Here is a 57,671-nt window from a genome sequence, read left to right on the forward strand (position 1 = left end):
TTAGACCTCGCAAACGCTCCTTGTCATCCTTAGAGAGCATTGACCATTCCAACCCCTTAGGCATCTTAGGCTCTCCTGGCCTAGGGTCCGTATAAGGATTCTGGGATGGGTAAGAAATAGTACCATCAGAATTTCTTCTTGGTCCGTCCTGATAAGAACTGTTTCGATCGAAGCTACGCTCTCCCCTGCGTTGATTATGGTCAAAGCGATCGAACCGCCTTGAGTAATCTGAACCTTGACGACGATTATCGCGATAGGAATTTTGGTTTTGCCCATCCCTGTCACGACGGTCGTTCACGTTGCGGCGTTCACTGCTTCGATGTTGATTATTGCTCTGTTCATTGCGCTCGTAGTGACGATGCCTATCTTGGCGTTCATCTGATCCTCTGTGCGAATACCTATCCCTGGAATCATTATTGCGATTGTTCCAGTCGTCCCTACGATCATTACGATCATGCCCCCTATAGTTGGAGCGACGATCGTCATCATGATAACGACGGTAACCATCCTTGTTGTCGGATTGTCTACGGCTCTTATAACCTGAGCGACGGTCATTATGGTCTTGGTAGCTAGACCGACGGTCATCTCTTTCAGAATAGTTGGAACGACGGCCCTCACGATCTTGGTAGCCGCGGCCCTGTTCACTTCGTCTATCGTCACGGCGCTCAGAATGGTAACTAGACTTACGCTTTCCGGAATAGCCTTCTTGAGAACCTCGCCGCTTGAACCCACCTCGCCCTTGTTCACCTCGATGGAAGTTACCAGAGTTACCAGATCCGGATCTGCGACGATTACTGCCCTCGTTTCTCCGTCCGTTCCTAGCTTCATCTGTCATGTTTATTCCTCGAATTCTCCCTGCACATTGCTTATGCGCAGCTACTTGTACAACCCTATGCGGTTATGTTTTTACATCTTTAATCTAGTGACTTGTTGTGTCACTGGTGTTCTAAAGCACCTAGAGCCTTCTTGCCTCTACGGATGAGAGCGAAACGTCCACCAAGGAAATCGCCATCCTGGATGATTTGCCCCTCGTCAGAAATACGCTCATTGTTGAGGTACAAGCCACCAGATTTAATGGTCTTGCGTGCCTCCGACACAGAGGCAAACAACCCTGCATGTACTGCAGCTTCAACTACTCGCTCACCAACTTGACCTTGGGCAAATACTTGGTTTCCACTACCATCATCTACCTTTAACCCCTGAAGGGCACCTGCAAGGGTTTGCATATCCAGCTCATCTAGGGATCCACGCCCAAAAAGAGCTCCGGCAGCATCCAGTGCACCCTGAGCTTCTTTGTCACCGTGAACGTATGAAGTAACCTCCCAGGCCAATACCTTCTGAGCTTCACGGGCTCCGGGGTTGGTTTGCACCTGCTCTTCGAGACGTTCAATCTCACTCTTTGGCAGGAAGGTAAATGTTTTCAAAAGCTTGACTACTTGATCGTCGGGCTGGTTAAACCAGAATTGGTAAAAACGATAAGGACTAAACATATTTGCATCTAGCCAGACGGCGTTGCCCTCGGATTTACCAAATTTTTTGCCTTGAGAGTCCGTAATAAGTGGGCTTGTCATTACTTGGACAGACTCACCACGCACCTTGCGAATCAAGTCTAAACCACTGGTTAGATTCCCCCACTGGTCATTACCGCCGAGCTGTAGTTGGCAATGATAACGGTCAAAAAGTTCAAGAAAATCATTGCCCTGAAGCACCTGATAACTGAATTCAGTAAATGAAATACCCTCTTCAGAATTGAGGCGTCGGGCTACAGTGTCTTTTGCCAGCATGGTTCCCATACGGAAGTTCTTGCCGACATCACGAAGAAAATCAATAACATTCATGGATGCAGTCCACTCGTAGTTACTCACGAACTGAACCGCATTCTCACCATCGACCTGTAAGAAGCGACCAATCTGGTTTTGTAAGCGTTCAGCCCAAGCAGCCACAGTCTCCTTAGGATTGAGCGTGCGCTCGCCTGACTGGCGAGGGTCGCCAATCAAACCAGTAGCTCCGCCAACTAAGGCAATAGGATGATGTCCTGCTACTTGCAAATGGCGCATTATTAACAGTTGAACTAGATTACCTACATGTAAAGAAGCTGCTGTAGGATCAAAACCGCAGTAAAAGCGAACCTTTTGCTCTCCTAATAACTTCTCCAGTTCTGACTCACCAGTGCACTGTGCAATGAGCCCCCTCCATTTGAGCTCGTCAAAGAGCGATTCAAAGCCCGCTTCCTTGAAATCAGTGACCTTGGTCATAAGACAGTTACTCCCTAACATGATGGAATGAAATGGCTACATTAGCTAGCACAATTCTCGCAGGTGATACAGACAGCAAAATCGGTTATGAATCTGATTCCACAAGCTACAATATACTGATTTTTCAGGCCTCCAGCCGCTCCTGTTGGGCAACATCACCGGAAGTAATATCAAGCAGCCACCGAGCACGATCAGCAGCCTGATCGTCACTGGGAGAGACAATGAGAACAGTGTCATCACCGGCGATGGTGCCCATGATTCCAGAAATTGGTTGCCTGTCGAGAGCACTTGCGGCAAACTGAGCGGCACCTGATAGAGTTCTTACAACTAGCAGATTATTTGCTCGTTTAACAGAAGTAATCAATCCAGTGAGAACTTTTGCTAAGTACTGGTCTGCTTTTGCTGATTCCTCAGCGTGAGTCATAGTCATGGTCGTCATTTCGAGTATGCTCTGATTACTGATATCAGGAATCCAATATGCCATTATCCCATCCGGAAAACGCACTTTAGTTGCATGTAACTCATCAAGATCACGACTGAGTGTCGCTTGTGTAACGTTGATACCCTGCTGGATGAGAAGCTCAGATAACTGCAACTGAGAGCTTACCTTGTGTTCACGTATAGACTGACGGATAGCATCAAGACGAGCCGCCTTATTTGATGGTCGCATGGATCCTCCCTCGCAGTGCTCCTACCTATGCATCAGTGTAATACGCATACTGAAAGAAGGACATACAGGCTCTTAGCTAAACCACACTAGTGCTAGCTCTTGTCCGGCACTCAAACCGAAGCAGTTATCTGATCTCCACCACTCTCATCAGGAGCTGGAACCATTGATTGCATCATCTGCTGGTATACATCGTTCACCGAAAAACCGGATATGCTCATCCAGACAACAAAGAAACTGTACAGCAGATTAATAATTACCGCCGCCAATGCCAAACCGAAACCCTTCATATGGAAGGTTTTGGTTCGGTACATGGCTATAGCTCCCATTAAAGCCGGAATAAAGGGTATCGGCAAGCACAGAGTTGTAATAAAAGCAATAATGGCGCAAGGATCCCAGCGTCCATATGCAGGATTTTGTCTAGGGTCATCTAAGTTGATGCCGTTCATCATGTGCTTTTTTGCTGGCTGGTATGAGGTACCTATCTGAGGATTACCCCCAGGCAGAGGATGCTCGTTTTGAGCTACCTGAACAGGTTGCTGAATGTTATCAGGTTGTGGTTCAGGATCAGCTTGTCCAAAGATATAAGGGTTCCAGCCAGGATATTCTTGCTTAAGTGCGCCATACTCGGGTTGGCTTGGCAGAGCACTGGTAGATACCGGTGAGTTATTACCGGTCAATCCACCTGCTACTTGCCCATTATTTACTGGGTTCTGTTCCTGCTCTGTATCCGTAGTAACTCCTTTAATCGTCGCCAATTATATCCCCCTCACGCTCTCAATTGTGCTCCCAAAGCACTTGTGGCATGTACAATATTCTTCCGTATGGAATCGCTATCTTCCGAAGTCAATGTGCGATCCGGCGCCCTAAACGTCACTGAGTACGCTAATGACTTCATCCCCTTACCGATTTGATCACCTGTGAAGACATCAAACAGTTGAATACTTTCCAACAACGGTCCTACAGCGTTTTCAATTGCAGCCGTCAACTGAGAAGAGCTTACATCATCCGGCACGGTAAAAGCCAAATCTTGTTTCACAGGGGGAAATATGGAAATAGCTTTGGCTTGTATAGGTTTGAAGTCCATAGCTGCGAAGATCGCATCTAAGTCAAGTTCAAAGGCTGCTGTATGTTCAGGTAGCCCCAGAGCTTCAGTCACATGAGGGTGCAACTCACCAAGCAAACCCGCCTGCACATTACCGCTGAGTACGACATAAGCCATACGACCAGGATGCCACTGGACAGGCACCTCATCTGCTGTTGGCTGTTGCAAGTCATAATCAGCTCCCAGGCGGTCCATAACACGGCGGGCAACTTCAACTGCATCAGACCAATCAACTGCTCGTCTGTCACCCAACCAACCATCTTCTACAGCATTTCCTGTGAGTAAAGCAGCCACATGAAGCTGTTGTTCAGGCAAACCAGCATCTAGAGAGTGGAGTTGTTGATCCGTTGGACGGCAACCTCCTGGCAGTGAAGGTACTGCAGGAGCCTGAGTATCAGATTTGAAAATATGTCCGATTTCGAAGATGCGAATATTCTCGTTACCCCTACGAATATTACGTTGTGCAGTATTTGCTAGTGGCAATAAAAGCTCACGTCTGAGATATGGACGGTCTGCTGCCATGGGATTCGCTAACTCCACGCTGATAGGATGCATTTCATCCTCATCCACACTAAACGCTTTGAAATCAGCATCCCCCACGAAGGGGTAGTTCAATACCTCAGTGAGACCATACTCGGCCAGAGTATCAGCAACCCAACGTCTACCACGTTGTTCAGGAGTTAAACCTACCTTTCCAGCCACAAATGGTGACGGCATTTTGGTAGGAATCTGGTCATAACCAACCAGCCTAGCTACTTCTTCAACTAAGTCACAAGGCTGGACCAAATCAGGCCTCCAACTTGGTGGAGTTACCAGCAGTTCCTCATCATTAACTTCTTCCACCCCGCATCCGACATCTTCGAGAATGAAAATAATACCCTCACGAGTGGTATCCAGATCTACCAATCGTTTAACTGAGCTCACTGGGAAGCTTATAGGTTGTACTGGTTCACAGTTATTAATATCGATTGCATATTCGTCAGCTTGAGCTCCACCATATGTTGTCAGTAAGTCAACCGCCATTTGAACTGCAGCAGGCTGGATGGCAGTATCCACGCCTCGCTCAAAGCGACGTGAAGCTTCAGAGGGTAGTTTATGACGACGGGCCGTACGAGCAATCGAAACCGTATCGAAATGAGCTGACTCGATAAGAATATTTTTGGTCTGAGCATCCACTTCCCCATATAGGCCACCCATAACACCAGCGATACCTAATATACGAGACGAACGGTCACCATTAGGCGAGTCAGTGATCAGCAAATCTTCAGGACTGAGTTCACGGTCCTTCCCATCCAACGTAGTAAGGCGCTCCCCTTCTTGGGCTCTTCTGACCACAATAGGACCTTCGATCTTATCCAGGTCATATGCATGTAGAGGCTGTCCCAAATCCAGCATGGTGTAATTGGTAACATCAACAGCTAAAGAAATAGGACGCATTCCAGCCCGAATCAACCGCCTACGCATCCAGTTTGGGCTAGCTGCCTGAGGGTCGTAGTCACGGACAGCACGCAGGTAGTACCTGTCACAACCAGGCTTGTCGTGTATAGGTGCTTGGTCATCAATCTCAACCTGTACTGCCGATTCATCAGCATTCACTTGGGCATTAAGATGATCAGTGAGCTTACTAACAGGATCGGTAAAACTAGCACCTGTCGAATGGTGAAACTCACGTGCTACACCTCGATACGACAAAGCATATCCACGATCTGGAGTGATATTGATCTCTAAAACTGGATTATCCAAATGTAACAATGCGATGGCATCATCACCCGGCTGAAGCGTTTCATATTCTTCAGGCGAGAATCCATAGTGCCGGAGTAATATGATGCCATTGTGATCACTACCCAGACCAAGCTCACGCTCAGAAGCGCACATGCCGTTAGAAACATGACCATAAGTCTTGCGCGGCTCGATCCTAAAATCTCCCGGTAACACAGCTCCGGGCAGCGTTACAACTACCTTTTCACCGGCTGCCATATTCGGAGCACCACAGACAATACCGCGTGGTACTTTCCTGCCAGTTTCATCGACTGCATTGTACTGATCACCGACATCAACCTGGCACCAGTTAATTATCTTGCCGTTCTTCTGAGGTTCAGCTACAGCTTCCACCACGTAGCCCACGACTATTGGCCCAGTAACAGTTGAGCGATGAATTTCTTCTTCTTCCAAGCCTACCTTTACTAAGTCTTGGGCTAACTGTTCATAGGAAAGGTCGGCTGGAACTTCAACATGCTCTTTCAACCAATCAATATCGACCATTGGCATAGTTGCTCACTCCCCCATTACAAACTGGTTACTGAATCGCACGTCACCCTCTACCAGGTCGTGCATATCGTTGATATCATGCCGTAAGAGCAAGGTACGTTCCATACCAACACCAAATGCGAAACCTGAGTAGACTTCAGGATCTATATCAGCAGAACGCAGAACGTTGGGGTTGACCATGCCGCAACCGCCCCATTCAATCCAGCCAGGGCCACCTTTTTTATCGGGGAACCACAAATCCATCTCTGCCGAAGGCTCAGTGAAAGGGAAGTATGAGGGACGCAGTCGCGTGCGGGCACCATCACCAAACATGGCAACTGCTAGTTTGTCCAAGACGCCCTTGAGGTCAGCCATGGTTAGACCTTTGTCAACTGCGAGCGCCTCGCACTGGTGGAACACTGGGGTGTGGGTAGCATCTAACTCGTCAGTGCGAAAAACTCTACCCGGGCTAGCAACGTAGAGAGGCACACCGCGTTCAATCAAGGCACGCACTTGATCGGAAGAAGTTTGCGTACGCATTACTATGTTAGAACCAACAAAACCAGCTGCGTCTTTGGCCTGTGAACCCTTGATGTAGAAGGTATCCTGCATTTGGCGAGCCGGATGATCGGGCCCCAAGTTGAGGGCATCAAAGTTGTACCACTCGCTTTCCACTTCTGGTCCAGTGGAAATCTGCCAACCCATAGAAACAAAGAAGTCTTCAACATCTTCCATAAGCTTGGCGAGGGGGTGCCGACTGCCAAGAGGCCTGCGTTCCACAGGCAGGGTCATGTCCACTCGCTCATTCGCAAGTTGCTCCTGTTCAGCCTGAACCTGTAGTTGACGTTCTTTAAGACCAAAAGCCCGTCCAAAATCAGCTTTTAACTTGCCAATCAGCTGACCAGCAGTTTTTTTGTCCTGCGCAGGCATAGAGCCAATAGCCCTGCTAGCCTTCCCCATAGCAGATTGAGCACCCGCAAATTGCGCCTTCAGTGCTTTTAACTCCTCTAGATTAGAAGCACTGCAAATCTTCTCAATACCTTCGGCAACCTCATCGGTAACTGCCGCTGGATCGAACTGCTCATCTGCCAATTTGAGCCCTTTCTGTACAGGGATCGAATCCCTCAAAACTGCTTTCTATCAGCGTTTTTATCGTCTTCACATTCTTTCAAGACGACTCGACATAGACAGGGTATACAGCATGACAGCAGCTGAGGTCGCAAGATTGAGTGACTCGGCTTTTCCAAAGATGGGAATGGATACAATTTGATCAGCCTGTTTCAAGATTTCCTCTGGTAATCCCCTAGCTTCATTACCAAAAAGGATGACTTGTCGATCAGTAGAAGCTTCTTTCCTTTGTCGTACAAAGGTCCGCAAATCGACCGGAGAACGTTCCGCAGTTCCGTATACATCAGCGGCTACAATAGGAAGTTCCCTTTCTTGTGCCCAGGAGAAGAAGCCCTCTGTTGATACTTGTATAATAGGAATATGAAAAATTGACCCAGCTGTGGATCGCACAACTTTAGGATTATATGGGTCGACGCAATCATCAACGAGTAAGAGAGCTTGTACTCCAGCAGCATCAGCAGTTCTAATAATGGTTCCTGCGTTTCCTGGATCTCGCACTTGCCATAAGGCAGCAACATTGAACGGTTCAGCCCAGCCTGGCGAAAGCGAGTCCAGATCAGCTTCCAGCGTATCTAAGCTAGTAGCTATTGGGGATAACTTACCAACTGCGACAATTCCTTGAGCATCCTTACTAATGGCTTGTATAGCTCGTTTACTCACATAATGGATATATGTGTCTGGGGCTTGTTCCATTGCCTGATTGAGAATCTGTGCCACCACTGTAGATACTGGTTGCAAACTACCACTGCTGTGGACTTCAGCGTATATGTCCGACAAGCAGTGCGGCACACAAGCAACAGCTTCTCGGACACTTTGAGGCCCTTCAACCAAGAAACGCCCATATCGCTTCCTATAACGGCGATCTGACAGTTCAGCTACATGTCGAATACGCTGAGAACGAGGATTATCGATAAGTTCACGGTTTTGTGGCATAGAGCTAGTGTAATAATGTGCCAGGCCAAGTGACACCGACTGCAAGCAAGCCCTACTCTTTCATAGCTATACACTGAGCATCCTCTAGTCACAAATACTTTACAGTAAGACAGTGTGCGATAACTCACGAAAAGAAAATCGGTCTACGCCTTTGCCAAATACAACTTTGCCGATAGTCTTGCAGTACAAGCCAAGTAGACTTGTCTAACATAGAATGACCTGCCTATACGCATCGCCACAGACGCTCTTATGGCAGCATTTGAATGAGAAGGAGGCATTATGCCTGTTTATACTTTGCCTGATTTGCCCTATGATTATTCGGCTCTCGAGCCTTACATCTCCGGCAAAATTATGGAACTCCACCACGATAAGCACCACCAAGCCTACGTGAACGGTGCCAACAAAGCTCTAGAACAAATCCACGACGCAGCTGAGTCTGGCAATGTCGCTCAGAGTAACCTACTGGAAAAGAACTTGGCGTTTAATCTCGCAGGACATAAGAATCACACCATTTTTTGGAAGAATATGGCACCAGCCAAAGGAGAAGAGCCTACTGGTGAACTCATGGCAGCCATTGAAGAACAGTTTGGTTCATTTGAAGGATTCAAGACTTACTTCGAATCGATGTGCTCTGGCATTCAGGGTTCCGGCTGGGCTGTTTTGGCTTGGGACAGTTTAGGCGAACGACTGGTAACGTTACAAATGTTTGACCACCAAGGTAACCTACCTGTCACTATTTTCCCACTCGTTATGCTGGATCTATGGGAGCACGCCTACTATCTTGACTACCTCAATAACCGTGCTAATTACGTAGAGGCATGGTGGCATATCGTGAACTGGGAAGACGCATCCAAGCGCTTCGATGAGGTGCGCAATATCAACACCGTTTTGGCTAAGTAACCATAAACGGGTTGTTACGTTTATTAATAGTTACAATGTAGTAATCGTCAGGGGGTCTGTTAGCTGGTTATCCAGTTAACAGACCCCCTGACACTGCGTGTACGGCATGTGAATTCATCAGTTACCAAAGAAAGCAAACGTCCCACGCAACCAAGCAACACCTAGAGATACCAAGGGCACTACGAGGCAAATCAGCAAAAAAACATAATCTCTGTGCTTCACTGTGGACGGTCTAGCGTGAGAGCGTGGTTCACTAGATCCAAACCCCCTAGCTTCCATGGCTTCTGCAAGTGTTGTTGACCGACGGATAGAAAGCACCAGAAGAGCAAACGCTTGAGGAAAAAAAGTCTTTACCTTGTTATCATCGCCAAGTCCCCGAGAACGACGCGAAGCTGTTAAAGAAGCCCAATCATCCCTGAGAACCGAAAACAAACGAAGGCCTGCTAAACCGCCATAAACAAACCGATCTGGAAGATGAAGAACTTGACTAAAAGAGTCCGCTAGATCCGTAGCATCTATTCCTAACATCACGACAATAGCTGGTATTCCGATTGCTAGAATACGCAATGCTGTAGCACATGCCAGTAAGGCCGAGCGTTCACTTACGGTAATCAGCCCCCAATGCCAGAGCTGAACTCCACCCTCTTTGCCATACAGTAAAACTGCGAGGGCTGAACCAGGAGCTCCCACAAAAAGCGGCCAAGCTGAGCGTACGATACGCCAAGGCGTGAACCCCGCGAACATTAGCAATACTATTTCTATAAACAAAGCAGTCAAAGCCGAAAGCCAGTCCAAACTGGAAAATAACGGCAAAGCTAGCACGAAGCTTCCAATAAGTCGGAAAGCTGGATTGATTGAGGCTATGTATGCTGAGTGGCTAGCAGGGCGAGGATCCTCAACACGTTCAGCCATAGCTTGAACAGAAATCCGAGTTTCCTTTTCACAACTATCCTGAACTGCCTCTTTCAGACTTCCGTTAGAATATGCTTCACTAGCATCTGGAACAACTGCGCTCTCTTGCCGCTCCCATGTGCCAGAGGAATCTTGAGGTATCAATTCAACTACTCGAGCATCTAAGGCTCGGACGAGTTCACGATCATGTGTAACAATGATGACGCACACCCCATCGGCTTGAAGTCCTGCGATAAGCTGAACCATTCGGTTCCAAGTCACACGATCCTGCCCAAACGTTGGTTCATCCAGAATTAGCACACGGGGTGCAGCAGCAAGGGCAGAAGCAACCGTCAACCTCCGTTTTTCACCTCCAGAAAGTGTATAGGGATTAGCACTTGAATACTGACTTAGCTTAAATCGTTCTAGTAAACGTTGCGCTCGCTCCTCTGCGGCTTTCTGATCCATTCCTGTTCTTAGAGGAGCCACCATGACCTCTTCTAGTACAGATCCGCGGACGAACTGATGTTCAGGATTTTGAAAAACATAGGAGATGCGACTCGCTAACTGACGGGAGTTCCACTCAAAAGGATGACTACTTCGCGCTTGTTCCGCACCACTCTCTACCAGCACTTCAGATGCTTCCACGTACCCACTAACTGGCTCTAACAGACCCGCTAAGGTCATAGCAAGTGTAGATTTTCCAGCTCCATTGTCCCCAACCAAAGCTGTTATTCGTCCAGAGTAGAAGTCCAAATCGATACCTGTAGCAATGGACGCCCCATCCCTACCGACAGCTAAATCCCGGGTGGAGAGAATAGGCGCACCCTCCACCGATTCCCCAAGTTGGCTTACACAGCGATTCTGCCCTACACCAGTATGGTTCTTCGCACGTTGTACATAGCGTTCCGGTACCCAAATTCCTAATTCAGCAAAGTCAATATGTGAATCGATAAACACTTGATCGGGACTGCCGTCAGCAACTACGACAGTTTTACGATCGTGTTCATCGGTCTTCCCCTGATCGCATCCCAACACCACTACCCGATCAATCATGTCCATCCACGCTTGGGCTCGGTGTTCAACAAGAACCATGGTAGAGCCTTGCTGGTCAAGGACTTGTTGGACAGCTCCAGCAATTTGTTCAAGTCCTGAAGGATCTAGGTTGGCTGTAGGCTCATCAAGCAAGAGTATTCCTGGACGCATTGCAAGCGCACCTGCTAAGGCAAGGCGCTGCATCTGACCGCCGCTAAGATGAGTGGTAGAACGATGCAACTGTATGTCACTCAACCCCACAGCTTCCATGCTTTCACGGACCCGTTGCCAAATTTGCTCCCTAGGAACATCCATATTCTCAGGGCCAAAAGCTACATTGTCTCCCACCCGCTGGAAGATTGCCTGAGCATCTGGATCTTGTAAAACTAGACCAACTTGACCTTGGGCCTGCCTTACGGAGTGTCCGTCAATCAGTATTCGGCCTTGAGTTTGACCTCCGTCTGCATCTTCAACAGTGGCATCATGGTCTACGACATCTACGGTTTCGTCCCAGGCTGCACCGAGTATACCCGCTGCCCCCTGTAAGATTGTCGATTTACCGATACCAGATGCTCCCAAAAGCAGCACCCGTTGGCCTGCATCAATCTTAAGGTTTAAGCCACTGACAGCGAAGTCTGGTCTTGATGCATGCTTGTAACCCCAAGACTTAAATTCCAAAGCAGCAGGCAACCCCAGAGAATCATTTTGGTTCACAGTCGACCCTACTACTTTGAAGACTTACTCATCCGAACCAGACGGCCGGACTCAAAGTGATCTAAAGCACCTGTCTTAGCGATAGCTACATACAGGTACCACACTAAACATCCAGCCAGAGTAGCTCCTGAGATAACAGTTGTAATAACGTAGATAATTCCATACGAACCAGTTATATTAATGGCCTGTAAATGAGTTACAAAGCTATATAACCAACAACCGATAGCCGAAGAAACCCCGGACAATACTGTGGTGGCTAAATTCCATTTTCGGTAAGCAAAGACAAGAAAAGCTAGTTCTGCCATAACACCTTGGAGCAGGCCTATCATAAATGTTTCGACTGGAACCCACTGACTCCCCAAAAGCGATTCTAGAATTGCCGCAACAACCTCAGCGTAGACCCCAGCTCCAGGCTTACGCACAATAATGAGAGCCAAAGGTCCGGCAAAAAGCCAAAAACCATTAAAAAGCCCGCCGAGACCAGGCACAATTCCCTCGAGGATTGGGAACGGTGCTGCTGACAGCAAAGCCACTAACCAATATATTAGTGCCGATGCCACTCCTATTACTGAAGCAACTGCTATGTCTACTACTCTCCACCGAAAACGATGCTCATTAACTATTGTTGGAGAAGTGGTATTGTTTCTATTCGATAGATGGTGTTCTGCCATAAGTAATGTGCCTTTCTTTGTAGCGTGCTGAGCAAGCCACGCATGCATTTCAATAAGGCACGGGAAGTGACATCCGTGCGCCGGCATTACCCGGTATACGTTCGTCCGGTTGAGGCTAAGCCTCATCTCAGCCGTACGCCAACAGCTTCATTGCTAGCTGAAAGCACACAGCCCCCGTGTCACCGTTTAGTGTATGTCAGGCCCAAGTCAAGAAGCTACGAAGATCAGTTTTTATGTTGGGAGAGCTTATGCAGTAAAAGTGCTTCTGCCACAATATTATGTTCCAATCCCTTCAGTGAAATCGATTCATTGGGACTGTGAGCATTGGTCTGCGGATCTTCGGGTCCAGTGACCAGAACTTGTGCATCGGGGAAAAGCCTTTTGAGTTCTGGAATAAATGGAATTGAGCCTCCTTCACCTTTATTGACTGGAGACTGCCCGAAAGCTTCTTCCATAGCTTGCTCAGCATCACGGACAGCAGAAGAACTGGCATCCATAGCCCAGCCCATTCCAGCATCCACAGGTTCCGCATCCACTTGAGCACCAAACGGAGCATGACGGCGTAAGAAATTACACAGAGCCTGTGTAGCTTCCTGGGGATCTTGAGTTGGTGCCGTGCGCAAAGAGATGCGGAAGCGCGTTACATCTGCAATAACGTTAAAGGATCCTTCGACTGGATGGGCATCAAAGCCTATGACACTCGCAGAAGGCTTAGTCCACATACGTTCCGCCAGAGAACCAGTTCCAGCTAGACGGTAAGAGTCAACAATACCCGCATCTGCTCGCACCTGAGCCTCATCTAGATCTCGTTGCAAACCTCCGACCGGCTTATCAGCTGTAACACCATCTACAGCAAGATTGCCTTGATCATCATACATAGAGGCGATAAGCATGGCAGCAAGTGTGTTTGCATCAAGAATTGGACCACCAAACTGCCCAGAGTGAACTGGGTGTTCCAAAACTTTGACAGTGACATCAACATCGATATTACCTCGCAAGGAGGTGGTCAAACTCGGGATATTCCAAGCCCAGTTACCAGAATCAGCCACAATGATGACATCACTCGCGAATTCATCTCGGTGAGCTTCGATAAATGGGATGAAACTAGGAGATCCCATTTCCTCTTCGCCTTCGATGAAGACTTTAATGTTAACCTTTAGATCATCACCTAAAGCATGCAAAGCACCAGAATGGATAGCAATGCCACCGCCATCATCAGCTGAGCCGCGTCCGTACAGACGCCCGTCACGTTCCGTTGCAGTGAAAGGGTCACTGAGCCATTGACCATCATCAGGTGCTGGCTGTACATCATGGTGGGCATAGAGCAACACCGTAGGAGCAGCTGGGTCTACCAACTTGGAACCGACAACTTCAAAGGCACCTGGACTGCCATCTGGATTGTTGGACTGCACAACTTTAGCGTCAACTCCAACCTTGATGAGCTCTTCAGCCACAAACTCAGCAGAACGCCTCATATGCTCGCCAGTAATCCCCTCAGCAGAGACAGATCGCAGAGTAACCTTTTGGCTGAGCAGATTCACTATGCGCGACCAGTCTTGTTTAACCTTTTCACGAACACTTTCAGCGGTTATTTCTGTCATATTTGCCTCCTTTACTAGATACCTCTTCACAAGGATAACCACACACATGCGTCTAGGCGTCACCGTAACCTGTTCGCATGACATGGAAGCTATTTAAGGGCAACAATTCGCTTGAATCGAACGACCCCAGTGCATCTTCTGTAGCCAGTGACTCCTCTAGCGACAAGGGAAAAGGTAAACCCACCCCTAAGCGCAAGCAGGCGGAACAAAAGAATCTTCGGCCTCTAGTACCCAAAGACCGAAAAGCAAGCCGAAAGGCTGCAAAAGAACGAATCAGAGCCAAAGAAGATGAGCAGTATGAGGCTATGCGTACAGGCGATTTAGCACACATGCCTCAGGCAGAACGCTTACCTTGGCGCATATATATCCGAGATTACGTAGATGCACGCCTTGGCATATCAGAGTTTACTATGCCAGCTATCCTTCTCTTCTTCGTTATAGCCATAGCTTCCAGCTTCTTTTCGCCTACCATTTACTTCGGTATCACAATTTTAATTTATGTCTACGCTATAGCAGTCATTATTGATTTAGCTTACATGTGGCATAAGCTGAAGAAAAAATTGATACATAAATTCGGCGAACGATCAGTGGCTCGTGGTTCCCGATCAGCTAGTTATGCATGCATGAGAGCCTGGCAGCTACGACGTTGGCGCATCCCCAAGCCCAAGTACGCCAAGCGTGGACATTGGCCTGAATAAAATACACTTGCGCTCTTTTCTCCCTATGATAGGAATATGAGCACAAAGACAAACACTGAGGTAACTGACTCAAGCAAGAATAACCACACTGCGCCATCGGATAGCTACGATCTTGTAATTATTGGTGCAGGGCCAGGCGGATACTCTACTGCCCTGCGTTCAGCTCAATTAGGAGCACGTGTGGCTCTGATTGAAGAGGACTCAACAGTAGGTGGCACTTGCTTAAACCGCGGCTGTATTCCTACTAAGGCCTTGATGAGTGCAACATCAACAATAACGCTCAGCGCTCATGCTCGCCAGCTAGGCATCCAGTCCACGTTCGATGGCATAGATTTTAATAAGCTGACTACTTTCAAACAGTCAAGCGTAGACGCTATGACCACCGGTTTATCTCAGCTCCTCAGCCAACGTCAGGTAACAGTCATTCACGGACGAGCCTCTATACTGTCTCCCAGAACCGTAGAGGTGACCAACGACAGTAAACAACCGTTTGTCTTGCACGCCAATGATATCGTACTTGCTACTGGTGCTCACTCAACGCCTCTACCCGAGCAACCGTTTACTAGTGACATTCTCGACTCTGACCGCGCCCTAGACCTTAAGCAATTCCCAGAACATCCTGTCATCATCGGAGCCGGGGCGGTTGCGGTAGAATTCGCCTCTATATGGCAGGCTGCTGGCAGTCAAGTACGGCTCCTTATTCGCAAAGATCGTGTCCTCTCGGATTGGGACCGACGTACTAGCATGGCACTAACGCGTGCATTACAAAAGCAAGGCATTGAAATTATCACCGGTTCACAGTGCGCCCGCATCGAACACGAGCATGAGGGACTGTGCGTGTCATATAGTTCATCTCAAACTGATAGCAATGGACTTGAGCAACAAGTCACAGCGGATAAGGTATTAGTTGCAATCGGACGCACCCCTAATACTGATGATCCATGGTTTGCTCAGGCCGGTATCAACACAGACCCTCATGGTCTAGTTCTTACTGATTCTTTCGGTCACACCAGCTGCAAGCATGTCTGGGCGGTAGGAGACATCACACCCGGCTACCACTTTGCACATCGTGCCTTTGAGCAAGGAATCGTCGTAGCGGAAAGTATCGCAGGGCTCAACCCCCTTCCTGTTGATGAAAACAGCATTCCTCAAGTAGTATTTTCCACACCTCAAGCTGCTTGCATAGGACTAGGCAAGGAATCAGCAGAAGCTCGCGATGATCTTCTCGAAATCCAAGAAACCATCTATCCCATGCTCTCTAATGCACGGATGCGTATGAGCGGATCCACTGGTTCCTTGAGTCTGGTGACAGCATGCAAAACTGAAGACCCTACTACACGCATAGTAGTTGGGGTGCACATAGTGGCACCCGAAGCAGCAGAACTTATTGCTGAGGCTGAGCAAATTGTAGGTAACCAAGTGCCCGTCAGCAAAGCCGCCAGACTCATTCACCCCCACCCCACGTTCAGTGAGGCTCTCGGTGAAGCCCTCTTAAAAGCAGATGGTCGTCCGCTCCATATGCGCTAAACTGGTCAATTGGATACACACGAATAGGTAAAGGACAGGTATGGCTCAAGATACCAAGAAAGACAAAAAGAAGAAAAAGAACAGCATGATCTCCCAGCTCAAGCAGATCTTTGCGTTCACTTATGCAGAAGATAAAACGCTACCCTGGTATCTAGCAGCTGCCTTTTTCATTCCTGTTGTGATAGCAATTGCCTGCGGATTCATCTTTACATTCGGTTGGCTTTCATGGATAATGACTGTCGTTTTAGGCATCATGGTAGGCACCCTTTTAGCAATGATGACATTGACCAGAAGGTCTGACAACGTCGGGTATCGTAAAATGGATGGTCGACCGGGAGCTAGTGCTGCAGTGCTAACTAACATCAGTAAAGCAGGCTTCGACTTCCCCCAAGACCCTATCTGGATTGATCCAAAAACCAAGGATGCAATATGGCGCGGCACTGGACGTAGCGGTGTCTTCCTTATTGGCGAAGGTGATTATTCGCGCATCATGAAAGCCATGTCTCGGCAAGAGGAAGAGATCCACAGAGTAACCCGTGGTTCTGCTATTCCCATTTACAAAATAAGTGTCGGTCATGGCGACAAGCAGGTTCCTCTTGAAAAGCTACAAAAAACAGTAATCCGCAAAAAAGTAAAACTGACAGCCACCGAGCTTGAGCAGCTGAAGGGCCGTCTCAACACTTTGCAGAAACGGCAGAATGCCCTTAACATGCCTAAAGGCATGGACCCCACTAAAGTTCACGTCTCACGTAAGGCTTTACGTGGTAAATAAGCAACTTCAAAGGGATTTGAGTGTCATACCAACTCAGATCCCCCACCAACTGGCAGGTTATGTAAAGAAACACTTTCGTAACCTGCCAGTCGCGTATACATATTTTCTTTCTTTTACACTGGGGCTATCAACGGTTATGAAAGGAACTGTCTAGTGAAAGAACTAAAGACAATGGAAGACTGCCAAGCCCTGATTGACGAGGAAAATGTAGAGTTTGTATCTATTTGTTTTACCGATTTAATCGGTGTCCTACAACACATCACAGTTCCTGCTAGTGAATTCTTAGATAATGCTTTTACTGATGGCATGGCCTTTGACGGTTCTTCAATAGTTGGCTTCCAGGCTATTAATGAATCTGACATGAAACTCATTCCAGATCCTGAAACCGCTTATATTGACCCCTTCCGTAAGCATAAGACCCTAGATGTCGTTTTTTCCATCGTCGACCCGGTAACCAATGAGCCTTATTCACGAGACCCGCGGCAAGTTGCAGCAAAGGCAGAAGCCTACCTAAAGTCAACTGGAATTGCTGACACGGCCTCCTTTGCACCTGAAGCTGAATTCTTTATCTTCGACAAAGTACGGTTTGAGAACTCTATGCCTCGCTCCTTTTACGAAGTGGATTCCATCGAGGCTTCTTGGAACACAGGAGTAGATACTGAAGAGGATGGAAGCCCTAATGTTGGGTTTAAGAACAAAGTCAAAGGTGGTTATTTCCCTGTCCCGCCTGTAGATCATTACCAGGATTTGCGTGATGACATGGTGTCCAATCTTCAGCAGGTTGGTCTCACTCTTGAGCGTTCACATCACGAAGTTGGTGGCGCTGGACAGCAGGAAATTAACTACCGCTACAACACGCTGACTCATGCAGCTGACGATTTAATGAAGTACAAGTACGTGGTCCACGAAACAGCTGCTCTGAATGGCAAAGCAGCTACGTTTATGCCCAAGCCCATAGCGGGAGATAACGGTACAGGTATGCACTGTCATCAGTCCTTGTGGCGATCAGGCTCTCCTCTGTTCTATGACGAGAATGGTTACGGTGGTCTTTCAGACATTGCACGCTGGTATGTAGGCGGCCTCATTGCCCACTCATCAGCAGTTCTGGCCTTTACCAATCCAACGCTCAATTCCTACAAGCGTTTGGTGCCCGGATTTGAAGCTCCCGTAAACTTGGTCTACTCAGCCCGAAACAGGTCTGCTGCCATCCGTATTCCTTTAGCAGGTAGTTCGCCAGCAGCCAAGCGTATTGAGTTCCGTGCTCCAGACCCATCTTGCAACCCCTACTTGGCTTTCTCAGCTCAGCTCATGGCCGGCTTAGACGGTATCCTCAACCATATTGAACCACCAGCTCCCATTGATAAAGACTTGTATGAGCTGCCACCAGAAGAACACGAACACATTAAGCAGGTGCCCGCATCCTTGGAAGAGGCTCTCAATGCACTGGAAGAAGATCATGACTTCCTTACCGAAGGCGATGTCTTTACAGAAGATTTGATCGAAACCTGGATTGACATGAAACGTGGAGAAATCCAACAGGCTCGGTTGGCACCCACGCCATTAGAGTACGAACTGTACTTCCACATTTAAGTTACTAAACCATGCGCGCCCCTGGTTGTAACAACTTGGGGCGCTTTTTACTGACATTATTCAATTAAGGAGACACAGCTTGCGTTGGTTACGGGAATTCATGAGTCTACCGGACTATTTGCGAGCTATGCTGGTAGTTGACCTCGTGTGCTGCTTCGGTAGCGGGTTAGTTATGCCGATTGAACTCTTGTTTACTACCCATTCATTGGGCGCTAGCATGAGCCAAGCTACGCTGACCGTTACAGTAAGTTCTATTGCTTCCTTAATTGCCAACCCAATCATCGGATGGTTTTCAGATAAACACTCCCCTTGGGTAGCCATGCACATTGCCTTAGCTTTTAGTGTGATCGGCCCCTTTATCTTTGCACTGTCAACTACCTTCCCCATGGCTTTAGCAGCTGCTTTTGTCTCTGGTCTAGGAATGTCTACGATGACTGCATGGGCAAGTATCCTCACCTTGATTTCAGATGAGAAACATCACAATACCGTTTACGGCATCAACCAAGCAGAACTCAATCTCGGTATTGGTCTCGGAGCTGCTGTGGGCGGTCTCATCGCTGCAACCGGATCTGATATGTTCTATAGGGCTGGGTTCGCTGGTCGTGGTATTGGCTTCGCGTTCGTCAGCATAGCTCTACTTATTATTGAGCATCACTATCACCTGCGTCAACTAACAAAACGTGCCACCCCTCGACCTCATGAGGTACAAGTCCCTCAGACCCAAAATCATCACACCCAGCAAAACCTTCCAAATCCATCATTTGCCCGCAGAACACTGCTCACTATGGGCATATTAGCCATGGGTACCCTCTTAATGGATATCTTTGGATATTCCCAGTTTGATGCTGGTCTCGTGACTACTTTAATATCAGACCCTCATATCCCTCGCTGGTCTCTCTCAGTCGTGGACGTAGTCAATACCTTTGCTGTTGTTATTCTTAACGTCATTCTGCTGCCACGATTAAAAGACGGTAACCACGTACTTATGCTCCGCAGTGTTCCAGTTTTCTGGGCTGCTGCCTGGTTCCTTATCGATCTGGCTCTTTCCTTTAGTTCTACTTTTGGAGCCTTATCATTAGCTTCCGTAGCTATTATCATTTTCGGCTTGGGAGAAGTCATGTTGGGCATATCTCAACCTGTCGTCGCTGCAAAGTTAGCTGGCCCCCACTATAGCGGTCGCATGTTCGGTTTACTGAATACTGCACAATCTATGGGCTACATTTTTGGACCACTCTTCTCTTCCTTCATTCTCAACGGACGAGAGATCATTCCACTGCTTTCCATTTGTGCAATTGGTCTTCTCATCATTGCGTTACCGTGGTTATTCTATATTCCTTCTGAATTAACAAAGCAACAGATTTAAGAAGCAAATATCTGCATGGCAATGACAGTGCTTGTAGAGAGAGGCAGGTATGCGCCCCCTCTCTACAAATCAGTTAGGATTGAAGTTCTAATCTGCCCGAGCGCATTACACACCGTTGATCTGCTTTACTCGCCACACACGCAGAATGAGTAACCACCAGTACACATTTACCTTGGCTATGTGCTAAATCTTGCAAGATAGACAAGATTGCATCTTCAGAATCTTCATCGAGATTGTCAGTGGGTTCGTCAGCAATAAGTAGATCAAGATCATGTAACAGCGCTCGAGCAATTCCAACCCTCTGCTGTTCGCCACCTGACATCTTCAATAGTTTACGTTTGGCAGTCCGTTCGTCAATACCGAGTTTGCTCAGTAATCTGAGAGCATCACCTTTCTTATTGTTACTTTTACACCGGGATCAGACTGAGGAGCTGAAGTGGGTACTGTATCTTCTGAACCTCTACTTAAGCCTGAAACCTGTGGACTCTGGAAAACACTGAGTGTTCCCGTATCTGATGCGCCCTCCTTACGTCTGGAAACAGACATGCGAGTTGACGTAACAGAAATTTGTGTAGGTTTTGCGCTACATAACTTACATACACATGTGTTATACCACTTATTACCAGTAAAACTGTAATCATCGCAATTATGTTGACCAGTAACTTTTTCGAGCTTGTCCCGGATGCACAGAACTATCATTACGTCAACTGTCATTGCGTTGACTATCTTCAAATTTCGCCATGCTACTCGACCGTCATCAATGAACGATGTCTAAGAACTCCGGTAGCTGTATACAAAAGAACTGCCGTTTGAAACACTACCCAAGAGTCATAAAGCACTATCCATTCATTTTCACATGAGCTTAGATTACCATGGGAAGACCATTAAGCAGCGAGTAGGTCGTGAGCTAGTTTGACAAATTGCTGAGTAAGTGATCCCGAATCCAAATCACCATTCTCTTGCAAAACAGCGGGTCTCCCACCCTCGCCTATCGTTCGAATTGGTGGCTCCAGAGGCAACTGAGCAAGAAGCGGTACAGAATAACCGAGAGCTTGACTGAGCTGATCAGACACGCGTTGTCCACCGCCTTGACCAAAAATGCGCAAGCGTTCATCATTATGGTCGTACCATGACATGTTTTCAACAACACCTCGCACTCGTGTAGGCACTTGCAATGCAACCAACCCAGACCGTACCGCCACATCCGAAGCTGAAGGTTGCGGGGTAGTAACTATGACCATTTCTGCATTGGGTAAGGCCTGCGCAACTGATATAGCCATATCTCCTGTCCCAGGAGCTAAATCTAAGATGAGAACATCGGGTTCACCCCACCAAACATCGGACAGAAATTGCTCAAGAGAGCGCTGCAAACGCGGCCCCCTCCACAAGATTGCACGTTCCGCACCAGCAAACATACCAATCGATATTAGTTTCACACCCCAAGCAGTAATAGGCATTAACATGCCATTTAAGTTCGTAGGCTGTGTATGAACTCCAAAAAGTCCTGGCAGAGAAAAACCGTAAATATCAGCATCTATCGCTGCCGTGTCGTAACCGAGAGCCGCGAAAGTTGCTGCTAAGTTAGCCGCAACCGATGATTTACCTACACCACCTTTACCCGAAGCTACAGCAAAAACCCTGGTTTTGCTGGAAGCTTTTGTAAATGGGTTAGCCCTTCTCTCTGCCTTAAGCTGATCCACTAAACTGGACAGCTTGTCCTGACTCATAGACGATACCTCTTGCCGAGGTCGGAGAATAGCTTGTTGATATGAGGTCAGCACTTGATTGATTCGCTCTGAGATAGTTGCTGTGAGTGGGCAACCCTCTATAGTAAGTTCAACATAAACTGTTACGTCGAAAATTGGTTTGCCAAGATCATTGGCCTCACCAGAAGCAAACCCCGCCGGCTCAACTTCAATATCCGTAATCATACCGAGATCAGTAACAGAACGACCCAACTCAGGATCGATAACCTTGCTCAAAAGTGTGAACACATCAGATTTAATGCGCTTAGCAAACGCTTCTCCATCAGATTGTGTAAGCATAGTTCCATCCTCTTTTGTACGCACTCCGCACCAGTGGTATGACTTTGTGAGGCAGGGTAAACCTCAAATACATATGTGTCACCTTATCGTCAACCTATAGAGGCTCGCCAGAACAAGATACCTTGCATTTGCGCAAAGCTGTAGCTCCCGCTTGCTCAGACTTTTCCAATAGACAACATCACTGGTGGGGTTCGTCCGGGTCACCGGTGCACAGAAGCCTCTTAAAAGCTTCTTCATCCAGCACTCGTACATTCAAGCTTTCTGCCTTGGCAGCCTTGGAACCAGGATTGGCACCCACCACCACATAGCTTGTCTTCTTACTCACAGAACCCGAAGCTTTCCCCCCGCGTTCGATGATAGCTTCCTTGGCAGAATCTCTCGAAAAACTCTCAAGCGTACCTGTGACAACTATAGTCATGCCGTCCAAAACTTGAGGACTATTGGTCTGCTCAGCATAGCTTCCGAGACCAGCTTTCTTCCATGCTTGAAGGATCTGTCCACGCCAGTCTCCAGGCTCTCTGGCATCTGCAAACCATGACGAAACAGTATGAGCAATTTCAGGTCCGATACCATCGAGCTCTGCCAGCTCTTCCTCTGTTGCCTTTTCTACTGCTTCAAGTGTGTGAAAACGCCGGGCAATAACACGCGCTGACGTGGGTCCCAGGTGACGGATGGAAAGTGCCACAAGCACTCTCCACAGATCAACTGAACGCGCCTTATCTATCTCCTCGAGCATTAAGATAGTATTACGAGAAGGCTCGCGCTCCTCCTCATGGAGGTTGGAAGCTGCCAACTCTTGTTCACAAAGCCCGCCATGCTCACTCGCTGTAGTTTCTTCGTTAGACTCACTGGTTGAAGCATTTGCCGAAACAGATTTCGGTAAATTATAGAAGGCTGGCACCCGATACCACAAGCCCGATTCGCCTATCTTCCGTCGAATTGTTCGCCACTTTTTACCTTCGACATGCTCTTTTTCGATAACAGGTACCTGACGCCATACGTAGACATCTTTCAAATCTTCTACTGTCACACTGAACAAACCTGCTTCGCTACGTAAAACAGGTTCTTGAAGTGGAGGTAGTTCAGTCCCTTCAGGGGGCGAATACGGCGTGGGTTCTTCACCTGGTTGAACTATCAGGGATCTAAGATTAGGGGCATATACATCAACCGAAAGAGGTCGGTTTTCCTCAGGATTGGTGAGAGCTGCTGCAGACTGCTCCCCAAGATGTTCTATATCGAAAGCCTTCCGAGAAGCCATATGAATCACACGCTCAGTCAGTTGGGCAGGGCAGGATTCAACATTAGGGCAGCGTATGTCTTTATCACTTTCCTTGGCAGGAGCCAATGTAGTCCCACAGGACGGGCACTGATTAGGCATAACGAACTCGCGTAATTGTTCTTCCTTACCCTTTCGCTTGTCTAAAACTGGACCAACAAGTTCAGGAATAACATCACCAGCCTTACGAACCACAACGGTATCACCGATGAGAATACCCTTGCGCTTGACTTCAAAGGAATTATGGAGAGTGGTTCGAGAAACTGTGGAACCAGCTACATATACAGGTTTGAGAATAGCAACCGGTGTAATACGACCCGTTCGACCTACCTGGACTGTGATATCCAAGAGCTCCGTATTAACTTCTTCTGGAGGATATTTATAGGCGATAGCCCACCGGGGCGCTCGAGAGGTAGCACCTAACCGTCCTTGCAAGGATATATCTTCCACCTTGACCACGATGCCGTCAAGGGCATGCTCAATATCGCTGCGGTGCCTGCCGTAGTATTCGATCATTTCTAGAATCTGCTCAAACGAATCTACTCTACGATTATGGGGAGAAACTGGAATACCCCATTTTGTATAGAGATCATAGGCCTGAGACTGGTCTATGACTTCGTCATGCGTACCCTCAGGATGGTTACTCCCCCAAGTAAGACGTCCCATACCGTGAGCGTAGAAGCTCAAGCTTCGCTCAGCAGTGATATGGGGGTCCTTCTGTCTAACCGAACCTGCTGCAGCGTTGCGGGGATTAGCAAAAGCAGACTCACCCTGCTCCTCCTGCTGACGATTGAGCGCATCGAAGTCTTCAAAACGCATAAAAGCCTCACCTCGAATTTCAACAAACTCGGGGATGTCATCAGATGAACCACCAAGATTCAGAGGGATACTGTTGATCGTGCGCACATTAGGGGTAACATCCTCCCCCATTTCGCTGTCTCCTCTAGTGAGTCCTTGGACCAATACACCGTTGCGATAGATAAGGTTCAGAGCAAGACCATCAATTTTCACTTCTGAGGTCATCGGTAAGGGTTTATGGTCAGGCCAGTTCAGTTCCTGCCGCACATTAAGATACCATTGTCGTAATTCTTCGATAGAAAATACATCGTCAAGACTCATCATTTGAGTAGGATGACGTACAGAAGTAAAGTCGTTGGAAAAGCTCCCCCCAACTCTATGCGTGGGAGACTGAGGAGTATCCAGACTAGGAAATTCACGTTCCAAGGCCTGAAGACAACGCATACGCGAATCATAAGCCGCATCAGAAGAAACTGGTGCGTCGTTAATGTAGTATGCAACCTGATCGGACTCCACCCAAGAGGCTAACCGAGACCATAAGCGCTGAGCCTGTGTGGCACTGAGAGCTGTGACATCAAGCTCGCTCAGTTTCATTGCATCAGCATCATCTGGCTGCAAACTCGAAATCCACTCGTCACTACCGATTACAAGCTGTCCAGTCGGCATCTGTTAAACCTCTCCTCCTGAAGTTTAGGCATTCAATGACTGCAAGAACTGTACTTCTACCATATCCAAACCATTGCTCTCGTCGTCATTCATGCGTGCCGCAGCTACTGATAGCGTTCGGGCTGGCACAAAAAGACCTGCATCTACTAAAACTCTGGCTGCCTGGCGAACGATGGTGGCCACCTTTGTATGAGGCCAGACCGGAAGACCTTCCTCCCGTAACACTATGCAAGCATCACGATAGTTTTTAGGTACAGCGATACACTGCGAATCAGCTCTAGCTGTCAGTTCTTCCAACTCATTCTTCAGCGTACTAATCCGACCAGGACTAATGTGTTCTGCCATGATATAAGCCCCTGCGGCCACAGCAAATTCATCTCTCATCCATGCCGCATAAGCGAAGCGGTAATAGGCGAAAGCTGCATCGGAGCGATCTAACGCCACCTGTAAGGCATTTAATGTCGCTGCGCGAGCACCAGACCAATCTTCGCCTACAGCCAGTTGCACAGCAAGCTTGAGATGAGAAAGGGGGTAGGCAGGGGCATACGAAACCATTGCATTCAAATGCTGCAAAGCTTGAGAGGTTTGTTTGAATTGCGACATGAGATCTGCTAACTCTAGATGAGCATAGAACAGATTGTCTGGTATTAACAAAGTATGTTCACCAGGTGTGGCAAACAGTCGGTTGTAAACCACTCGTTCAGCATAAGAATTGAAGTAGCGAGGTACAGCATGTTGGTTTTTACTGCTAGCAAAGAGCGCATCCATCTTAGCCACAGCGTCTTGTTCTATCTCAAAGGCACCACTTACGTCAGAGGAGAACAACGTATCTCTTGCCTTAATTCTGTCACGATCCAACTGCTCAGAAAGATCAAAGTGCAAGTCAGGTACTGCCTTATCGTCAATCAACGCACTAGTGATATGAGGTGCTAGCTGACTAAGCTCTGGATCGTCTATGAGTTGTACTACGTCCATTGCTTTACGGGCCTTACTCGCAGAGCCTAACTCCTGATTTGCAGATAGCCTCCTAAAGTCAGACATTGCTCGTTCTAAAAGATCAGCTCTTTGAATAGATAAACCTGTAACATGGTCCGCTCCTAGAATTGCTGCCGTCTCTTCATTAAAATCAACATCTTCAAGTTCGGGCTCATCTTGTGAACCAAGAGGCGCAAACTGCTCATCTCGCATGTTGAATTTACCGATAACAGGCTGAAGTCCTCCGTCCCTGTCTTCTTCCATAGTAGCGTCAAAGAAACGGTAGAAATTCTTAGGATTTTCAAAGCCATACTGCCGTAAGTAAGTTAAGAATACCTCACGGGTGAAGGTCACTGTAACCAGAGTACGTACGGTTGGATTGTGTTTTAGGGCTGAGAGTGGGTCCTGTCCTACGGAAGAGACATCTTGGTCGCCGCTTGAATCACCTTCATTCAGCTGGTGTTCTGCATCGTCGGTGTTCTCGCCCACAGGAGCAGCAAAAGCCATCGAATCAAAATCAATTCCTTGCATCAAATCAGCAAATTCTTGATCGACTGCCTGCTCCTCATCGTCTGCAAAGGAGCCACTCGCAACCGGTGTATCAGTGGCATGTTCATTATCTGTTGAATCTGAAGCTGGTAGCACGACGCCAGTAGATGGTATCTGTTGGTCAGAATTTCCTGCTTGCTCACGGGCAATCATGTTCTTGGGATCCCCATGGATGTCCCCATCTTTGGGATCTCCTTTAGAACCAGTTACCGCAGCACCAGTTGTTCTGGCATGTTCAAATGCGGCTAAGGCCTGTGCCATCATCTGGGTGATAGCGGAATCTTGTTGGGCTAGGGCTTCCTCTAAACCAAGAGAATCGATATGGAGCGAGACACTCCTAACACTGTCATCGGCTCCAAAAGCTAGAGCAGCCAGAATCATACCCACGCGCAAATTGTAATCTGCACTCATTTCAGATCGCTGAGCTTCTGTTACTTCTACCCACCCATTGCGACGAGCATCAAAACAAGATGACGGCATCATAGACCGTCCAGCACTAGTAAAAGCGATAGCAACACAACCTTGCTTAAGGTTAGAACGGAATTCCACATCAAACCTAAAAGGTAGTCTTAAACTGCGTAAAAGACGAGAAAACGATTGTCTGTATACCCACTCCGACTTGCCATTACGATGGGACACTCCCTGCTTCATAAGGGGGTCAGGATTTCGTGCAGCAACCGAATCGGATACTTGTTTAGCCCGTTGCATGAGCAGCTTGGCTGCTTGCCGACCCGTATCGCGGCCCGGAATGTAATCGCGAGAGAATTCATCTTCCATTTGTAATGCACTAATAGCAGGGTTGTCTAGCAGCGCCCGATCTAACTGTGCTGCTTGAACACGGGTAACGCTGTCCTCCATAGGATATATACCCAACCGAGCGTTACGCTCTAGCCAGCTTGAAACGGTAGCAAAGCGGTTCAAGTTCCCTTCAATTCTCAGCGCACGTAGTGCTGCTGACAGCTCCATGCCGTTTTCCCAGGAAAGGATATAAGCACCAGAGTATGAAGATGCATACAAATGCATAGGTTCTGCCCCATGCACAGGCTCTAAACCTGAAACGGTATCAAGGGCTCCAGCTTCCTTCATCAGGTCTACAAAATAGTCCTCCAAGCCAGAAGTGCGCATACCTTCAGCATGCGCTTGCAGGCTATCTCTGACACTACGTCGTATAGCCCCCATCGGCGCCTCTCGATTGAGCCTACGGAAGATATTGCCAGCACCAAACCCCATCAGCGAACCAGAAATTCTAGGCAGCATGTAAGCGTAGAAAAAAGCGGTAGCTATAGCATCCCTGTATTCTAGATCATGTCGCATGGAAGCAGGTAGATTTTTCCGTAATTGTTCAAGGGTGTATCGGTTATCTCTTTTCAACCAAGAAGCAAGCCAAAACATATGTTCATTGCCGTCCTGACCGATTATCCCTCCTTGAATTGCATCTACCAAACGGGGTTCAGTATTGCCTTCTTCCTTGCCAAAGCGACGTCCATCAGGAATACGGATGTTGCGCTCTTTACCGAACAAAAAGACGGGTTCCATGCCCGCTGTATCCATATCTGCTTGCTCACCCATGAATACTCGTCCACGATCATCCGCGAGGGCTATCTGAGCAAAGTGCATATTATCAGTAAAAATCCCTAGAGAAAACGTTGCACCTCGTGAGTGAGTGTACTGCACCCAGCCCAACTCTATGCCAGCAGGAATGCCCTCAACATGTTGCAGTATGTGCCTTTTGTCCAAAGGGCGCAACATCTTACAATGTCGGGACAAAAAGCCTCTTACCTGCTGAGGACTCACTTCTGACCCATTAGCTTTCATAGCTTCGATAACATCTTGAAGCGTTTCTTGCAAGGGCTGACCATCGCTATTACTGTGTTGAACATTGGTAAAACCAATTCCTGCTACACTGTGTAATCCCTGCACCAGCTTGCGTCCGAAATTCGCCATTGCGCCTGGTCCTGCCTTGCTATTCGACATATTATTCATTCTCCCCAGCATTCCAGACATACAGCTTATAGAATAAAGGAGTGCAACATATCTCACGACACCACCGTCCATCGCCAGCACTGGTAATAGAGTCAGTCATAGCACTGCTTATCATACTCTTTGCAGAATGCTGCATATTCAACCTTCCCCACTGGCGCAGCTTGGCCACAGCGCAATCCTTTTCCAACGATTCTTACACCCAAGTTCCTCGAGTCAGCACCGGTAAGGGCATCATCAAGCTAGACACTGGTGCCTTCCTCATCACAGACCCCAGTCAAGCCTACTTCGAGACTGAAGCTCGAGGTCCTATCACATACGTTCAAGTTACCAATGCCAAGACCAAGAACGGTCAAACTCCCGATTTAAACGCAGACGAGAGCAAGCACCTAGTTTCCAGTATTCATGTTCGTCTCGACCTGCAAGGTCAAGCCACCGACAGATGGACTCAAGCAGGCTCTACCACAGTCTCTCCAGCAATTGATGCCTCCCTATACATCAAAAATCGAAGCCACTTACAGGATGTCAGCAAGGTACGCGTATGGATAGCAGAAGAACGTAAATCTGTAGTATTGATTCAGGGTTTAAACGCACACCCTGTCGTACCTTTTGGGGTCAGCTTAGTGCGAATATCAATCATGGCATGCATCGCCATTCTTTGCATTGCACTTGGACCTCGTTCACGCTTGTGGCAGGTTCCATTGAACACTTCCAGCCACAGCCAACGATTGTTATTCTGGCTTGCTGTGGCAGCAGTAGCTGGTTGGGCAGCATATAATATAGCGATTCAAATTGCAGGATTTACGGTGAGAACATATCACGATCCTGGAGCATATACTTATGATTTCAACCAATATGGCCATTTAGCAGACGCCTTATTACATGGGCAAGCGTGGCTAAACTTGCCAGTACCAGATGGCTTATCTGCACTTTCTAATCCTTATGACATATCTGCTCGAGAACGCCTTCTCGCAGCTGGAGAAGAACCAATTTTTTGGGACCATGTCTTCTACCAGAATCGCTGGTATTCATACTTCGGCCCCCTTCCAGCAGTCCTTATTTTTGCTCCCTACCGACTCATCACTTCATTGTTCGTACCGGGCGGTCTCATGCTGCCCACCCCTGCAGCTTGCGCTATTCTAACAGCGGGTTTTACGCTCACCTGCTCCCTACTCATCGTCAGACTGATCCAGCGATACATACCCAAAGCAAGCATTGCTGCAACCGTTTTAGCTCTTCTAGCTTTCTTGTCTGGATCACAAGTGGTTTATCTATACTTCCGAACCGATTTTTACACAGTTCCTTTTGACGCATCCCTTCTCTTATCTAGCCTAGGTCTTTGGTTTTGGCTAGGAGCCCGTCGCGTACGCACGTCTGCAAAGCACACGCAGGTATGGACGATACAGTACCTTGTACCAGGCCACAAGAACGCCCTATCCGATGACCGTGTGTATGTGTCCCTACCCCATGTGGCAGCAGGAACACTTGCGATCGTAGGAACACTTGGCTGCCGTCAGACATTCATTGCTAGCGCTTTGTTAGCCTTACCTATTTTTTCCGATGAAATATGGGCCATGTTCGCTGGTATTCTCAGCTCACAGCAGCGAATAATAGCGTCTCAAACTGGTAAGCTTCCACCTCCAGCCATTATTACACCGAAGCGGTCTGTCAAAATAGTACTTTCCGTTATGCTACCTGCACTGGCAGTTATCACGCCACTTTTAGGATATAACTACTGGCGCTTTGGTTCAGCATTCAACTTTGGTAACACATATCAGATCACCGTAGTGGATTTAAACGCTTACACTGTTCCGACTGGTAATTTGAGATGGCTAATCGTTTACTATCTTTTTCTACCTCTGACACCATCATCTACCTTCCCTTACCTACAACGCACACCTGCACCCCTACCGACTTGGCAGTACTCAGAACCGGGCTTAGGAGGTTTATTCACACTGGCCCCAGTATTTGCACTAGCCCTTTTCCTACTTTGCATACCAGCAATCAACCGCAAACTAAGGGCAGGTGGATGCTTGCCTTTGATCGTCAGTCTGCTCATATTGTCATGCGTCCTGCTGCTGTTCACCGCCACTGTTGCAGGTTTCGATGCTCGATACATGTTAGACTTCTCCTGGCTCATCGCACTAGCAGCAGTCCTGCCCGCAGTGGCGGGAGTTACACACAACAATCAACTTCCGCGTCGATGTACTGTATGCATCCGTATCGTTTTACTCATTGCATTGTTCGTTACTTTGCTGTTTGCATGCAGCACTGCACTTGTTGAAATCAATCGAACACCAGCCTTTGCTCATATTCAAGCTTGGTTCAGTCTCTTGTAAGAAATCTGATGTACCTGCTTGTTATAAAGCCAATATTGCTTCCACTGAGCAGAGAATAGCTCTCACACCGCGCACGAATTCTTCTGGAGCAGGAAGCAGAGATAAGGCCAAGTAACCATTAGACGCCATATCAAAGAAATAGCCGGGCTGTCCGGTATAGCCATAGTGGTCGATGAGATAGGTAATAAGCTCATTCTCGTCAATGACAGCTGGGAAACGCAAGAGGACATTCCAACCTCCCTCTGCCTTCAACAAGGACACTGGACAACCAGGTTCTTCTAATAAGGTGCGTAGCACCTGCAAATTTTCTATACAGCGGTTACGAACAATCGTGCTCTGGCGATGGACAAGTTGCAAAAGATCAGGAATCTGATCAGCAATAATCTGGCTTAACGGCAGGTAGTCATCAGCAATCATGTCTAGGCGATGCTCTGCTTCCTCAACCTCTTGATCCGGCCCAGACACATGTATCCACCCTAATTTAACTTGAGGAGCGGCCAACATCTTTGAAAGACCATCTAGGGCAAAGGTGAGTACAGCAGACTCGCCAGCAAAGCGTTGACGTCCTGGAATTGGATCTAATGGATAATCGAAAAAGACCTCATCTGCAATGATTGCTATGCCATGCTTTCGACATAACTCAATAAGGCGAGCGCGTTCTTGGGGATGGATGTATGAACCAGTTGGGTTGTTGGGATTAATAAGGATGATGGCTCGGATACGATTTCCTTGGGGCCCCTCCAGCAAGGACCGGATGTGAGCTATATCCAGAAACCAAGAACCGTCATAGTGCAAAGCATAAGGCATTGTTAGCACAGATTCCAATCTCGCAATGGACTCTATGAGAGGATAACCGGGACGTGGCTCGAGTACGATATCTGATGGATTACATAAGAGCTTGAGCAACCACGAATATGCCTGAGATGTGGAATTTAACAGATAGAGATGCTCAGAACTTACGGCTTGCCCTCTCTGGCACAAGAAAGTTGCCAACGCCTCTCTGGCAGGTAATGGGCCACGAGGCTCAGCCGCATAGACACCTAAACTAGGCAGGCCTAAGCCATGCCTAGTAGGGTTTGAATCGTTGAGAGAACGAATCCCATCACCACGATTGAGCGCCTTGGCCTGAGAAAGGGCTATGGGATTAAGCTGTTGAGAACCCGTTCGATTTGAAAACTGCATACCACCCATCCTATTGAGTACAGCTATTCTCGCCTAGTATGCAGCATCCACACGCATATCGAACAGGTTCTTATCAAAGTTGAGACATTCTCTGATCGATATAAGCAGCATAATAGGCCGCACCCACTATGCCCGCTTGATTACGTAGAGTCGCAGGAACGATAGGTGTCTCAATTTCGATGTGAGGAATGAACTTCTCACTCATACGACTCACTCCTCCGCCTACAACGAAGAAGTCGGGATTAAAGTACTGTTCGAGAAGGGAATAATATTTGGTCAGTCGAGCTGCCCATTTTTTGTATGAGAGCTTCTTTTTGTCTCGTACAGATGAGGCTGCGTATTTCTCAGCATCCTTACCATCCAAAATCAAATGCCCCAACTCGGAGTTAGGAACCAACACCCCATCGTAGATAATGGCGCTACCTATACCGGTACCTAAGGTTGTAGCGATGACCAAGCCTTTTTGGCCTTTAGCTGCACCATAACGCACTTCAGCAAGACCTGCGGCATCAGCGTCATTGACCACAGAAACAGGTCTCCCACAGGCTTCAGAAAATACTTCCCAGACATCCACGCCTATCCATGACTGATCTAAATTAGCCATAAAATTGATAGGATGTCCTGGACGCACCGGAGCAGGAAACGCCACTCCAACAGGTACACTGTCTGGTACTTCGAAGATATCCAGAAGCTCCTTCGCTACCTTCCCCACAGCTTGGGGGGTTGAGTGCTCTGGAGTCAAAATCTTTTTACGGGGTTCAGCAAAATCACCAGCAACAAGATCAACCGGAGCTGCCTTAATGCCTGAACCACCTATATCAATACCAAAAGCCTGAGCCGTCTCAATCATCTACTGCTCCTTTGCTCAACTCTACATATCGAACCGGTACGATAGGCATTGTAGCGCATTTTTTTTAAAATGTGAATTAGACTCTCTCACTACGTTTTTTAGTAAAGTGACATTGTCGGGGAGTTAACATGTATCTTATAGGAGAAAACTCATATAATCTGTAGCCAACCACCTCACCTGCTTAACCACACCGTCAGCAATTACCCAAACACCAACTTACACTTTTTGCTTTGTTAGCATCACTCTTCCCTTCCTCTCTTTACTTGAGCTCACGCCTGAGCTACATCATAGAACACGCCTAATTGTTACCGTCATGCTACCATGTAAGACACCTGAGATATTTTACACTTAGAGAATAAAATAGGCGTTATCTTTAACACGAAGGAACGCTTGGTGTTAGGCACTTATTGCACCGTGCACTCGTGGGAGGGATTCATTGCACAGTAAACGTTCAGCTACTGCTATATTCATATCAATGCTTGTCCTTGCAATAGTGATCGGTTCGCTTACTTTCCTTTCTCCAACTAATGCTAAACCTTTGCAACAAGCACCATCACATTTTTCTGCGTTTAGTACTGTAAATTCTTCACAAACGATTGAAGGATTTACACTTAGCCCTACTCAAGGACCAGCAAACAAAGAAGCAACAGCCTCACTGACACCACCTGAATCAAAGGTATTGATTTTTTCACAGATCAGTGCAGGCCGTGATTTTAATCTCGGCTTGAGTGTTGACGGGTACGTGTATGCATGGGGACATAATTATGATGGACAATTTGGAAATGGTACGGTAAATGCCGACAGCATGTTCCCCGTTCGTGTAAAAACACCAGAGAGTGTACGTATCACACAAATTAGCGCAGGTTACCAACATGGCCTAGCCATCGGCGATGACGGTAATGTTTACACATGGGGCAAAAATAGTTTTGGCCAACTTGGAGATGGCACCACAAGCAATCAAATTGAACCAGTTCTCGTACAAAAACCGAAAGGTGTGCAATTTACACAAATTAGCGCAGGAGATTACCATAGTCTCGCCATCGGCAACGACAAACATGCGTACGCTTGGGGTTTAGATATGGGACAGCTAGGAATCCCGAATGGAAACTCTGAGAAGGTAGTACCTATTCCTACCAGAGTCGACCAAACGCTCTTAGATAGCACTCCAGGCAGCGAGTACATTAGCGTCAGTGCAGGTTCTCTACATAGTTTTGCTCTTGGAAGCGACGGACACTCCTACGCATGGGGAAGCAACTCATACGGGCAACTCGGTGTCGACAGCACATCAACAAAAATTATTCTTCCTGAGCGGGTAAGAATTCCCCATGGCATATACTTCACACAAATCAGTGCAGGCCGTCTGCATAGTTTGGCTCTCGGAAGCGATGGACACGCCTACGCATGGGGAAGAAATAATGCAGGACAGGTAGGCGACGGCACCGCTGACAACAAAAAAGTACCTACTCGGGTGGGAGAAACTGACAACTCACGAACAACCTATATCAGTGCAGGAAATAATGTCAGTCTAGCTATTAACGATAGTGGGCATGCGTATGCATGGGGAACCCCAAACTGGAATCTCGGTGATAGCGCTGAAAGCAAATCAAGTAAATTACCCCTGCGTATAGACGAAGCCAGACTTAACAGCCGGCAAGACAGAAAATACGACCGTGGAATTAGTGCTGGAGCATGGGGCAACTGTATCATTCTCGACAATGCAGGGCATGCCTACAGCTGGGGAAATCGAATACAAGATTCGAATAGAAGCATTCCCCAAGAGGTCAGTACGTATAAATATGAAATTCGTAGCGTTAAGTTTGATACTCAAGCGGTACAGGACAAAAGCATTGACCAGAGTAGTGGCAAATGGAATATGCAGGTACCCCTCCATAAGGCCGCAATCGTAGACGTTCAGGCTCAATACGACGTCATCATAAAAAGCGCTCAGGACTATGACATCTCCATCAAAAATGATAGCATCACCTTCCGTTACGAATACAAAGACGGGTTCACAGTACATTTCGACCTTGGCGGCGCACCAGGTACTCCCCCTCCTGACCAATATGTCGATGCAGGAGGAATGCAACACATACAACTACCAGATATGCCAGTATGGACAAAACACTGGTTTAACGGCTGGGTCCAAGATAACGGCAAATTCTGGGACTTTAATAAACCAGTCACAGATAGTTTCACCCTAACAGCTCAATGGGAACCCTACAAATTCAAATTAACACCTGAAGCAGGCCCAACAGTCGGTGGTAACACCGTAGTAATAACACCGCCAGACTCACCAAAAGGAATACACTACTTACAACTTGCAGGAGGCCAAAGACATAGTGTTGCTCTTGGAAGCGACGGACACATATACACCTGGGGAAACAACTCATTTGGGCAACTAGGCAACGGAACTCAAGTTGATAGTAAAGTGCCAGTTCGAGTGAAGGCACCTAAAGGTGTACTTTTCACAAAAATTAGTGTTGGCGATTCGCATAATCTCGCATTAGGAAATGACGGACACACATATGCATGGGGTTGGAATTCATTCGGCCAGATTGGGGACGGCAGCACAACTCACAAAAATGCGCTTGTGCGAGTGAAGGTGCCCGAGGGTGTCCGTTTTACCCAGATTCATGCTGCAAGCTATCACTCAATAGCACTCGGTTCAGATGGTAAAGCATATACATGGGGGCAAAATAGCTTCGGTCAGCTCGGAGATGGAAAAGACCACAATTCAGAACCAAGCACACCAAAGAACCCACTTCCTGCTCCAGCAAAGACTCCTGATGATGTACAAATCACCAATGTCAGCGCGGGCATGACCCACAGCGTTGCCACTAGCAGCGACGGTCATATCTACCACTGGGGTAACTGGCTCTGTTTAACCGGCGTTATCACTGATGACGACAAATCGCAGTGCAGCAAGTTCCCCACATCGACACCTTCTCGTATTGTTGAAAACTTGCCTGCTGGCGTACAGGTTATCCAACTGAAATCAGGAATGCGAGTTGATATTGCACTCTGCGATGATGGACACACATATGCATGGGGGAAAAATTATAACGGTGAATTTGCTAATGGGACAAGAAATATTCATTCTATAACGAACCCAGTTCGTGTTGGACAACCTGATGGTGTGCATTTTGCAACTATTAGTGACATTGCAGGAGGACAGGTTCTAGCTCTTGGCGATGATGGACATACATATGCATGGGGAAGAAACGTCGAGGGTCAGCTAGGCAGCAGCAATAAAGAATATGTTGTGTCACCTGTTCGCTTCAAAACACCGGATGGCCTGCACTTTACTAGCATTGGTACAGGAAATAGCCACACTCTCGCCTTTGGCAGTAATGGACACGCCTATGCTCTAGGTTCGAATTCACATCGACAGATCGGAAATAGTGACATAGGGAAACAAGCCAAGGAAATTGTTGAGGTAAATCCACTGAAGATCAGTCTCAATGGTATGAGATTCGATAAAATTGCAGTTGCCACTAAACCTAAACGTGACGACACTGAAGAGGTATGGAAAGTAACCGCACCAGCCCATGACTCTGGTAAAGTCCAAACTACTATCCAGTGGACATTAGGTGGGGCTGAGCAGGAAGACTATGAACTTCCCTACTTTTACTATTTTGTCCTTCCTGATGCTGGTGCCATACCATTCCAAAAATTATATGGCGGCACGCTCGCCTTATTGAGTGTTATAGCAGCACTAACGTGGGCTAGCTATGGCACTATCAGAAACTACCGCACCAAAGGCCGACATAAGCGCAATATTTCGACAACCTAACCGAAGAAAACAGCGAATTTAATACTGATATCGCAAAGCCTAGGACCACAAGACATCCTCAGTCAAGTCCTAGGCTTTCTTTATACCACAGACAGTCATTTACATAACTGCAAATCGTTAATATATCAACAAACCAATAGTTATATGGTCTTTTCTGCATCCATCAACGTTTACGTTGCTTTCCCTTGATAACTCATTAGCGGCTTACTTTCATATATTTTCATTAGAATCTACATCACTATGCAAACACTTATTTCAATGCTGGCATGGGTTTCCATTCTGGATCATGCATAAGCTTACGGGAATCCAACCACCCATGGAATAGTTGCGGAATACCAGAAATGATAGATTTACGATCCACCGCAAGGAGCCGGATGAACTCTTTGATAGCAGTCGCAGCAGTCCCTACAGCAAACATGACTGGTCTGTAATCACCGTGCATCATGAAATACCGCGCCATATAACCACGATTACGCATAATGTGATAACGATTCATGTCTGAGGTTGAATTCAGTTGACGAAGACCAGCAATATCCCAATTACCAATTTCCCTAGTCCGCCTCATCACCACATCCGCTACTACTACAGGCTGAGTCACCTTAGACGCCAAATACCCATATATAGTATCGTCCCAGTAAATAAAGAATCGGGGATCGGGTAAACCGATTTTCTCTACAATCTGCCGCGAGAAAAATGCACCTTCAAAGCACATAGTATTCATCGTTTTACGTCCTGAAGGACCAAACGCAGCCGGTGCAATTGGATCTGGTATACCTAGTGATGTCATAAAGTGGTACTGCCAGTAGAATGGTCCGCCATCGTAGTCAAGGCGAGACCCTTGTATAACTTGGTAGCGATCAGTCCACTGAGACAAGAGATCAAGTCCCTTCGGTTCCACTGCCACATCATCATCCATGACCCAAAACCAGTGAGCACCCAAGTTATATGCTTGTTTCACGCCAGCAGAAAAACCACCAGCACCTCCCCCATTGTGGTCTTGGGGGCTGTAGACCACTCGCTCTTGGTTACCAGAGGCATCGATAATGGTTTTGCCCCATCTGCTGGTCACACGATTCGAAAATTGTTGCACCATAGCAGCCGTGTCAGCACTGTGCTCATTATCTACAATTACAATTCTCCAAGGTGCCTGGGTCAGCTGAAGAATTGAGTCAAAGAGTTGAGCCAGTAATTCCTGCCGTTTATAGGTGACGACGACGATAGCCGCTTTATTCAACGTTTGTGCCATAACCCTATTGTGACACTGACCCGCAACTTTCGCCACAAGTCATGCAATTGCTCATTGGCGAGAACGCATTCAAACACAAGGGCTATGGGCAAAGCTACTTTACTGGACTTTCGTGAGTAACTGTTTGTATATCAAAGCACGAAAACTCTGTCATAGTAAAGCCTAAAGAATGACAAAAAAATGAAAGTCTCTTGCATCATGTTCTTCAGTTCTCCACTGGTCCACTGCCTGGATGCTGATATAGCGTAAGAGCGAAGAATGGTGACAACGACAGGATCAGCAGCTCTCAATAAGCACAGAAACGAGCAGTTGAGACCGATGCTGGCCATCTCTTGGCCTATATAGTCTCCTTTGGTCACAAAGGATAAGATTCTCGCTTGACCCTGACCAATAGTTACTTTTCAAAGTTATTCATGAACACTTTTTGGTACCGTAACATTATTCACCGTTACAACTTTTCTTATTTGAAACCACACTTATTGACTGCTCATACTCATACTGGTAAGTTGAAAGAGTCTTATGTTTCAGGGAAGGTGCAATTCCTTACTGGCGGTAGCTGGACATCTCCAGGAGCCCGCGACCCGCGCAAGCGGTTGATATCGGTCAAATGCCGAAGCCAACGGTTACAGTCCGGATGAAAGAAACGAGTCTCTCTATGAGCATGCCTTCGAGCGATGAAAACAAAGAGCTGTATTCAAACAATACTGCCTCACACCAATCGAACAGCCACTCAACTGGCGCTAGCAGAACTGGCCGTTGGTCAACCCAGCGAATTGCTATTTACGCCATGTTTGTGGCACTGACCATTCTCGTCAGCTTTTTCTCATTTCCCATTTTTCAAATGGCCCCCTTCCTCACGTATGACCCCTCAGGCATCGTCGTATTAGTGGCAGGGTTTGCATTTGGACCAGCAGCAGCAGTTATTGTTTCCGTCCTTGGTTTTTTGCCGCATATCTTCTCTGATCCCTTTGGAGCCATGATCTCCATTGTGGTCGCACTAGCATTAAGCGTTCCATCTGCTTATATTTACCAGAAAATTCGTACACGTAAAGGCGCTCTCTTAGGCATCAGTGTCGGAGCGGTAGCAGCTCTTATAGTGGCTATCGGCTGTAACATCATCATAACTCCCTTCTATGCGCACCTATCTATGCAAGCAGTACTGCATATGATTGTCCCCATCTTGTTGCCGTTCAATGTAATCAAATTTACTATTCACGGCGTCGTCACCTTCCTCATATATAAACCTGTTTCCAACTTGGTCAACAGGTCACATTGAACCAGACAGCAAGACCCTTACTATGACTGTGACAGTTTCAACATCAAAGGACACGGAAACGAAGAAGAGCAAGCAAATACTTAGCGCAGATACCAAAGAAAACCAACAGTATGTAGCAAGGCTCAAGCATATTTCTTTCAGCTACGATGGCGGTAAAAGCTGGGCTTTACAAGACCTTTCGCTGTCCATACGCTCTGGCGAACACCTCTGCATTTTGGGTGCAAATGGCTCAGGCAAATCTACTTTAGGCCATATCCTAGATGGATCAACTGCGCCCGACTTAGGACGAGTAGAACTACTAGGCAAGGTTGTTTGCGATAGTTCTAAAGATGAAGAACACCGGGTTGACCCTGAGGCATACCGTTCAGCAAGACATAACATCGGTTTAGTATTTCAAAATCCTGAAGATCAAATTGTTACAACGGTTGTTCGCGATGATGTAGCATTTGGCCCTGAAAACTTAGGAGAACCACGGCCTCAGATAGCACAGGCGGTCAAGGATTCCTTACAGCAGGTAGATATGTTGTCACAGGCCGATCATGACCCAACCCGCATGTCCGGAGGACAACAGCAGCGTCTAGCTGTTGCAGGCAATCTTGCTATGCACCCGACAATGATAATACTTGACGAACCGGGTGCCATGCTTGATTCTGCTGGACAGCGAGATATGCTCGATATCATGGCTCGCCTGACATTAGCAGGCACTTCAGTTATCCATATCACTCATCGCTTGGAACAAGCTAGGTCTGCGGATAGGGTCATCGTACTGGACCACGGACGCATCATTGCTCAAGGTACTCCCCATGCTGTTCTCGACGGTCATCAGCTACCTGGACTCGGCATGATCAACACTGACATATCTGTTTCACAGCAGCAGCTTCCTGCAAGCCTCGCAAACAGCGAAAAAAGCCTGCAATCGGAGCTGCTGCAAGCTCGAGGTGGACAGAACACACCAACAGACATGCTAGGACATGTTATTAGCCTCAAGGATGTCGCTTATCAATTCCCTGACAGCCAAGACCACGCGCTTAACCATATCAGCTTGAGCATAGATGCAGGAGAAACGGTTGCAATTCTGGGACGGAATGGTTCAGGAAAATCCACGCTTTGCCGGGTTATAGCTGCTCTTCTCACCCCAACCAATGGCTCTGTATCTGTAACTGGTATACCAATAGCTATACCGAATTCTAAGACACCCAAAAAAACGCGCAGGCGTAATCTCCATTTGTTAAGGCAACGGGTCGGCTATGTGATGCAGTACCCAGAGCACCAACTATTCGCAGACACAGTGTTTTTGGATGTAAGCTATGGACCGCGCAATATGGGATTAACCCCTGAGCAAGTAAACCATCGCGTTAATGAAGCACTAGAACTGTTAGGTATCAGTGATGTAGCCAACCGTTCACCGTTTAACCTATCTGGAGGACAGAAACGTCTCGTAGCGATCGCAGGAGTCCTAGCTTGCAAGCCACAACTGCTCATCTTGGATGAAGTTACTGCAAGCCTGGACCCACAAACTTCAGAACGCATTATTAACATGTTGGAGGAATTACACAGTCAGGGCGTAACCATTATCATGAACACGCATGCTGACCAAGAAGCACTCCGCTTGGCAGATACAGCTGTTCTTTTAGACCAAGGTGAGCTTTCAGCTCAGGGCCCAGTAGAAGAGGTGTTGAAGCACTATCACAGCTTGCTCAATTCAGCAGCACACCGAAACACGTCGCCAGACTCTCAGTCTTTCCCAGATCAACCATTGGCCCAAGAGGCATTGGAAGATGCCCCATCACAAGTCACAAAGAACCACAGTCAGCGTAACAGTTCTGCTCCACTCTTACTGCAAGAGCTGGATCCACGAGCCAAAATGGTGACCTTTGTGTTAGCTATGGTCACTGCCTTCTGCATTAGCAAGCCCCTTCAGCTCTGCTTAGGACTATTGGTAACAGCTGCACTCTTTGCAGCTGCCCGTTTCCCAATCCGAAGGATTCTTACATCAACTCGAATATTCCTTATTCTGATCGTACTCACATCGCTACTCAACCTGTTCATCACCCGCACTGGTAACGTTTTAGTCGATGTGGGACCATTGCTGCTGACTGACGACGGATTATGGATAGCCATCCTATATTCTTGTCGCTTTCTGATTATTATTCTGTTGGGAGCTCTACTGGTCGAAACCACTACTCCTACACAGATTACTGATGCGCTCGAGTCCCTCATCAAACCCTTACAGTGCTTCGGTATACACACCAACGAAATAGCCTTAGTAATGTCTTTAGCGCTTCGCTTTATCCCTACTCTCAGTCAGGAGACTCACGCAATTATTGAAGCTCAAGCAGCCAGAGGTGGCTCCATTGAAACGGGGTCACTTGTACAGCGTCTGCGGGCTGCTGTTGCTATTGCTGTCCCCGTATTCGCAAGTGCCCTGCGTCATGCCGACAATTTGAGCATGGCATTGGACGCCCGCTGTTATGAAGGCGGCCGTAACCGCAGCCACTATAGACTGCTATCGTTTAACAGACAGGACTACATATTCATAGGTTTAATGGTGCTGTACGTTCTATCACTGATTGTTTTATCGGTTTATTAGAATCGCTGAGTTCCTGTTCACCAACTGGTAGGGGCGCAAGGTATGTACCCTGCGCCCCTACCAATAGCTTCGCTTACAACAATCGATTCTATGTTTTACTCTACAGTATCAACACCGTCGTCAGTGGAAGACTCGCTTCCAGATTCCAACTGTCGAATCTGAGCATCGTCAACAGCTACATCCACATCCGGTGTAGCAACTGGCGCTCCGACCAGCTCTGGTTCCTTCTCTTCAGAACGAACTGCATGCCTGGGCTCAGTGAAAGGCTTACCAGTAAAGGTAAACTCTCCTAATATTCCTTCACCCTCAGCATCAATGAGAACTGACTCGTTGTCGCTCAAATCACCCATCAGAATTTTCTCTGAAATAGCATCTTCTATATCTCGTTGAATAATTCGACGTAATGGTCGGGCACCTAGAAGCGGATCAAAGCCCTTTTCTGCTAATAGATCCTTCGCCTTATCTGTCAGATCCAAGGACATATGACGTTCAAATAGTCGATCGTTGAGCTGAGTAATGTCCAAGTCCACGATCTGGCGAACTTGCGGCTCAGTGAGCTGCTGGAAGACAATAATATCATCTAAACGATTCAAGAACTCTGGCCTAAACTGCTGTTTGAGCTCACTCGTCACCCGATCCTTCATCCTCTGATAGGAGGTTTCCGTGTCGTTACTCAAATTGAAGCCAGTGTTAGCTGCCTTTGCAATATCTCGGGTACCTAGGTTGGTTGTCAGGATAATAATGGTGTTCTTAAAGTCAACCTTCCTGCCTTGTCCATCAGTCAGATGTCCGTCATCCAAAACTTGCAGAAGTGTATTGAAGATATCCGGATGAGCTTTTTCGATCTCATCGAACAAGACTACAGAGAAAGGCTTGCGACGAACCTTCTCTGTCAATTCTCCACCTTCTTCATATCCGACATAGCCCGGAGGAGCACCGAAGAGACGTGAAGCAGCGTACTTTTCTGAGAACTCTGACATATCAACCCGAATCAGTGCGTCCTCATCATCAAAGAGGAACTGAGCTAAAGCCTTAGCGAGCTCAGTCTTGCCGACACCTGTGGGGCCTGCGAAAATGAAAGAACCAGCAGGACGCTTAGGATCTTTGAGACCAACACGGGTACGACGAATTGAACGCGACAAAGCTGAAACAGCTTCGTCTTGTCCAATAATGCGTTGGTGCAGCTCACTTTCCATATTCAAGAGTTTCTTTGATTCAGCCTGAGTCAGCTTGAAGACCGGAATGCCTGTAGTTGAAGAAACGACCTGAGCTATAACGTCCTCATCAACAACCATCTTGACATCAGACTCTCCTTCATGCCAGGCTTTCTCCTTCTCCTTACGCTCAGCTTCCAGCTTTTCCTGCTGGTCACGCAGTTCAGCAGCCTTTTCAAAATCTTGTTCTGTAATTGCCTGATCTTTTTGATCATTGACTTTAGATATCTTGTTATCTAAGGCTTTAAGTTCGGGCGGGGCAGTCAGCCGCTTAATTCTCAGCTGTGCACCAGCCTCATCAACAAGATCGATAGCTTTGTCTGGCAGATTCCTGTCCTGAATATAACGGGCAGATAGCTCAGCAGCAGACTGAAGAGCACCATCGGTAATGGTTACATGATGGTGGTTTTCATAGCGTTCGCGTAAACCTTTAAGGATCTCGATGGTCTCTGCAATAGTTGGTTCATGCACTTGAATAGGCTGGAAACGGCGTTCAAGAGCCGCATCTTTCTCGATGTACTTACGGTACTCATCTGTCGTAGTAGCACCAATGGTCTGAAGCTCTCCACGAGCGAGCAGGGGCTTCAACATATCAGACGCACCCAAGGCGCCATCTGCTGACCCTGCACCGACAATCGTGTGAATTTCATCTATAAAGAGAATAATATCGCCACGGGTTTTGATCTCTTTAAGTACCTTCTTTAAACGCTCTTCGAAATCACCACGGTAGCGTGAACCTGCAACCATAGAACCCAAGTCCAGTGAATAGACCTGCTTGTCCTTCAATGTTTCAGGTACATCTCCTACATGGATTTTTTCAGCCAATCCTTCAACGACGGCTGTTTTACCCACTCCAGGTTCTCCGATAAGCACAGGGTTGTTCTTAGTCCTTCGAGAAAGCACAACCATGACTCTCTTAATTTCCTCGCTGCGTCCAATAACTGGGTCTAACTTCCCTTCAGCAGCCTCTTGAGTCAAGTTTCGACCAAACTGATCCAGCATCGCCGAACCCGTCTGACTCTGCTTACTTTGAACACCACCAGCGTTAGCTAAGTCACCTTTATCAGCATCCGACCCATCGTGACTGCCACGGATCATATCTATTGTTGCAGTACGGAGTTCCCCTAAGTCAACACCCATCTTGATGAGTACTTGAGTACCCACACCCTCGCCTTCACGAATCAGGCCCAGCAGAATGTGTTCAGTACCAATATATGAATGCCCGAGCTGCAAAGCCTCCCGCAACGACAACTCAAGCACCTGCTTAGCATGTGGAGTAAAGGGGATGTGTCCATTAGGAGCAGCATTGCCCTTGCCGATCATCTCTTCTACTTGCTTACGGGTATCCTCAAGTTCAACACCCTTAGAAGCAAGTGCTTTAGCCGCTACCCCATCACCTTCACGAATCAGGCCAAGCAAAAGATGCTCAGTACCGATATAGTTGTGTTGCAGGGATCGGGCTTCCTCTTGCGCCAGTACGATAACTCGCCGCGCACGGTCAGTAAACCGCTCAAACATACATGTCCTTCCCTAAGATACTGCTACTAACTTTACCGATTTGAGCTGACTTATATTCACTCCAGCTGCCCTATTGCGCTCTTGACGCAAATTTGTTAACTATCCACGACTCAATTCGGCCCTTATCAGCAGTTAGTTATTCGCCTTCATTGTTTATTTCCTCTATGAGTTCTACTGCTGATATTTCCTCACGCGGAGCTTGATGCACTACATCGATACGTAAATCGTCAAAAGCCGGCTTTGACTGTTCCCACAGACGACCAATTTCCGGCGGTTCGATCTCTGAATGCTCACCGCACCCATGGTCCAGAGCAACTACTCGTCCATCATCAGGACTCCACCTGTTGGCACAGACGCCAAACATAGTACCCAAGGACCCTTGAATTGCCACCATAAAGCCACAAGTCTCACAAGTATTTCCTGCCGCCGTTCTCGTAGACAATGATTTTGGACCGTGCTGCCCCTCGTACCAGCGCTTGGCAGTTGCATCTCGTCCCTGTGCAGTTAACACATGCCGACGGCTCAAAGCGAACTCCTGAACCACACTATCCACATCTTCAGCAGCAGTATGAATCCATGAATCTGAACTAGATTGCTTCGAGCTCGCTTCTGGTTGAATGCGCTTGAACACTGCCCCATCTTGCTGTTCCAACAAAGGAGGCTGCTCAGTCGAATGTTCGCTCTTACCAACTTGCGCTTCTTCAGCAGAAGACCAACCATCTTCTAGTCGAGGGTCATCTGGCTCTGTACCCATGGCATCTGTAACCGAAAGGTCAGAAGGCAGCAAACGATCCTTCCACGGAATCCACGGAGGCGGAAGAAGTGCATCTGGTCCAGGGATCAATGAAGATTCATCTACAGTCCACTGATCCGAATCTTTATCATGATAGAGGGTAACTGACCAAAGCCAACCCTCATAGCCCTTGATTTTTGAAGCAAATTGGAATTCACTTACACCATCTTCAAGCTGGTGTTGGCGCAGGAATTCGCCTACTTCTTCGGGTTCCGACGCAACGGACAGCGCTACTTGTCTTGCCGCATCCTCTGGTTCATGCCTATTTTGGGGCATTACCTCACCTTACATCTCCACCTGAGCATCCGCTCCAGGCACTCGTAGTTGTGTACACACGGGGAGCATTTCCTCGCAATAGCTCATTGACTGCCAATGAACCGTCAACTCTCAACATCGAAATCATCAGCAACCGCTCTTAAAAGGGCAGCGAGTTTGCGAGATTCCGCTTCTGAGGGGTAATGGTGACGGCGCAACTTCCCACCGGCTGAATCTAATAGCTTTATCAAGTCCTCAACAATAGCTGCCATATCATCTGGTTCAGGACGTGTGGCCCTAATGATTGATGCAGTAGGACCAACTAGTTGCACATCTAGCGCTTGAGGACCCTTCCTCCCGGTAACCATTGAAAACTCAACCTTGCTCCCCTTACGTACTGTTGTCACAGAAGCAGGTAAAGCAGAAGCAGGTAGGAAGACATCCTCGCCGTCGTCACTAGTAATGAAACCGAAACCGCGCTTGGCATCAAACCAGCGTACTTTTCCACTAGGCATGATTGGCTCTCCCTCATCTGTACAGATAAAACTCAGGCAGGTTATCTACGATCTGCCTGTTCTATAATCTACAGTCTAACTCAAACCAGTACCCTGACAGACGAAGACTGTGTATATTCCTTAACAAACCCTGTCCAGCTCCCTGACTGAGAACATACCCGGTCACTATTCAGCAGCACGAAATCGTACTTGATAAGACTCCTTAACCTTCAACAACTTACCTGTTTATGAGTAAGCACAAGGAAACAATAATAATTCGCTAATAGTACTGCCTTCTGATACTATGTGATGCGTGTGAAAGAGTTGATATTTCGCGCAACTGTATTCCTCAGTTAGTGGCTAGCAACAGGTTGCTTAGGCGCAGATGCCCAACAATCGCTAGTTGTGTAACAAAGACGAATTTCACCAAAGAAGATGCAGATAATCAACAGCAGAGAGGAAACTACAATGGCATCAGTAGGTTCACATCCATCGTGGTTGGAACAAGCAGTTTTTTATGAAATCTATCCTCAGAGTTTTTACGACAGCAATAATGATGGTATTGGAGATATTCCAGGTATTACTGCCAAATTAGACTACATACACGATCTTGGATGTAATGCCTTGTGGATCAATCCCTGCTTTGCCTCTCCTTTCAAAGATGCTGGGTACGACATCAGTGACTACTGCCAAGTTGCCCCACGGTACGGCAGCAATGACGACCTAGTAGAACTCTTCACCCAAGCACATGATCGGAACATGCATGTCTTGCTTGACCTTGTCCCCGGACACACTTCCGAGGAGCACCCTTGGTTTCAATCCAGCCAACAGGCTGAGGACAATAATTTCTCAGACCGCTACATCTGGACTAACAACGCATTCGATGGCTATTCGATGCCTTTTATCGGTGGAGAATCACAGCGCGATGCTGCTTATATCCTTAATTTTTTCAAGTGCCAACCTGCTTTAAATTATGGCTTTGCTACCACAGACCGCTCTTGGCAGATGAGTCCTGATTCAGCAGCTGCTCAAGCCACCAGACAAGCCATGGTAGACGTCATGAAATTCTGGTTATCCCGAGGCTGTGATGGTTTTCGAGTCGATATGGCTTACTCCTTAGTCAAAAATGACAGCGACGATAAAAAAGAAACTATCCATGCCTGGCAAGAAATGCTCAGCACTATTAAAAGTGAGTATCCTGAGTCAGCTTTCGTTTCAGAGTGGGGCGTTCCCAACCAGTCTCTACAAGCTGGATTTGACATGGACTTTTATTTAGACTGGCATTCTGAAGACACGGGGAACGGTTACAACCTCCTAGCCCGTAATACCAGCAACCCAATAAGTAGAGCAGACGATACATCCTATCTCAATGCAGACAGCAACCAAAGTGCTCGCAGTTTTCTTGATGACTATATACCACAGTATGAACGCAGTAAAGATCTAGGCCATTTCTGCTTTATTACCTGTAACCACGACACACCCAGATGGTCACCGAGGTTAACCGAGCGCGAGCGCAAATTAGCATTTGCACTAATCAGTACCATGCCAGGAGTTCCTTTCATCTACTATGGCGACGAAATAGGCATGCGCTATCAGACGCTCCCCAGCAAGGAAGGTGGCTACTACCGCACTGGCAGTCGCACACCCATGCAGTGGGACCGCTCAGACAACTTAGGGTTTTCTCAAGCAGCCAGCGACGATCTCTACCTACCAGTAGATTCAAGCTCCGACGCACCAACGGTAGCTGATCAAGAGAAGCAAAGTGACTCTATGCTCTCCTGGGTCAAGCAAGTCATAACTGTTCGCAACGAACATCCTGCCCTCCAGGCAAGTTCTAAGTTCACCCTATTAGCAGCACCCAGCACAGGGCGGTCCCTTGCATACTTGCGTTCGTCACATGACCAATCACAACGGTTACTGGTGGCCATTAACCCTGGCAAGCAGACAGAACGCTTGCGCCTGGACCAACCTCTCCCTCTCTTAGAAAACAAAGCTCCTGAAGTCCTCCTAGGAGAGGTGGATATTAAAACCGAGCATATTGAACTCGGTCCCCAAAGCGCAGCTATCCTAGAACTAGCCGGTATAACCGACTGAGGTCTTCACGTCGTTATGCCACAAAGCTAGTTGCTAACGAACAGTAGTTAGTCTTCTGATACTCCAGACAGCCTGGACTGCGGTATCACCACCGTGAAGGTCAAGCCTCCTCCTGGAGTTTCACTAGCACAGATGAGTCCGTGGTGGCCCCTAACAATAGATTCCACGATAGCTAGGCCCAGACCCGTCCCGCCTTTTTCTCGAGCGCGAGACGGGTCTGCAGTATAAAAGCGTTCAAAAATATGATTTCGAGCCTCCAGGCTGGCCCCTGGACCATGGTCAACAAATTGCAAGATTACAAATGGTTGAGCTATAGGTCCAGTTTGATTCTTTTTCTTGAGCCCGCCCTCACGTTTCATATGAGCAGTCATGAGGAATCGTTTTAGGGAAGACTCTACTGATGGTAAGGAGACCAGATCATCTGGTTCACAAGTGGACCACACAAGTCCAAGGCCTATCTGAACAGGCGTATCCGTGGGGGTATAGCGGTGAATATTACCGACTATATTCGTCACAACCTGCCGCAAGCGAGTTGGATCAGCCTCTATGTCGATGCTGTCCCAATGCGCAGTATGGAAACCTAGGATAGGCAGCTCCTTGCTATCCCCATGGTTTTCCCAAGATATATTCAGAAATCCGCGGTCTATATTTCTGTCTGGATCCAATGCATGAAGGTCATCTACGGCATCGTTAACTATGGCTGTCAAGTTGACATCCAAGGTCGTGTCGATTCCTTGCCCCTCGTCTAACCGTGCCAAGGACAGCAAATCCTGAACCAAATCCGTCATTCTAGCACTAGAGGCTTCAATATGAGCAATTGATTCATCAGCACGTTCCAGCGCACCCGGGTAATTACGCTGCATGCGGTAGAGTTCCGCATACCCATGAATAGCTGCCAATGGAGTCCTGAGCTCATGGCTGGCATCGGAAACAAACTGTTTCATCTTTCGTGTTGTTTCCTCTTGCTCGCGGAAACTACGCTCAATTCGCGTCAACATGGAATTTAAGGAAACAGCTAGCGAACCAACTTCCGTGTTAACTGGAGCAGCAGGAATACGTTGAGACAAATCGCCAGCAGCGATCTTTGCAGCAGTCTTTTCGATGCGCTTCAGCGGAGCCAAAGTGTTCTGTATAAGAAGGGCTGCAATAACACCACCTAGCAAAACAACAAGAATACCCACCATCCAGCAGTACTGCGTGAGGGCATGGATTGTATCTAATTGATCACTCAACGATAGACCCATAAAAAGCACACCAGAAGTGGTTTTGGCGCCTATAGGGCTTTCCAAACTCCATTGCATTGCGACCACCCGCCAGGGAGCTTGTGCTCTGTTTAAACTCTCCCTATCCGGATGAGTTCCTACAGCTACGACGACCTTGGAAGATGTAGTGAATGGTTTACCCATAACAATATGGTCCATTTCATTACCCTCTGGCAATGTAGGAACTGAAAGAGCACCGTTGGCCGTTAAAGGATTTATGTTTTGGCTGATGACATTCATATCTGAATCACGGATTTGCAGGAAATAATCAGTCGGTCCCAGTCCGTTCTTATTCAGATCTTCCTGACTCAACAGAGTAGCGTTGCGAATACCCAAGTTAGCTTGACGAATCAGCTGAGTATCGGTTTTCTGCTGCAAATAGGTTCCAGCCATTTGTCGAATGGCAAGTGAAATACCTAAAGTATCAATTATGAGGAGCACTAGCATACAAACAATGAGCTTGGTTGTTAGTGGGATGGCGTCGAAGATTTTAAAACGCCGACCTGCCGCTGTTTCTTCTTGTGCTCCAGAAGCCCCCTCCCCTTCCTTTAATGAGCTAGGTGGATTAGGAAAAGGAGCTTGTTGTGCATGAACATCTTGGTCACGGTCAGTCATTATTCGCCTGCTGCATACTTAGGACCGCGAATCATGTAGCCGATGCCACGCTTAGTCTGTATCAGTGGTTCAACCTTGCGGGCCTTGCCATGCTCATCTTCGATGGTAACGCCGTCTACCTTCTTTCTCAAGTACGAGATATAGGACTCAACTATGGCAGCATCTCCACCCCAATCATACTGCCAAACATGATCAAGAATCTGAGCTTTCGAAAGGACTCGTCCTTCATTATCCATCAGATACCGCAACAGTTTATATTCTGTAGGACTTAAATCGATTGGCTGTCCAGCTCGAGTAACATCGTGTGAATCCTCGTTAATTTCTAAATCACCAACACTAATAACAGGATCATCCGCGCTCTGTTCTCGAGTCCTCCGGAGAATAGCACGAATTCTGGCCACAACCTCCTCTAAGCTGAATGGCTTAGTGACATAATCATCGCCCCCCACAGTTAACCCCATTATCTTATCCTGTGTGTCATCACGGGCCGTTAAAAAGAGAACAGGGGCGCTGATACCCTCTTGACGGATTCTACTAGTTACAGTAAAACCGTCGATATCTGGCAACATGACATCCAGCACGATAAGGTCCGGCTGCGTCTGCTGAATTACGGTAATCGCCTCAGATCCAGATGCTGCTGTAGCTACTTCAAATCCAGCGAAATGTAAGGAAGCGACTAACAAATCACGGATGGAAGGCTCATCGTCTACGACTACAATAGATGCTTCAATCTGCTTACTCATACTCACTAGATTGCCGCCTATGCCTTAACGTTACCTGAATGCTTACTGAAACCATGTTGAGGATGACGCCTCTTATGCTTGAGCAAGTACCAAACTAGACCAATCACAACAAGGAGAACGACAGCAGCTGCAATGACAGCACAATAGATCACCACGCGCTGGTCTTTGTTATGTTTCTGTTCTTTCACCTGTCGCATAAGTGCTTGGGCCGATTCAACCCAATCGGGAGTATTTGAATCCGCGATAGGAGCAAGTGCGGCTTGAGATAAATCATCAACCGTTGACTGCTTTCTGAGCCAGTTTTCTGAATTTGCGGATACCGCAACGACTAAATTACCATCCTTGGTTGCTACTGCTAACAGAACAGTATTGGGCTTTGGACGAGAAGATTCCAGAACGTTGCTGGCCCACTTATCTGGATTACCAGATTGGTCGAAGCTCGTCACATAAAGTAAACGCACATGCACGCCCGTGGCGTGCTCAGTATCTTGGATGGCGTCGGTAACTGCACCCACGTGAGAACCCAACAGATTCTGAGGATCTGTAATGTTAGCCGTGAGTGTCCCCTGTGACCCCTGCGCGCCTGCCTTCGGTGGTTGAGCAGCTGCTACATGAGGGACTATACAACAGCACATAATCACTAGCATCAAGCTAACAGCAGTTATGCCTGACCAACAATGTTGTAATACCTTACGCACAAGAACAGTCCCATCACGATAGATCCACCACAAACCCATGCTGAGCTCATTTAACCACATACTATCTATCAATCCGCTTGCCAGTAACGCATGTCATATTGTCCATGGTAGTGGCAACTACAACAGACAGATGCCACTACACCATGAATGCTCAAGAAAGGATAAGTACATGGCACAGTATCAAGTTGATTCAGAACGCATCCAATCAGCCAGTAGTGCAGTTTCTCAATCTATATCATCGATTCGTCAATCAGTACAAGGCATGTTTGCTAATCTCAACAACCTCCAATCCGTTTGGACTGGCACTGCCTCGAACCAATTTAACGCTGTTGCTGACCAATGGCGTAATGCCCAGCAGCAGATGGAACAGGCGTTAGAAGGGATGCAAACAGCCCTATCTCAAGCATCAAATGTCTATTCCGATGCCGAAATGCAAGCAACAAGACTCTTTGCAAGTTCGTAATGCATACGTGCATGTCAGATCTACTCACTGAATTAAGTCTAGGCAGATCCTGAGATACAAGAAAAAACCGGGTACCTGCCTCGTGTGAGTCACATGAGGCAGGTACCCGGTCAATCGTACCTACTTAACTGTAGGAAAGGGCCTATCTATAAGATTAGTAACCCATATCAGGGGTTGGCTGTGCTCCCGCTGCTGCCGGAGGCTCTGGCTTTGTTGCCACAACAGCTTCGGTAGTTAAGAACAGGCCAGCAATTGAAGCCGCATTCTGGAGAGCAGAACGTGTTACTTTCACTGGGTCTGCAACACCTGCTTCAAGCAGGTCTTCATATGTGTTTGTAGCAGCGTTGAAACCTTGACCAGTAGGAAGTGAGCGCACTTTGTCGATTACCACATCACCAGACAAACCGCAGTTCTGAGCAATCTGCTTGATTGGAGCTTCGATAGCACGGAAAACAATAGAAGCACCAGTAGCTTCGTCACCCTCAAGATTTACCTGTGATTCCACTTTTGCTGTAGCTTGGATCAAAGCTACACCACCACCGGGGAGGAGGCCTTCCTCAATAGCAGCCTTAGCATTGCGCACAGCATCTTCAATGCGGTGCTTACGCTCTTTGGCTTCAACCTCAGTAGCGGCTCCCACCTTGATGACTGCGACACCGCCAGCGAGCTTAGCCAAACGCTCTTGTAGCTTTTCACGATCGTAATCTGAATCTGTGTTTTCAATCTCAGTACGAATCTGACCAACGCGAGCCTGAACTTCTTCCTTCGAGCCACCGCCTGAAACGATGGTAGTCTCATCTTTGGAAACGATGACTTTCTTAGCAGTACCGAGTACAGATGCATCAATAGAATCGAGCTTGAGGCCCAATTCCTCAGATACAACCTGAGCGCCCGTCAGAATAGCCATATCTTGCAGCATGGCCTTACGACGATCACCAAAACCAGGTGCTTTAACTGCACATGAGTTGAAGGTTCCTCGAATCTTGTTAAGAATCAGTGTTGGTAGAGCTTCACCATCTACATCTTCAGCAACGATCAGCAGTGGCTTGCCGGTCTTCATAACTAGCTCAGCAATGTGAACTACATCCTGCTGACTAGAAACCTTTCCAGATGTGAGGAGGATGTATGGATCATCTAGCACCGCTGTCTGATCATCATTGTTGGTCACGAAGTATGGTGCAATGTAACCCTTGTCGAAGCGCATGCCCTCTGTGAACTCTAGGTCGAGACCAAAGCGGTTATTGTCTTCGACTGTCACGACGCCATCTTGACCAACCTTGTCAAGAGCCTCTGCGATTTCCTCGCCAACTTCAGGATCAGCTGCAGAAATTGTCGCAGTGGCAGCAATTTGCTCTTTAGTTTCCACATCCTTTGACTCAGCAATCAGTTCCTTAACGATTGCATCAGTGGCTTTTTCAATACCACGACGCAAAGCGATTGGGTTGGAACCAGCTGCCACATTCTTAAGACCTTCGTGCACCAGTGACTGAGCCAAAACGGTAGCTGTAGTAGTACCATCACCAGCAACGTCATCAGTTTTCTTGGCAACTTCCTTGACAAGCTCGGCACCGATACGCTCGTATGGGTCCTCGAGTTCAATCTCCTTCGCAATTGAAACACCATCATTGGTGATAGTTGGAGCTCCATAAGACTTGTCCAACACCACATTGCGACCCTTGGGCCCTAAGGTTACCTTGACAGTATCTGCTAGTTTGTCAAGACCAGCGAGCATTCCTTGACGAGCTTCCTCATCATACGCAATCATTTTTGCCATTTGTGTATCCTCCAACATGGCTTGAGTCTGTATACCCACCCACGGCGCAAAAGCCCAGTCAGCCGTCAGCTGCCGACTTATCACTCTCTAACCTTGAGTGCTAATTATTGAGATTAGCACTCTACAGCGTCGAGTGCCAACATAGCGATAACAAATACGCTTCAGGCTTGAAACACAAGAAACGACCATCACCTTAATCTCGATGGTCGTACATTCCAAACAGAACAAAGGCCTCTGACTACCAGTCAAAGGCCTTGTAAGTGTAATAATAACTTACTACAAAATCAGATCATGCGAGCAGAAGTTGCTTGCAGACCCTTCGAACTACGTTCTACTTCGTACTCAACCTTGTCACCCTCATGAAGAAGCTTGTGATTGTCAGCCGAGTCGATTGCAGAATAATGGACGAAAACTTCCTCGGTGCCGTCATCTGGGGTAATGAAACCATAGCCCTTTTGATCGCTGAAGAATTTCACAGTTCCTTGTGCCATAACTAACTTCCTTAATATCAAAACGCCGTGTCACGGTATGCACGAGACTGACCGTGCTTACCAAGTCGGCTCTTTTAGTGTAGCTGACACACTGGAAGAAACGCCGAAAAACACGAGGAGTGTATAAAACAGATAAAATTATCTGTTTTACTCCATAAGCACAGCAACTACTGAAGCTCCTGCGTTTGCACTTTGTTCTACGTTCGAAATGCCGAGAGTTTTGGCTACATCTTCTGCGGTAGCTTTGTCGCCTTCACTCTGATACCACACCACACTGGTCTGAGGCAACTGACCCGATGGGTTGGATGCGGTGACATTAGTGTAACCAGCTGCCACCAGTTGCTGACGCTTGCCGGCAGCATGCCTAGAGATAGATGTGCCATTTATCACTTTGACCGCTGCTGCCTTGTTAGCAGCTGCAGTCGGAGGCGCTGATGGTGCAGGAGTATTGGGAGCCGAAGAAGGCTGAGCTGGAGCAGCAGGTTTTTCCTTGGGTGGATTCTGAGTCTTCTTAGGTTCGGATGTCGCTTGCTTACTGGCCTGCACATGGGTAGCAATGTTCTGACCATGCTGCCAGGGCAGTCTGCTACCAGATAAGACAGTCCACGCACCGATACCGCATAAAACCGCCAACACTATTACGACTATGAAAGGAACCATCCTAACAGCGATGGGACGTGGTCCACGATGAACGCCAACTGGACCTTCTGGCGGATCATCAAACTCATCCGGTGTGTACGGCTGGTAGCCATTCTCATTACGATTGCTTGCCATAGAACACCCTTCCTCTGCCTGATTCATACACCTTGAGGCACCCGAACTCTACATATTGGTAACGTTCATTCTAACTGCTAGTCAGGTCATGGGAAAACTCCCTGCTCAGAAAAGAAGCTCTCCCGTGCTTTTGATGGGCGTGTGACAGCATTATAGTTACCTTGTATGAAGCAATTTGAACAACCACAGAACACTCAGGTAGTAGAACAGGTAGTGGACCGTGCCCACACGGTGGAATCTCATATGGTTAATCGCAAGCCACTGTCAGCATTAATCGAGCCGGGTTGGGCTCGGGCTTTAGCACCTGTCGAAACACAAATCCATCACATGGGAGACTTCCTGCGCTCAGAATTAGCTCAAGGTCGTCGTTACCTGCCTGCAAGTAAGCAGATATTGCGAGCTTTCACTATTCCTTTTGAAGAGGTCAAAGTCCTCATTGTCGGGCAAGATCCTTACCCCACTCCAGGTCATCCAGTCGGACTCAGCTTTTGCGTAGATGCTCATGTAAGTCCTCTTCCTGGTAGTCTCCGTAATATTTATTCAGAGTTAGTTTCAGATTTAGGTCTACCTCAACCTTCTAATGGCGATTTAACTCCATGGACTCATCGAGGAGTACTCCTCCTCAACCGCTGCCTGACAGTACAAGTAGGTAAACCAGCCAGCCACCGCGGTAAAGGTTGGGAAGAAATCACCGATGCCGCCATTACTGCTCTCAACACGCGAACGGATAGCCAAGGGCATATTAAGCCCCTAGTAGCCATCCTTTGGGGACGACAAGCTCAAAGCTTAGAACCGCTTCTCACTAATGCTTATATTATAAAATCAGCTCATCCATCCCCTCTTTCAGCCCGTCATGGATTTTTTGGATCACGACCATTTTCTACAGCAAATGATGCACTCCAGTCAATGGGTGATACACCTGTGAATTGGGAGCTACCGTAATACCTGCTATGGCAACTTCAGGTAAGTAGTCATGAAATGCCAGTAGAGTAATACATATGGTTTTATTCTCTCCTCACAGCAATTTAGGGGCGGCAATTCCCCAACAGATGCCTGCACAGCCGGCCATTACTCACGATTCAAGCAGCCCATTGACTCGCGATGATATTCAACGAGCTCACCTGCTGACCGATCGCATTCGTTCTCAGTTCTCATCAGCTGTTGTGGGGCAAGAACAGCTTCGAGAATCTCTCATACTCTGCCTTGTTGCCTCAGGACATATTTTGATTGAATCTGTCCCTGGCTTAGCAAAGACAACAGCAGCGCAAACCCTATCCTCTAGCGTTTCAGGCTCATTTAAACGGGTACAGTGCACGCCAGACTTAATGCCTTCTGACTTAGTAGGAACTCAAGTATTTGACTTTTCACGTCAGCAGTTCACAACCCAGTTAGGACCGATCCACGCCAATATAGTGCTCCTGGACGAAGTGAACCGTTCCAATGCCAAGACACAATCTGCCATGCTGGAAGCCATGGCCGAAGGAGCCACCACTATCGGCGGGCAACGTATACCGTTACCCCAACCCTTCATGGTAATAGCTACGGAAAATCCTATTGAGGAAGATGGAACTTATACCCTACCTGAAGCTCAGATGGATCGTTTTATGATGAAAACCGTCATGACATACCCATCGTCTGATCAGGAAACGCAGATGTTGCAACTACTGACCAGCAGAGGCACAGACATGCCATCAGCTTCTAGCGAAGACCAAATAAGTTTACAGGATGTCGAATTTTTACGTTTGGCTGCTCGACGCGTACATGTGGCAGATGCAATCATGCGGTATGCAGTAGATATAACAGCAACAAGCCGTGGATCAGGAAGCCGCCCCATCCAAGGATTGTCAAGCAAGGTTCGCCTAGGAGCCAGTCCTCGCGCTTCTATTGCTTTAATCCGTATTGGCCAAGCACATGCGCTACTTCACGGGCGAGATTATGTGGTTCCAGAAGACGTAAAGAGTTTCGCCCACGAAGTGCTTCGTCACCGCATTTTACTAACCTTCGAAGCTCTAGCAGATGCAGTAACTAGTGATCAGATTATAGAAACCATCCTATCGACGGTGCCCACTCCATGATTCCAGTTGTAAGTAGAAATGACCCTATCCGACGCAAAATTGAAACGTTAAGCACTCAATTAAGCCTGCCAACAGTGCGTCGCGCCCTGGGCATTCTAGAAGGCGAACATCCGTCAGGAAAAATCGGTGGCGGTTACGACTACCAAGGTATTCGCGCATACGAAACCGGAGACGAAGCTAGGTTGATTGACTGGCATTCAAGTGCTCGAATGGGTCGCCCGATGGTAGTTGAGCGTGAGCGCATGGTTACCAGCAAAAGCTGGCTTCTTATGGATGCTGGTGTAGAAATGCTGGCGAGCACCCCTCATGCAGAAGTCACAGCAACTGTTGCTTCCAATGCTCTACGTTTATTTGCAGCACTTTGCCTACGACGTTCAGATGAAGTATCTCTCGTGCTCGCAGACAATAAGACAATCAGTCGAATACCCTGCCAAGGCGGGTTTGCCAGCTTTGAAAGCACCTTAGACCATGCTCTATCACAACAGTTTTTGCATCCAAGGAATATTGACGCCCTTCTAGGCTATGCAGAACGCATTAGAGACTCTAATTCTCTCATCGTTATAGCAACAGACGAAACTGCTATTCAGAACAAACACATAGAAAGCATCCGTAAACTAGCACAAACGCACCCACTGATACTAGTCTCTGTCGCAACACTCAATCCTCTTGCGCCTAACAATGCTATCAAGCACATTACAGATGGATACACTGGCTGTCGGCTACCTGCCTTCTTACGTAAGCCCCAA

Annotated in this window: 40 protein-coding genes, 2 pseudogenes and 2 riboswitches (2 of these 44 running past the window's edge); of the genes and pseudogenes, 15 read left to right on the forward strand and 27 right to left on the reverse strand. The window is 47.6% G+C overall.

Features of this window, described 5'->3' with window-relative positions; all coding sequences use genetic code 11:
* The 7 genes from BOCO_RS02975 to BOCO_RS03010 all read right to left on the reverse strand — a co-directional run.
* Positions 1-835, reverse strand: partial view of a hypothetical protein gene (locus BOCO_RS02975; protein ID WP_148140047.1) — the 5' portion only. 821 nt of this gene lie to the left of the window's left edge; only the first 835 of its 1,656 coding nucleotides appear in the window; its start codon is at positions 833-835; its stop codon lies off the left edge, out of view.
* Positions 836-935: 100 nt separating this feature from the next.
* Entirely contained in the window at positions 936-2,255 is a 1,320-nt protein-coding gene (gene tyrS / locus BOCO_RS02985) for a tyrosine--tRNA ligase (protein WP_094722611.1), read from the reverse strand.
* Positions 2,256-2,379: 124 nt separating this feature from the next.
* Entirely contained in the window at positions 2,380-2,925 is a 546-nt protein-coding gene (locus tag BOCO_RS02990) for an arginine repressor (RefSeq protein ID WP_094722612.1), read from the reverse strand.
* Between the two features lie 110 nt (positions 2,926-3,035).
* Positions 3,036-3,680 (reverse strand): hypothetical protein, encoded by a 645-nt coding sequence (locus tag BOCO_RS02995; RefSeq protein ID WP_244568717.1) that lies wholly within the window; start codon positions 3,678-3,680, stop codon positions 3,036-3,038.
* 11 nt (positions 3,681-3,691) lie between these two features.
* Complete coding sequence (gene pheT / locus BOCO_RS03000; RefSeq protein ID WP_094722613.1) at positions 3,692-6,295, reverse strand: phenylalanine--tRNA ligase subunit beta; 2,604 nt, start codon at positions 6,293-6,295, stop codon at positions 3,692-3,694.
* 6 nt (positions 6,296-6,301) lie between these two features.
* Positions 6,302-7,366 (reverse strand): phenylalanine--tRNA ligase subunit alpha, encoded by a 1,065-nt coding sequence (pheS, locus tag BOCO_RS03005; RefSeq protein ID WP_094722932.1) that lies wholly within the window; start codon positions 7,364-7,366, stop codon positions 6,302-6,304.
* A 66-nt stretch (positions 7,367-7,432) separates the two neighbouring features.
* Positions 7,433-8,335: a TrmH family RNA methyltransferase gene (locus tag BOCO_RS03010; RefSeq protein ID WP_094722933.1), complete on the reverse strand. Its 903-nt coding sequence runs from the start codon at positions 8,333-8,335 to the stop codon at positions 7,433-7,435.
* Positions 8,336-8,614: 279 nt separating this feature from the next.
* Here BOCO_RS03010 and BOCO_RS03015 point away from each other — a divergent pair, with 279 nt between their 5' ends.
* Complete coding sequence (locus BOCO_RS03015) at positions 8,615-9,235, forward strand: superoxide dismutase (RefSeq protein WP_094722614.1); 621 nt, start codon at positions 8,615-8,617, stop codon at positions 9,233-9,235.
* A 117-nt stretch (positions 9,236-9,352) separates the two neighbouring features.
* Here BOCO_RS03015 and BOCO_RS03020 read toward each other — a convergent pair whose 3' ends face one another.
* From BOCO_RS03020 to BOCO_RS03030, 4 genes and pseudogenes are all read right to left on the reverse strand, one after another.
* The gene (locus BOCO_RS03020) at positions 9,353-11,221 is read right to left on the reverse strand and encodes an ATP-binding cassette domain-containing protein (protein ID WP_420835398.1); all 1,869 of its coding nucleotides are present in this window, start codon (positions 11,219-11,221) and stop codon (positions 9,353-9,355) included.
* Between the two features lie 62 nt (positions 11,222-11,283).
* Positions 11,284-11,875: pseudogene (locus BOCO_RS07655) on the reverse strand (energy-coupling factor ABC transporter ATP-binding protein); the annotation flags it as partial.
* 11 nt (positions 11,876-11,886) lie between these two features.
* Complete coding sequence (locus BOCO_RS03025) at positions 11,887-12,546, reverse strand: ECF transporter S component (RefSeq protein WP_094722934.1); 660 nt, start codon at positions 12,544-12,546, stop codon at positions 11,887-11,889.
* A 54-nt stretch (positions 12,547-12,600) separates the two neighbouring features.
* Positions 12,601-12,734: riboswitch (TPP riboswitch) on the reverse strand.
* 36 nt (positions 12,735-12,770) lie between these two features.
* Positions 12,771-14,147, reverse strand: a complete 1,377-nt coding sequence (locus tag BOCO_RS03030; protein ID WP_094722616.1) for a dipeptidase — start codon at positions 14,145-14,147, stop codon at positions 12,771-12,773.
* A 77-nt stretch (positions 14,148-14,224) separates the two neighbouring features.
* On the opposite strand from BOCO_RS03030, the gene BOCO_RS03035 reads away from it, so the two are divergent.
* The 5 genes from BOCO_RS03035 (at position 14,225) to BOCO_RS03055 (ending at position 20,097) form a co-directional block, all read left to right on the forward strand.
* Positions 14,225-14,845: a DUF3043 domain-containing protein gene (locus tag BOCO_RS03035; RefSeq protein ID WP_094722617.1), complete on the forward strand. Its 621-nt coding sequence runs from the start codon at positions 14,225-14,227 to the stop codon at positions 14,843-14,845.
* A 36-nt stretch (positions 14,846-14,881) separates the two neighbouring features.
* Positions 14,882-16,372: a dihydrolipoyl dehydrogenase family protein gene (locus tag BOCO_RS03040; RefSeq protein ID WP_094722618.1), complete on the forward strand. Its 1,491-nt coding sequence runs from the start codon at positions 14,882-14,884 to the stop codon at positions 16,370-16,372.
* 40 nt (positions 16,373-16,412) lie between these two features.
* The gene (locus BOCO_RS03045) at positions 16,413-17,144 is read left to right on the forward strand and encodes a DUF4191 domain-containing protein (RefSeq protein ID WP_094722619.1); all 732 of its coding nucleotides are present in this window, start codon (positions 16,413-16,415) and stop codon (positions 17,142-17,144) included.
* 153 nt (positions 17,145-17,297) lie between these two features.
* Positions 17,298-18,734: a type I glutamate--ammonia ligase gene (glnA, locus tag BOCO_RS03050; protein WP_094722620.1), complete on the forward strand. Its 1,437-nt coding sequence runs from the start codon at positions 17,298-17,300 to the stop codon at positions 18,732-18,734.
* Between the two features lie 127 nt (positions 18,735-18,861).
* On the forward strand, positions 18,862-20,097 hold the full coding sequence (locus BOCO_RS03055) for an MFS transporter (protein ID WP_275542065.1): 1,236 nt from the start codon (positions 18,862-18,864) through the stop codon (positions 20,095-20,097).
* Between the two features lie 73 nt (positions 20,098-20,170).
* Here the strand turns inward: BOCO_RS03055 and BOCO_RS03060 are convergent.
* The 4 genes and pseudogenes from BOCO_RS03060 to BOCO_RS03075 form a co-directional block, all read right to left on the reverse strand.
* A pseudogene (locus tag BOCO_RS03060) lies at positions 20,171-20,491 on the reverse strand (ATP-binding cassette domain-containing protein); the annotation flags it as partial.
* Between the two features lie 490 nt (positions 20,492-20,981).
* Complete coding sequence (locus BOCO_RS03065; RefSeq protein WP_094722623.1) at positions 20,982-22,142, reverse strand: P-loop NTPase; 1,161 nt, start codon at positions 22,140-22,142, stop codon at positions 20,982-20,984.
* 178 nt (positions 22,143-22,320) lie between these two features.
* Positions 22,321-24,882, reverse strand: a complete 2,562-nt coding sequence (gene ligA, locus BOCO_RS03070) for an NAD-dependent DNA ligase LigA (RefSeq protein WP_094722624.1) — start codon at positions 24,880-24,882, stop codon at positions 22,321-22,323.
* Positions 24,883-24,906: 24 nt separating this feature from the next.
* A complete protein-coding gene (locus BOCO_RS03075) occupies positions 24,907-28,380 on the reverse strand; it encodes a tetratricopeptide repeat protein (protein WP_244568718.1) in 3,474 nt (1,157 codons plus the stop codon).
* Positions 28,381-28,550: 170 nt separating this feature from the next.
* Here BOCO_RS03075 and BOCO_RS03080 point away from each other — a divergent pair, with 170 nt between their 5' ends.
* Positions 28,551-30,725 carry a hypothetical protein gene (locus BOCO_RS03080; protein ID WP_148140048.1) on the forward strand — a complete coding sequence of 725 codons (2,175 nt, stop codon included), beginning with the start codon at positions 28,551-28,553 and terminating at the stop codon, positions 30,723-30,725.
* 21 nt (positions 30,726-30,746) lie between these two features.
* Here BOCO_RS03080 and BOCO_RS03085 read toward each other — a convergent pair whose 3' ends face one another.
* Entirely contained in the window at positions 30,747-31,907 is a 1,161-nt protein-coding gene (locus tag BOCO_RS03085; RefSeq protein WP_094722626.1) for a pyridoxal phosphate-dependent aminotransferase, read from the reverse strand.
* A 73-nt stretch (positions 31,908-31,980) separates the two neighbouring features.
* Positions 31,981-32,757, reverse strand: a complete 777-nt coding sequence (gene ppgK, locus BOCO_RS03090) for a polyphosphate--glucose phosphotransferase (protein ID WP_094722627.1) — start codon at positions 32,755-32,757, stop codon at positions 31,981-31,983.
* A gap of 436 nt (positions 32,758-33,193) precedes the next feature.
* Between ppgK and BOCO_RS03095 the strand changes: the two genes are divergently transcribed.
* Entirely contained in the window at positions 33,194-36,550 is a 3,357-nt protein-coding gene (locus BOCO_RS03095) for an RCC1 domain-containing protein (RefSeq protein ID WP_094722628.1), read from the forward strand.
* 250 nt (positions 36,551-36,800) lie between these two features.
* Here the strand turns inward: BOCO_RS03095 and BOCO_RS03100 are convergent, their stop codons facing one another.
* Positions 36,801-37,796 (reverse strand): glycosyltransferase, encoded by a 996-nt coding sequence (locus BOCO_RS03100; RefSeq protein ID WP_094722936.1) that lies wholly within the window; start codon positions 37,794-37,796, stop codon positions 36,801-36,803.
* Between the two features lie 516 nt (positions 37,797-38,312).
* Positions 38,313-38,446: riboswitch (FMN riboswitch) on the forward strand.
* 11 nt (positions 38,447-38,457) lie between these two features.
* Between BOCO_RS03100 and BOCO_RS03110 the strand changes: the two genes are divergently transcribed.
* Positions 38,458-39,072, forward strand: coding sequence for an ECF transporter S component (locus BOCO_RS03110; RefSeq protein ID WP_420835399.1), 615 nt, complete (start codon positions 38,458-38,460; stop codon positions 39,070-39,072).
* Between the two features lie 22 nt (positions 39,073-39,094).
* The gene (locus BOCO_RS03115; protein WP_094722631.1) at positions 39,095-41,662 is read left to right on the forward strand and encodes an energy-coupling factor transporter ATPase; all 2,568 of its coding nucleotides are present in this window, start codon (positions 39,095-39,097) and stop codon (positions 41,660-41,662) included.
* A 95-nt stretch (positions 41,663-41,757) separates the two neighbouring features.
* On the opposite strand, the gene BOCO_RS03120 is transcribed toward BOCO_RS03115, so the two are convergent.
* The 3 genes from BOCO_RS03120 to BOCO_RS03130 form a co-directional block, all read right to left on the reverse strand.
* Positions 41,758-44,394 carry an ATP-dependent Clp protease ATP-binding subunit gene (locus BOCO_RS03120; RefSeq protein ID WP_169711884.1) on the reverse strand — a complete coding sequence of 879 codons (2,637 nt, stop codon included), beginning with the start codon at positions 44,392-44,394 and terminating at the stop codon, positions 41,758-41,760.
* Positions 44,395-44,530: 136 nt separating this feature from the next.
* Positions 44,531-45,463: a DUF3027 domain-containing protein gene (locus tag BOCO_RS03125; RefSeq protein WP_094722632.1), complete on the reverse strand. Its 933-nt coding sequence runs from the start codon at positions 45,461-45,463 to the stop codon at positions 44,531-44,533.
* Positions 45,464-45,567: 104 nt separating this feature from the next.
* Positions 45,568-45,957: a cold-shock protein gene (locus tag BOCO_RS03130; protein ID WP_094722633.1), complete on the reverse strand. Its 390-nt coding sequence runs from the start codon at positions 45,955-45,957 to the stop codon at positions 45,568-45,570.
* A 447-nt stretch (positions 45,958-46,404) separates the two neighbouring features.
* Here BOCO_RS03130 and BOCO_RS03135 point away from each other — a divergent pair, with 447 nt between their 5' ends.
* Positions 46,405-48,030, forward strand: a complete 1,626-nt coding sequence (locus tag BOCO_RS03135; RefSeq protein WP_094722634.1) for an alpha-amylase family glycosyl hydrolase — start codon at positions 46,405-46,407, stop codon at positions 48,028-48,030.
* Positions 48,031-48,077: 47 nt separating this feature from the next.
* On the opposite strand, the gene BOCO_RS03140 is transcribed toward BOCO_RS03135, so the two are convergent.
* Genes BOCO_RS03140 through BOCO_RS03150 form a run of 3 tightly spaced genes read right to left on the reverse strand, consistent with a single transcriptional unit; the run spans position 48,078 to position 51,408 of the window.
* The gene (locus BOCO_RS03140) at positions 48,078-49,907 is read right to left on the reverse strand and encodes a HAMP domain-containing sensor histidine kinase (protein WP_094722635.1); all 1,830 of its coding nucleotides are present in this window, start codon (positions 49,905-49,907) and stop codon (positions 48,078-48,080) included.
* Positions 49,907-50,650, reverse strand: coding sequence for a response regulator transcription factor (locus BOCO_RS03145; protein ID WP_094722636.1), 744 nt, complete (start codon positions 50,648-50,650; stop codon positions 49,907-49,909). Before BOCO_RS03145 ends, BOCO_RS03140 begins: the two co-directional genes overlap by 1 nt.
* 17 nt (positions 50,651-50,667) lie before the next feature.
* Complete coding sequence (locus BOCO_RS03150; protein ID WP_148140050.1) at positions 50,668-51,408, reverse strand: TPM domain-containing protein; 741 nt, start codon at positions 51,406-51,408, stop codon at positions 50,668-50,670.
* A gap of 109 nt (positions 51,409-51,517) precedes the next feature.
* Here BOCO_RS03150 and BOCO_RS03155 point away from each other — a divergent pair, with 109 nt between their 5' ends.
* A complete protein-coding gene (locus BOCO_RS03155) occupies positions 51,518-51,811 on the forward strand; it encodes a WXG100 family type VII secretion target (protein ID WP_094722638.1) in 294 nt (97 codons plus the stop codon).
* Between the two features lie 154 nt (positions 51,812-51,965).
* Here the strand turns inward: BOCO_RS03155 and groL are convergent, their stop codons facing one another.
* The 3 genes from groL to BOCO_RS03170 all read right to left on the reverse strand — a co-directional run bounded on the left by groL (position 51,966) and on the right by BOCO_RS03170 (position 54,850).
* Positions 51,966-53,585 (reverse strand): chaperonin GroEL, encoded by a 1,620-nt coding sequence (gene groL / locus BOCO_RS03160; RefSeq protein WP_094722937.1) that lies wholly within the window; start codon positions 53,583-53,585, stop codon positions 51,966-51,968.
* 284 nt (positions 53,586-53,869) lie between these two features.
* Positions 53,870-54,076 carry a cold-shock protein gene (locus tag BOCO_RS03165; RefSeq protein ID WP_094722639.1) on the reverse strand — a complete coding sequence of 69 codons (207 nt, stop codon included), beginning with the start codon at positions 54,074-54,076 and terminating at the stop codon, positions 53,870-53,872.
* 147 nt (positions 54,077-54,223) lie between these two features.
* Positions 54,224-54,850: a LytR C-terminal domain-containing protein gene (locus BOCO_RS03170; protein ID WP_158520404.1), complete on the reverse strand. Its 627-nt coding sequence runs from the start codon at positions 54,848-54,850 to the stop codon at positions 54,224-54,226.
* A gap of 243 nt (positions 54,851-55,093) precedes the next feature.
* Between BOCO_RS03170 and BOCO_RS03175 the strand changes: the two genes are divergently transcribed.
* The 3 genes in view from BOCO_RS03175 to BOCO_RS03185 are tightly spaced (at most 56 nt apart) and all read left to right on the forward strand, a layout consistent with a single transcriptional unit that may run on beyond the window.
* Complete coding sequence (locus tag BOCO_RS03175) at positions 55,094-55,792, forward strand: uracil-DNA glycosylase (RefSeq protein WP_094722938.1); 699 nt, start codon at positions 55,094-55,096, stop codon at positions 55,790-55,792.
* Between the two features lie 56 nt (positions 55,793-55,848).
* Entirely contained in the window at positions 55,849-56,925 is a 1,077-nt protein-coding gene (locus BOCO_RS03180) for an AAA family ATPase (RefSeq protein WP_094722641.1), read from the forward strand.
* Positions 56,922-57,671: the 5' portion of a DUF58 domain-containing protein gene (locus BOCO_RS03185; RefSeq protein WP_094722642.1), read on the forward strand. It continues 192 nt past the right edge of the window; 750 of the gene's 942 nt are visible here — the first part of the coding sequence; the start codon lies at positions 56,922-56,924; its stop codon lies off the right edge, out of view. The genes BOCO_RS03180 and BOCO_RS03185 overlap by 4 nt, the downstream gene beginning before the upstream one ends.

The sequence above is a fragment of the Bombiscardovia coagulans genome (assembly GCF_002259585.1).
In the GTDB taxonomy this organism is placed as follows: Bacteria; Actinomycetota; Actinomycetes; order Actinomycetales; family Bifidobacteriaceae; genus Bombiscardovia; species Bombiscardovia coagulans.

Bases quoted from the DNA above. Each gene is read 5' to 3' on its own strand.
- BOCO_RS03045 (WP_094722619.1), top strand. From the start codon at position 16,413: ATGGCTCAAGATACCAAGAAAGACAAAAAGAAGAAAAAGAACAGCATG.
- BOCO_RS03155 (WP_094722638.1), top strand. From the start codon at position 51,518: ATGGCACAGTATCAAGTTGATTCAGAACGCATCCAATCAGCCAGTAGT.
- BOCO_RS03025 (WP_094722934.1), bottom strand. From the start codon at position 12,546: ATGGCAGAACACCATCTATCGAATAGAAACAATACCACTTCTCCAACA.
- BOCO_RS03135 (WP_094722634.1), top strand. From the start codon at position 46,405: ATGGCATCAGTAGGTTCACATCCATCGTGGTTGGAACAAGCAGTTTTT.
- BOCO_RS03030 (WP_094722616.1), bottom strand. From the start codon at position 14,147: ATGACAGAAATAACCGCTGAAAGTGTTCGTGAAAAGGTTAAACAAGAC.
- BOCO_RS03065 (WP_094722623.1), bottom strand. From the start codon at position 22,142: ATGCTTACACAATCTGATGGAGAAGCGTTTGCTAAGCGCATTAAATCT.
- BOCO_RS03125 (WP_094722632.1), bottom strand. From the start codon at position 45,463: ATGCCCCAAAATAGGCATGAACCAGAGGATGCGGCAAGACAAGTAGCG.
- BOCO_RS03055 (WP_275542065.1), top strand. From the start codon at position 18,862: ATGCTGGTAGTTGACCTCGTGTGCTGCTTCGGTAGCGGGTTAGTTATG.
- BOCO_RS03075 (WP_244568718.1), bottom strand. From the start codon at position 28,380: ATGTCGAATAGCAAGGCAGGACCAGGCGCAATGGCGAATTTCGGACGC.
- groL (WP_094722937.1), bottom strand. From the start codon at position 53,585: ATGGCAAAAATGATTGCGTATGATGAGGAAGCTCGTCAAGGAATGCTC.
- BOCO_RS03010 (WP_094722933.1), bottom strand. From the start codon at position 8,335: ATGCCACAAAACCGTGAACTTATCGATAATCCTCGTTCTCAGCGTATT.
- BOCO_RS03140 (WP_094722635.1), bottom strand. From the start codon at position 49,907: ATGACTGACCGTGACCAAGATGTTCATGCACAACAAGCTCCTTTTCCT.
- BOCO_RS03100 (WP_094722936.1), bottom strand. From the start codon at position 37,796: ATGGCACAAACGTTGAATAAAGCGGCTATCGTCGTCGTCACCTATAAA.
- BOCO_RS03020 (WP_420835398.1), bottom strand. From the start codon at position 11,221: ATGGTTCTTGTTGAACACCGAGCCCAAGCGTGGATGGACATGATTGAT.
- BOCO_RS03035 (WP_094722617.1), top strand. From the start codon at position 14,225: ATGACATGGAAGCTATTTAAGGGCAACAATTCGCTTGAATCGAACGAC.
- ligA (WP_094722624.1), bottom strand. From the start codon at position 24,882: ATGCCGACTGGACAGCTTGTAATCGGTAGTGACGAGTGGATTTCGAGT.
- BOCO_RS03115 (WP_094722631.1), top strand. From the start codon at position 39,095: ATGACTGTGACAGTTTCAACATCAAAGGACACGGAAACGAAGAAGAGC.
- BOCO_RS03015 (WP_094722614.1), top strand. From the start codon at position 8,615: ATGCCTGTTTATACTTTGCCTGATTTGCCCTATGATTATTCGGCTCTC.
- BOCO_RS03165 (WP_094722639.1), bottom strand. From the start codon at position 54,076: ATGGCACAAGGAACTGTGAAATTCTTCAGCGATCAAAAGGGCTATGGT.
- BOCO_RS03150 (WP_148140050.1), bottom strand. From the start codon at position 51,408: ATGTGGTTAAATGAGCTCAGCATGGGTTTGTGGTGGATCTATCGTGAT.
- BOCO_RS03040 (WP_094722618.1), top strand. From the start codon at position 14,882: ATGAGCACAAAGACAAACACTGAGGTAACTGACTCAAGCAAGAATAAC.
- BOCO_RS03130 (WP_094722633.1), bottom strand. From the start codon at position 45,957: ATGCCTAGTGGAAAAGTACGCTGGTTTGATGCCAAGCGCGGTTTCGGT.
- BOCO_RS02990 (WP_094722612.1), bottom strand. From the start codon at position 2,925: ATGCGACCATCAAATAAGGCGGCTCGTCTTGATGCTATCCGTCAGTCT.
- ppgK (WP_094722627.1), bottom strand. From the start codon at position 32,757: ATGATTGAGACGGCTCAGGCTTTTGGTATTGATATAGGTGGTTCAGGC.
- BOCO_RS03170 (WP_158520404.1), bottom strand. From the start codon at position 54,850: ATGGCAAGCAATCGTAATGAGAATGGCTACCAGCCGTACACACCGGAT.
- BOCO_RS03110 (WP_420835399.1), top strand. From the start codon at position 38,458: ATGCCTTCGAGCGATGAAAACAAAGAGCTGTATTCAAACAATACTGCC.
- tyrS (WP_094722611.1), bottom strand. From the start codon at position 2,255: ATGACCAAGGTCACTGATTTCAAGGAAGCGGGCTTTGAATCGCTCTTT.
- BOCO_RS03085 (WP_094722626.1), bottom strand. From the start codon at position 31,907: ATGCAGTTTTCAAATCGAACGGGTTCTCAACAGCTTAATCCCATAGCC.
- pheT (WP_094722613.1), bottom strand. From the start codon at position 6,295: ATGCCAATGGTCGATATTGATTGGTTGAAAGAGCATGTTGAAGTTCCA.
- BOCO_RS03175 (WP_094722938.1), top strand. From the start codon at position 55,094: ATGGTTAATCGCAAGCCACTGTCAGCATTAATCGAGCCGGGTTGGGCT.
- BOCO_RS03120 (WP_169711884.1), bottom strand. From the start codon at position 44,394: ATGTTTGAGCGGTTTACTGACCGTGCGCGGCGAGTTATCGTACTGGCG.
- BOCO_RS03145 (WP_094722636.1), bottom strand. From the start codon at position 50,650: ATGAGTAAGCAGATTGAAGCATCTATTGTAGTCGTAGACGATGAGCCT.
- BOCO_RS03180 (WP_094722641.1), top strand. From the start codon at position 55,849: ATGGTTTTATTCTCTCCTCACAGCAATTTAGGGGCGGCAATTCCCCAA.